Below are 56524 nucleotides of genomic sequence, written 5' to 3'. Positions count from 1 at the left end.
GGTGACCGGAAATCCGGATTTCTGGCGCGCGGCGATGCCGGGGGCGCGGGTGGTGGCGGATGCGCCGGAACTCGACCTTGCCCCGGCCGCGCACGATCTTGTGATCCATGCGCTGGCGCTGCACTGGGCTGATGACCCGGTGGGGCAGATCGTCCAGTCGGCGCGCGCGCTGCGCCCCGACGGGCTGTTTCTGGCGGTGCTGCCGGGCGGGCAGACGCTGGCGCCCCTGCGCGCCGCGCTGGCGCAGGCCGAGGTCGAGATCACCGGCGGCCTGTCCCCGCGCATTGCGCCCTTTGGCGAAATCCGCGATCTGGGTGCGCTGGTCCAGCGCGGCGGGCTGGCGCTGCCGGTCGCCGACCAGATCACCCAACAGGTCAGCTATCGCGACCTGTTCCACCTGGCCCGCGACCTGCGCGCCATGGGCGAGGGCAACGCGCTGGACCGCCGCCTGCGCCGCCCCACCGCCCGCGCGATGATGTTGCGCGCCGCCGAAATCCTTGCAACCACCGCGCCTGACCGGGACAACCCCGACCGAATCTGCGTCGGCGTCGATCTGGTGTTCCTGACCGGCTGGGCTCCGGCCGAAAACCAGCAAAAACCCCTGCGTCCCGGCTCGGCCCAGATCGGACTGGCCGAGGCGCTGAACAAGAGGACCACATGAGCCAGCCTTTGCGCCCGCATGACGCCCGCCGACCCGATCACGCCCCCGCCGACCACCCGGCGCTGCCGCAGCCGAAAATCGGCGTCCTCATTGCCAATCTGGGCACGCCCGACGGCCATGATTACTGGTCGATGCGCCGCTATCTGAACGAGTTCCTGTCCGACAAGCGGGTGATCGACTATCCGGCGTGGAAATGGCAGCCGATCCTGCAAGGGATCATCCTGACCAAGCGCCCCTTTACCTCGGGCGCCAACTATCGGCTGATCTGGAACAACGAGGCCGACGAAAGCCCGCTGCTGACCATCACCAAGCAAAAGCTCGCCAAGCTGCAAAAGGCCGCGGCGGATCGCTGGGGCGACCGGGTGATGGTCGATTTCTGCATGCGCTACGGCAACCCCTCGACGCAATCCGTGGTGGACCGGATGGTCAAGGCGGGCTGCGACCGCATCGTCTTTCTGCCGATGTATCCGCAATACGCGGGCGCCACCTGGGCCACGGCGAACGACCAGTTCTTCCGCGCGCTGATGACGCAGAAATGGCAGCCCTCGGCCCGGGTCTGCCCGCCCTATTTCGACCGCCCCGACTATATCGAGGCGCTGGCGCAGTCGGTGGAACGCACGCTGGGCGGCAAGCGCCCGCAAAAGCTGGTGGCCTCTTACCACGGGATGCCGGTGCGCTATCTGCACGAGGGCGACCCCTATTACTGTCAGTGCCACAAGACCTCGCGGCTGCTGCGCGAGCGGCTGGGCTGGGACGAGGATTCGATCGACACCACATTCCAGTCGGTGTTCGGGTCCGAGGAATGGCTGCGCCCCTATACGGTCGAGCATGTGGCGGACCTTGCAAGCCGCGGCATCACCGACATCGCGGTGATTTCTCCCGCGTTCAGCGCCGACTGCATCGAGACGCTCGAAGAAATCAACGGCGAGATCCGCGAGGCGTTCGAGGGCGCGGGCGGGCAGGGCTTTACCTATATCCCCTGCCTGAACGACGATGATGCGCATATCGAGGTGCTGACCGGGGTGATCGCCGAAAACCTGGCCGGCTGGGTGGGGTGAACGCGGCCGGGGCGGCGTTCTGCGCCTTGGGATCGGCGGCGATGCCCCTATATTGGGCAGCGACGCCGCGCCCGTCGGGGCGCGCATGATTTCCGAAAGGCCAGAATGACCAGCATCAACCAGATCGCGTGGGACGATACGGTCCTGCCGTTCCAGCTTGACCGTTCCGGGGTGCGGGGCCGCGTGGCCCGGCTTGACGGCGTGCTGGACCATATCCTGACGCGCCACGATTATCCGCCGCAGGTGGCGGCGCTGGTGGCCGAGGTCGCGCTGCTGGCCGCTCTGATCGGGCCCACCATCAAGCTGCGCTGGAAACTGTCGATCCAGGTGCGCGGCAATGGCGCGATCCGCACGCTGGCCGCGGATTATTTCGCGCCCCCGGGCGAAGGCGAGCCTGCCCGCATCCGCGGCTGGGCCAGTTTCGACGCCGGGCGGCTGGACGACGACCAGTCCGGGCGCCCGCCCTTTGAGCAGATCGGCGAGGGGTATTTCGCCATCCTGATCGACCAGGGCGCGGGGAACCTGCCCTATCAGGGGATCACGCCGCTGGCCGGCGGCTCGCTATCCGCCTGCGCCGCGACCTATTTCGCGCAGTCCGAACAGCTGCCTTCGACCTTCACCCTGTCCTACGGGCAAAGCCGGATGGCGGGGGATGCCGCGTCGCACTGGCGCGCGGGCGGCGTGATGTTGCAGACCCTGCCTGCACAACCCGCCGCCGCGGGCGAGGGCGGCTCGGGCGAGGGCGGGCTGATCGAGGCTGCCGACATCCTGCAAGGCGCCGAATCCGAGGACTGGAACCGCGCCAACCACCTGCTGTCCACGGTCGAGCCGATCGAGCTGATCGGCCCCTCGGTTGCGCCCACCGACCTGCTGGTGCGGCTGTTTCACGAAGAAACCCCGCGCGTGTTCGATCCGCAGCGGGTCGAATTCGGCTGTTCCTGTTCCGCCGACCGGGTGCGCGGCACGCTGTCGATCTATTCGGCCAAGGACATCGCCCATATGACCACCGAGGCCGGCGCCGTCACTGCCGACTGCCAGTTCTGCGGCGCGCATTACGAATTCGACCCGGAATCGCTGGGATTCGAGGCGACGCTGGACCCCGAGGGCAACCCCTTGCCCGAGATGCAGGAGGAGGGGCGGGGTTGATGCGCCCGCCCCCCGACCCCACCCACGCCCCGGCGCCCGCGATTCGCGACAGGCTGAGGGCGGCGCTGTCCGCGGCGGCCTCGTCCGCGGTGGGGCCGACCTCGGATTTCGACCAGAACTGGCCGATGCCCCAAGGGCTGGGCGAACGGCCGGCGGGGGTGCTGGCGGCGTTCCATGCTGACGGGCGGCTGGTGCTGACCAAGCGCGCCAGCGGGTTGCGCCACCACCCCGGCCAGATCGCGCTGCCCGGCGGCAAGGTCGACCCCGGCGACGCCGATGTGGTCGCCGCGGCCTTGCGCGAGGCGCATGAAGAGGTCGGGCTGGACCCCGCGCAGGTCGAGGTTCTGGGCGTGCTGTCCCCCCACCGCACCGTCACCGGCTTCGCCATGTTCCCGGTGCTGGCGATGATCCGCGGCCCCTTTACCCCCGTCCCCGAGGCGGGCGAGGTGGACGAGGTGTTCACCGTCCCCTTTGCCCATGTCGCCGACCCCGGACGCTATCGGCTGGAACGGCGGCAGTGGCGCGGCGACTGGCGGTCCTATCACGTCGCGGCCTATGGCCCGCATTACATCTGGGGCGCGACGGCGCGGGTGCTGCTGGCGCTGGCCCGCCGGATGGCGACATGAGGCTGCCCGCGTCAATCACCGGCGACGCGACGTTGCAGCTTGTGCTGGCGGCGCTGGCGCCCTCGCGCGCGCTGATCGTGGGGGGCGCGGTGCGCAACGCGCTGCTGGGCCAGCCGGTCAGCGACATCGACATCGCGACCGACGCCCGCCCCCAGGTGGTGATGGAACGCGCGGCGGCGGCGGGGCTGAGGCCGGTGCCGACCGGCATCGACCACGGCACGGTCACGGTGGTGGCAGGCGGTCGCGGCTTCGAGGTCACCAGTTTTCGCCGCGACGTGGCGACCGACGGCCGCCGGGCCGAGGTGGCGTTTTCGGACCGGCTTGAGGACGACGCCTCGCGCCGTGATTTCACCATCAACGCGCTTTATGCCGACGCCGAGGGCGAGGTGATCGACCCGGTGGGCGGGCTGGTCGATCTGGCCGCGCGCCGGCTGCGTTTCGTCGGCGACCCCGACCAGCGCATCGCCGAGGATTACCTGCGTATCCTGCGGTTTTTCCGCTTTCACGCCTGGTATGGCCGCAAGGGCGCCGCCGACCCCGCGGCGCTGGCCGCCTGCGCCCGCCACGCGGGCGGGCTTTCGCGGATTTCGCGCGAGCGGATCGGGGCCGAGATGCACAAGCTGCTGTCGGCGCCGGATCCGGTCGAGGCGGTGGAACTGATGCAGGCGGCGGAGGTGCTGGCGCAGGTGTTGCCCGGGGCGGATGCCGCGCGGCTGGCTGCGCTGGAGGCGGTGCAGGGCGGCACTGCCGCACCGGGGGCTGTCTGCCCCCGGACCCCCGAGGATATTTTCGTGATGAAGAAGGACTGGCAGCTGCGGCTGGCGGCGCTGGGGGCCGACGATGCTGCCGGCGCCTTGCGGCTGTCGCGGGCCGAGGCGCGGGTGCAGGATGAATTGCGTTCGGGCTTGCCGCTGGACGAGGCGGCCTATCGGCTGGGCGAGGCGCGGGCGGTGCAGCTGGCGCTGCTGCGGGCCTCGCGCGGTGAGGGCTTGTCCGAGGGTTGGTTTGGGCGGATCCGTTTCGCCGCGGGGCAGGTTCTTCCGCTGCGGGCCGGCGATCTGGCGGGCCGGGCGGCCGGGCCTGCGCTGGGGCGCGGGCTGAAGGCCGCCGAGGCGGCGTGGATCGCATCGGGTTTCCGGCTGCCGGGGCCGGCGCTGGTCAAGCTGGCCTTGCACGCGGCCGATGCGGAAACCGGAGGGGCGGAATGAAATTTCATGCCACGTTCGAGCGGCTGATCGACGCGTTTCGCCCCGCAGACGGCCCTCCGCCCCGCACGCTGCTGGCGTTTTTCCGCTGGGCGTTGTCGGGGGCATGGCCCGGGCTGGGGGTTGCGGCGCTGGCCTCGGCGCTGTCGGGGGCGGCCGAGGTCGCCTCGGCCACGCTGCTGGGGCTGGTGGTCGATGCGGTGGCGCAGTCGGGCGGCGTGCTGACCACCGCGCATCTGTGGCTGGCGGCGGCATTCGCTGGGTTCTTTCTGATCCTGCGCCCGGCGATCATGGGTTTTTCCGCCGCCACCTCGAACGTGATCATCGGGCCGAATGTGCTGCCGCTGGTGCTGTCGCGGCTGCATCGCTGGACGATGGGACATTCGGTGTCCTTCTTTGACGAGGATTTCGCCGGGCGCATCGCGCAAAAGCAGATGCAGACCGCCCGCGCCGTCACCGACGTGGCCAGCGAGATGGTCAATACCGCCACATTCGCGCTGTCCGCGGTGCTGGGCTCGGCCATCTATCTGCTGTCGGTGGGCGCATGGGGGGCGGTGCTGCTGCTGGTGTGGCTGGCGGCCTATCTGGCGCTGATCCGGTTTTTCCTGCCGCGTGTGCGGGCGCAGTCCAAGGGGCGGGCCAGTGCGCGGGCGATGATTACCGGGCAGGTCGTCGACACCATCACCAACATCAAGACCGTCAAGCTGTTCGCCAGCGCCGATTACGAGGATCAGGTGGCGCTGGGCGCGATGGAGACGTTTCGCGACCGCGCCATCGACTTTGGCCGGCTGAACACCTGGTTCCGCCTGTCGCTGACCATGGTCGCGGGGTTCCTGCCGGTGCTGCTGGTCGGCGGCACGGTGATGATGTGGCGCCACGGCTCGGCCACGCCGGGCGATGTGGCCGCCGCCGGCGCGATCTCGATGCGGCTGGCGCAGATGACCGGCTGGGTCAGCATGGCGCTGATGGGGATCTGGGGGTCCATCGGCGAGGTCGAGGACGGGATGCAGACGCTTTCCCCTCCGCATACGCTGGTCGATGCGCCCGACGCGGTGGACGTGGGCCGGCTGCGCGGGGATGTGGTCTATGATCGCGTCGGTTTTGCCTATGGCCGCGGCTCTGGCGGGATCGAGGATCTGTCGCTGCATGTCGTCCCGGGCGAGCGGATCGGCATCGTCGGTGCCTCGGGGGCGGGGAAATCGACGCTGGTGTCGTTGCTGTTGCGGCTGCATGACGTGGAACGTGGCGCGGTGCTGGTGGACGGCGCCGATGTGCGCGCGGTCACGCAGGAATCCCTGCGCCGCAATATCGGCATGGTCACGCAGGAAACCGCGATGTTCAACCGCTCGGCCCGCGACAACATCCTGTATGGCCGCCCCGGGGCCACCGAGGACGAGATGATCGCCGCCGCCCGCGCGGCCGAGGCGCATGATTTCATCCTGCGGTTGCGAGATTCGGCCGGGCGCACGGGTTACGACGCGCATCTGGGCGAACGCGGGGTCAAGCTGTCGGGCGGGCAGCGCCAGCGCATCGCGCTGGCCCGCGCCTTTATCAAGGACGCCCCGATCCTGGTGCTGGACGAGGCGACCAGCGCGCTGGACAGCGAGGTCGAGGCGCAGGTGCAGGATTCGCTGGCCCGCGTGATGCGCGGCAAGACCGTGCTGGCCATTGCCCACCGCCTGTCCACCATCGCCGAGATGGACCGGATCGTGGTGATGGACGAGGGCCGCATCGCCGAGCAGGGCTCGCACGAGGAATTGCTGGCGCTTGGCGGGCTTTACGCGCGCTATTGGAACCGGCAGTCGGGCGGTTTTCTGGGCACCGAGCCGGACGAGGATGCCCTGGTCGAGGCGCAGGCGCATGCCGCTGCGCAAGGTCGCGCCGCCGAATGACCCGCTGGCGTATCGAGCGGCTGGGCAGGCGCGGCGACGGGGTGGCGGTTGCGGGGGATGCGCGGGCGCTGGCGCCGCTGACCCTGCCCGGCGAAGAAATCGAGGGCGAGCCCGAGGGCGGCCGCATCGCCGCGCCGCGGATCGTGATGCCCTCGGTGGACCGGGTGGCGGCGCCTTGTCCGCATTACCGTGCCTGCGGCGGCTGTTCGTTGATGCACGGCCGCGATGAATTCGTGGCCGGATGGAAGGTTGGTGTCGTCGAATCGGCGCTGGCGGCGCAGGGGATCGCGGCGCCGGTCGTGCTGGCCCATGTCTCGCCCCCGCGCTCGCGCCGGCGGGCCGTGCTGTCGGGGCGACGCACGAAAAAGGGCGCGTTGCTGGGGTTTCACCGGCGTTTCTCGGATGTGGTGGTTGATCTGGCCGACTGCATGGTGCTGCGCCCGGCGATTGTGGCGGCGTTGCCGGATCTGCGGCGGCTGGTGGTGATGGGCGGCTCGCGCTCGGCCGAGCTGGCGCTGACGGTGACCGAGACGCTCGCCGGGCTGGACGTGGCGGTTCGCGGCGGCAAACCGATGGATGCGGGGCTGCTTGCGCAGCTGGCGGGGCTGGCGCGCGACGCCGGTTGGGCGCGGCTGGTCTGGGGCGATGAGCCGCTGCTGCTGCGCCCGCCCGAGCTGCAATTCGGCGCCGCGCGGGTTGTGCTGCCGCCCGGCGGGTTCCTGCAAGCGACCGCCGAGGGCGAGACCGCGCTGCTGACCGCGGTCCGCGCCATCGTCGGCAATGCGGCGCGAATCGCCGATCTGTTTGCCGGGGCGGGCACGTTCACCCTGCCGCTGGCCGAGCGGGCCGAGGTCCATGCGGTCGAGGGGCTGCCCGCGCCGCTGGCCGCGCTGGATGCGGGCTGGCGTGGGGCGCAGGGGCTGCGCCGGGTGACGACCGAGACCCGGGATCTTGCCCGCCGCCCATTGCTGCCCGACGAGCTGGCCCGGTTCGACGCGGTGGTGATCGACCCGCCGCGGACAGGGGCGGCGGCGCAGGCGGCGGCGCTGGCCGAATCCTCGGTGCCGCTGGTCGCCTGGGTCAGCTGCGATCCGGTCACCTTTGCCCGCGACGCGCGGCGGCTGATCGGGGGCGGCTATGCGATGGGCCCGGTGGGGGTGGTGGACCAGTTCCGCTGGTCGCCGCATGTGGAACTGACTGCGTCATTCTCGCGACAGCAGCCGTCAGGATAGTGAAAATTGCGACGAGTTGTCGTTGGCGGAAAATCGCCGGCCGTGGTATTCACTGAACCAATAACTCGCACAAAGCGAATCTGGGGCAGTGATGAAAACCACACGACGCAGTTTCATTGCGCTGGCGGCGCTTGGCGGCCTTGCCGCCTGCTCGTCCAAGCCGCAACAACAAGGCAAATTCCGCAGCTATGACGGACCGCCCGTGACGCAGATCATGGTCAAGAAGGGCGAGCGGAAGATGTATCTGCTGAGCGGCAGCAAGGCGATCAAGGAATACGACGTCGGGCTGGGGTTCCAGCCGGTCGGCCACAAGCAGTTCGAGGGCGACGGCCGCACCCCCGAGGGCGTGTATTACATCGACCGCCAGAACCCCAACAGCCTGTATCACCTGTCGCTGGGCGTGTCCTATCCGCAACAGGACGACCGCGACCGCGCCATGCTGCTGGGCCAGCCGCCGGGCGGGGACATCATGATCCACGGCCGCGGCCCATGGGGGCGCCAGCAAAAGGCGCGCGACTGGACCGCCGGCTGCATCGCCGTGAACGACAACGAGATGGAAGAGATCTTTTCCATGGTGCGGGTCGGGGTTCCGATCGTGATCTATCCGTAAGCGCCCGGCCGGGGGCTGCGGCGCGGCAGTCCCCTTTGGCGCCCCGAATCGGGTATTTGGGCCAGAAAGAAGCCCCTTGGCGGTGGCGCGCCGCGGGGCCGGCGTGCGGCGGGGCGCCTAAAAAAACCTTGCCACAGCGGCAGTTCGACTGATACCAAAGTCGTGGAAATCGGGAGACGCTGGCGCAGGCCAGGGCCGAAGGAGCAACCGCCCCGGTAAACTCTCAGGCAAAAAGACCGTTTCCGCATAAAACTCTGAAGAGCGGCCGTCCGGCCCGCCGAAGGGATAACGATCTCAGGCGCCCCGCGGTCCTTGACCGGGGCAGGGACAGAGGGGGCATCGACACGCGGCCGCTGGCCGCCAAGGGGGATGCCATGACCGAGCTGCGCCGGACGCCGCTTTACGACCTGCATATCGAACTGGGCGCCCGCATGGTGCCCTATGCCGGCTGGGAAATGCCGGTGCAGTATCCGCTGGGCGTGCTGGGCGAGCACCAGCACACCCGCGCCGCCGCCGGGCTGTTCGACGTCAGCCACATGGGCCAGCTGATCCTGCGCGGCCCCGGTGTTGTCGATGCGCTGGAGCGGCTGGTGCCCGCCGATATTGCGGGTCTCGCCCCCGGCCGGCAGCGTTACGGGCTGTTCACCAACGAGCGCGGCGGGATCATCGACGACCTGATGATCGCCAACAAGGGCGACCACCTGTTGCTGGTGGTGAACGCAGCCTGCGCCGACAAGGACATCGCGCATCTGGCCGCCCACGGGCTGCACCCCGAGGTGGTTGGCGACCGCGCGCTGCTGGCCTTGCAGGGGCCGGCGGCGGAATCGGCGCTGGCCTCGCTGGTGGGTGGGGTGGCCGAGATGCGTTTCATGGATGTGGCGGATCTGGAATGGGACGGGGCGCGGCTGTGGGTCAGCCGCTCGGGCTATACCGGCGAGGACGGGTTCGAGATCAGCCTGCGCGAGGATCGCGCCGCCGATTTCGCCCGTGCCCTGCTGGCGCTGGACGAGGTGGCGCCCGTGGGGCTGGGCGCGCGCGATTCGCTGCGGCTCGAGGCAGGGCTGCCGCTTTACGGCAACGACATGGGTGAGGATGTGACCCCGGCGCAGGCGGGGATCGGCTTTGCCATCCCCAAGGCTCGCCGCGCGGGCGGGGCGCGGGCGGGCGGGTTCCCCGGCGCCGATGTGATCCTGCCGGAACTGGGTGCGGCCGGGCGTTCCCGCCGCGGGGTGATGCCCGAGGGTCGCGCCCCGATCCGCGAGGGCGTGGCGATTTTTGCCCAGGCCGAGGGCGGCGAGCCGCTGGGCCATGTCACCTCGGGGGGCTTTGGTCCCTCGGTCGGGGGGCCGGTCGCGATGGCGACGCTGCCCTGTGAAATTGCCGATGGCGCCACGCTTTATGCCGAGCTGCGCGGCAAGCGGCAACAGCTGCGCGTCGTGCCCATGCCCTTTGTCAAGACCACCTACAAACGCTGATCCAACCCGAGGCGAGACATGCTGAAATACACTGAAGACCACGAATGGCTGCGCGCGGATGGCGACGAGATCGTCGTCGGCATCACCCCCCATGCCAGCGAGCAGCTGGGCGACGTGGTATTCATCGAGCTGCCCGAGGTCGGGCGCGAGGTCGAGGCCGGCGAAGAGATCGTGGTGATCGAATCGGTCAAGGCCGCATCGGACATTGTGGCCCCGATTGCCGGGGTGATCACCGCGGTGAACGAGGCGCTGGCCGATGCTCCGGGCGACGTGAACGAGGATGCGCTGGCGGCCTGGTTTTTCCGCATCAAGCCGGCCGAGGGCGTGACGCTGGACGGTTTTCTGGACGATGCCGCCTATCAGGCGCTGGTCGGCTGAACCGTTGGACCGGGGCGCGGCCCCCTTGGGCTTTGCCACTTTCTTGCTGAATCAGTCCGGCGGGCTGATTTCCAGGCGCTTGAAAGCCCAGGATATTTTAACAAGGAAGAAAGGGCGGGCGCCAAGGTGCCCGCCGTGATCGAACCGGCCGCTGGCCCGTCTGCACGAGTGATACATGAGCCGCTGGAACCCCACCTCTTACGACCCCGATGATTTCGCCAACCGCCGCCACATCGGCCCCTCGCCGGCCGAGATGGCCGAGATGTTGCGGGCGGTGGGGGCGGACAGTCTTGACCATCTGATCGAGCAGACGGTTCCGCAGTCGATCCGGCAGCAGACGCCGCTGGACTGGCCGGCGCTGTCCGAACGCGAGCTGCTGGCGCTGATGCGCGAGGTGGCGGGGCAGAACCGCGTGATGACCAGCCTGATCGGACAGGGGTATTACGGCACCGTCACGCCGCCGGCGATCCAGCGCAACATCCTGGAAAACCCGGCGTGGTATACGGCCTACACCCCCTATCAGCCGGAAATCGCGCAAGGCCGGCTTGAGGCGCTGCTGAACTACCAGACCATGGTCGCCGATCTGACCGGGCTGCCCGTGGCCAACGCCAGCCTGCTGGACGAGGCCACCGCAGCGGCCGAGGCGATGGCGATGGCGCAGAGGGTGGCGAAATCCAAGGCGCGCGCGTTTTTTGTCAGCGAACACCTGCACCCGCAGACCATCAGCGTGATCGAGACCCGCGCCGCGCCCCTTGGGATTCAGATCATCCTCGGCCAGCCGGGCGACTGCGATCCGTCCAAGGTGTTCGGGGCGATTTTCCAGTATCCCGGCACTTTCGGCCATGTCCGCGACCTGACCGCCGATTGCGCGGCGCTGCATGATGCCGGCGCGGTGGCGGTGGTGGCGACCGACCTGCTGGCGCTGTGCCTGCTGAAGGAACCGGCCGCGATGGGCGCCGATATCTGCGTGGGCTCGGCCCAGCGGTTCGGGGTGCCGATGGGTTATGGCGGACCGCACGCCGGCTTCATGTCCTGCCGCGACGAGATGAAGCGGGCGATGCCGGGGCGGATCGTGGGCGTGTCGATCGATTCGGCCGGGCGGCAGGCATATCGGCTGGCCCTGCAAACGCGTGAACAGCATATCCGCCGGGAAAAGGCGACCTCGAACGTCTGCACGGCGCAGGCGCTGCTGGCGGTGATGGCGTCGTTCTATGCGGTGTTCCACGGCCCCGTGGGCCTGCGCGCCATTGCGCAGCGGGTGCATCTGAACGCGGTGACGCTGGCCCGTGCGCTGCGCGAGGCGGGGGCCGAGGTCGCACCCGAGGCGTTTTTCGACACCATCACCGTGCGCGTGGGGGTGGGGCAGGCCGGGATTCTTGCCGCCGCCGAACAACGCGGCATCAACCTGCGCCGCGTCGGCCGCGACCGGGTGGGGATCAGCGTGGACGAGACCACCGACGCGGGCGTGATCGCGCTTGTGCTGGATGCGTTCGGGATCTCGGATCCCGCCACGCCCGCCACTGCGCCCGCCATTCCCGACGAGCTGCTGCGGGACAGCGATTTTCTGACCCATCCGGTGTTCCAGATGAACCGGGCGGAATCCGAGATGATGCGCTATATGCGTCGCCTGTCCGACCGCGACCTGGCGCTGGACCGGGCGATGATCCCGCTGGGATCCTGCACGATGAAGCTGAATGCCGCGGCCGAGATGATGCCGCTGACCTGGCCGGAATTCGGCGCGCTGCACCCCTTTGCGCCCGAGCCGCAGGCGGCGGGCTATCATCGCATGTTCGCCGACCTGACCGCGAAACTGTGCGAAATCACCGGCTATGACGCGTTTTCCCTGCAACCCAACAGCGGCGCGCAGGGGGAATATGCTGGCCTGCTGACCATCGCCGCCTGGCACAAGTCGCGCGGCGAGGACCGCGACATCTGCCTGATTCCAACCAGCGCCCACGGCACCAACCCGGCCAGTGCGCAGATGGCGGGGATGAAGGTGGTGGTGGTGAAATCCGCCCCCAACGGCGACATCGACCTTGAGGATTTCACCGACAAGGCGGCCAAGGCCGGCGACCGGCTGGCGGCGGTGATGATCACCTATCCCTCGACCCACGGGGTGTTCGAGGACACGGTGCGCGAGGTCTGCCGCATCACCCACGACCACGGCGGGCAGGTCTATATCGACGGCGCCAATATGAACGCGCTGGTCGGGCTGGTGAAACCCGGCGAGATCGGCGGCGACGTCAGCCATCTGAATCTGCATAAAACTTTTGCGATTCCGCATGGCGGCGGCGGGCCCGGCATGGGGCCGATCGGGGTCAAGGCGCATCTGGCGCCCCATCTGCCCGCGGATCCGCGTCTGGGCGAAGGCGCGGTGTCGGCGGCGCCCTGGGGCTCTGCCTCGATCCTGCTGATTTCATGGGCCTATATCCTGATGATGGGCGGGGCCGGGCTGACCCAGGCGACGCGGGTGGCGATTCTCAACGCCAACTATATCGCCAGCCGGTTAAGCAATGCTTACCCGGTGCTGTTCATGGGCAACCGCGGCCGGGTCGCGCATGAATGTATCCTGGACACGCGGGTGTTCGCGGACCACGGCGTCACCGTTGACGACATCGCCAAGCGCCTGATCGACAACGGTTTTCATGCCCCCACGATGAGCTGGCCGGTCCCCGGCACGCTGATGGTCGAGCCGACGGAATCCGAAACCAAGGCCGAGCTGGACCGCTTCATCACCGCGATGCTGGCGATTCGCGACGAGATTACCGAGGTCGCCGATGGCCGCATCGCCGCCGAGGACAGCCCGCTGCGCCACGCCCCTCACACGGTCGAGGATCTGGTCGCCGACTGGGACCGCCCCTATTCGCGCGAACAGGGCTGTTTCCCGCCCGGTGCGTTCCGGGTGGACAAATACTGGCCTCCGGTTGGGCGGGTGGACAACGTGCATGGCGACCGCAATCTGATCTGCACCTGTCCGCCGGTGGAATCTTACGTGGAATCCGACGGATAGCTGTTCCGGCCCGGAACCTGTGGGGCCGGGGCGACGTTCCCTCCTGACTTTTGCCCGGGAAAGGGGATACCATGAAAGGAATCATTGCGTGGCTGCTGGGCGTGCCGGTCGTCGTCATTATTCTTTTGTATTTGCTGAATATATTCTGAGGGTGCGTTGAAAATTACCTGTCTGAGTTGCGGCCAGATCAACCGCGTCCCGCAAGACCGGCTCGATTCGGGTCCGAAATGCGGGATCTGCGGGGCGGCGTTGCTGCCGGCAAAGCCGGTTGCAGTGGATTTCAGCACCCTGGAAAAAGCGGCGAAATCCGACGACCTGCCGCTGCTTGTCGATTACTGGGCGCCGTGGTGCGGTCCCTGCCGGATGATGGCACCCGAATTCGAAAAGGCCGCCGCCCTGCTGAAGGGTCAGGCCCGGCTGGCCAAGATCGACACCGAGCGCAACCCGGATGCCACGGTGCGCTGGAATATTCGCGGCATCCCCGCCTTTATCCTGTTCCGCGACGGGCGTGAGCGCGCCCGTCTTTCCGGCGCCCGTCCGGCAGGGCAATTGGCGGACTGGGTGCGCCAGCAGGGCTGACCGCTGCGGCGGCGCGTTGTTATCGCCGTTCCGGCGATGCCTCCGGCGGGGATATTTGGGCACCAAAGACGGGCCGCGCCGCACACTGTCCGCGCCGGCACAAGGCCCCGCGGACAGTGGCGTCTTCGGTGGCGGTCATCGGCGTCCCCGCCTGTACCGCCCTTGCCTTATAGCAGCGATTCCTTGACGTCTGGTTAACGGCCGGGCGTCTTTGGTGTGAAAATATCCTCGGGGGTGCGGGGGCGGAAAGCCCCCGGGTCGCAGTGAAAGGCAGACGCTTGACAAGGCCCCTGCCGTGCGCCAGATAGCGCGCCTGTGGGGCCGTAGCTCAGTTGGTAGAGCGCATCGTTCGCAATGATGAGGCCAGGGGTTCGATTCCCCTCGGCTCCACCAAACTTCCTTTAGATTTTTCTGTGAAAACAAGGCTCTAGGGTTAGGCCATATGGGCGCTATCCCACAATTTATCCCACAGGGCGCGCCGGATGGGGGCGGATTTTACGGAACGTTGCCGGATGAATGACAATGCCAGGCTCCTGCACCGCCCTTGCGCTCGGGCCGGGTTATTTGTCGCGGTTTTTGACAAAGCCTTGGGGGCGTCGGTCCCCGTGACGGCAGCCGCCAGCTTTCCCATACCCCCCCGCTCGCCTAATAAGATACCCGGAACAAACAGTGAACAATGATAGATGCAAGGCAGTCTGTCCTGGGGGTGTATGAAGCCCGGCACCGCCCCGCCGGGGACCGATGCCCCTCTGGCTTCACGGGTCTGCAATTCAGGAAAAGCGCGGCGTTCGGCGTCGCGGAACTGGCGGCCAGCCCCGGGCACCCCTTGGCGCACAGACTGTTCCCCGCCTGATTTTCTGGCGTTGGATAATCGGGCATCCGGGCATCACCCCATGCGCCCGTTATTCTCTTGTTTGTTTATCAAGTCCCCGGCTCGCCTCGCGCCAGTAAATCGCCCTACTTTAGAGGGTGCGGCTTGCACCCCATGAAGGGGAAGGGCCTCTAACAGCCCGTATCGCGCGCGTAGTGTGTCGCAATGCAGCCGGGCAGGGCTGAATCAGCTTTCCGGCCCTGTGGCTTGCGGGGCTGCCTTGTGCCGCGCCCAGCGGCGGCGCTGGGCTTCGCGGATACGTTCAATGCCCTCGGGGGTGCGCGCGCCCGTGGACATGCCACCGTGAAACTTGCAGCGGCGCTTGCCCGGCTCGCTCTTGTTGCGGCAGGGCGTGCCCTTGCGGGTCTTTGCGCCACAGACAACCCGGCGGCGGGCGGCTCGGGCGGCTTCACGTTCACGATATGCGGCAAGCTGGGCGGCGGCCCATGCGTCTATTGCCGCGAAGGGGGATAACACTTCATCCCCGCGCGGGCGCGATACCGTGCAGCAAACCGGGCCATTGACATGCCAGCCCAGCGCCTCGGCCATGCGCCCCACGGCCCAGCCGCGCGGGTCCAGATGGGGCGCAGCCTCCCAATACTGCACCGCTGTTCGGCCTACCCCTGCCGCCTTGGCAAGCTGGCGCTGGGTCAGCCCGGCGGCCTTGCGGCGGGCGGCCAGCTCCGCCCCTGCGGGTCCGTTATGCTTCATCCCGCCATCCTTTCCAGCCATTCCACCAGGTCGCCCCGTGCTTGCGCTTCCCGGTCCAGCACCGCGCGCAGCGTGTCCCCATCCTGCCGGGCCTCGATTGCGTCCCGCACCAGGGCGGACAGCATGTCAGGCGGGATAGCCTCGGCCTGCACCGTCTCGCCCGTGAAGGCGCGGCGGTCGGTCGCCTTGGGCGGTGCGCTGGGCAGGTCCATTGCTTCGGCCTGCGCCGGGGTCACGGCAAGGCGGGTAAAGCGTGGGGCGCTTTCGCAATCCAGCGCGTTGCACATTGCCCCCACATCCTCGGCCAGCGCCGTGAACAGGTGAACGCCGCTCGGGTCCAGGTCGCCAATGTGCAGCACCTCGGCCCTCTGCCCGCCCTGTGTGACGCGGGCCAACTCGCGGGCCAGGTCGTGCTTCGCGGTCAGGCTGTCGAACCCGCCCGATGACAGCACCGGCACCCCATAGGCATCGGCGGTGCGGGACAGCATCGGGGCCATGCCTGCGGCCTCGCACAGCAGCCACAGGCGCAGCGGCTGCCCCTGTTGCCGGTCCAGGGTGAACCCCTCGGCCTGCCAGCGCAGCCCCCGCAGGAACGCGGCAGGGCTGTCGTAGCCATCGCCCCCGTGGCGGCTACCGCCATCGTCGCGGAAGGCCGCGAAGGGCAACATCCCCGCCCGGCGGGCGCGGCCTACGGTTTCGCACAATCGCGCATAGGCGCGTTCTGTCTTGTCGTAGCCCCTCGAACCGACCAGGCGATAGAACACCTGCCGCACGGTCAGGGGCAGATGGGCGGCATATTCATCCAGCACCGCGCGCACCTGCGCCACAAGGGCCAGCGTGTCGGGGCGGGGGTTCCAGCCCGCGAAGCCGCGCGGGCGGGTCCGGCGGGCGGTCATTGGCAAGGCTCCCCTTCCAGGCAGGCAAGCGCCGTGTCGCGGTCGCGGTAGCGCCAGCACTTGCCGCAGAACAGCCGCCCTTGCGGGCCGTGCCGTTCAAGGTCGGACATGCTGTCCCAGCGGTCCCGGCTCACCCATTCCCCGGACCAGTCCAGCCGCATCATGGAACGCGCGGCGCTGGGCGTGTCGGGGCCGTGAAGGGGCAGCACAACAGCACCGGCGACAGGGGCTGCGATTTTCAGCTTGGAAGGCTGGGGGCGTGCTACACGTGCTACTTGTGCTACATGGGCGGGGGCTGGGGGGTGCTGTGTAGCATATGTAGCACGTGTAGCACGGGGTGGCGGGTCCGGCTGTGTTTTTTGAACAGGGCCAGCGGCGCGGATACGGGCCAGCGCGGCGCGTGGGTCAAACAGCATCGCAGCCCCCTTTCACGATCCGCCAGGCGGTCGAACGGGCCGCCCCTCGAACCACGGTCCCGGCAGGCAGGGCCACAACCCAGCCATGCCGTTCCAGCGTGCCCAGCGCAGCGGCTGCGGCCTTGGTTTCGCGCAGTGCCCGGATGGGGGCTTTCTGCACCACGTCGCGGGTCATTACCTCGGGGTGCGGCCATTCCTCGACCAGCCATTGCCGCAGCCGCTCGGCCCGGTCGGTTTCCTCGCTGACCTTCGCGGCATCGGCCAGCCGCAGCGCCTCGGACAGGTAGAAGCTGGCAAGCTCGATTGCGCAGGCCATATCCTCGGCATCCACCGCCGGGGCGTTCAGGTCGCGCCACAGCGTCAGCACCCCCGCGATGCGGCAAGCCTGTTCCGCCGCCTTGGACGCATAGCCGGTCACACCCGACATGGCTGCACTGGGGCGCTGGGCGACCTCCACGGCATCGGCGTATTCTGTCAGCAGCGCGCGCGCATCCGGGGCCAGCGGCAGGAATCGCGGCTCCAGCGCACGGCTGTCAGGATCCATCGGCAGCGACGTTCGCAGGATTGCCCCCAGCCGCGCCGCGAAGGCATCCACCGGCCCCCTCCCGTCACGGGCCAGGCTGTGAAGCCTTGTGCCGATGGTGCTGGGCGGTTCAGTGACCAGAAAGCGCGGCAGAAAGCCGGTATCATCGGCCTTGGGGTCGGCCATGAAGTCCCGCGCTACACCCGGTTGAACCATGAGATGCACGGCCAGCCTGCGGCCATAGAGCGTGAAACTGCCCTCGCCCTGCCGTGTCCGGCGAATGGGGTTGCCCTGCCAAAGGTCATTCAGTGCGGCGAGGGTCTTTTGCCGGTTATCGCTCGACATGGCGAAGCCGCCCAGGAACTGCCCGCCTTCATCCGAATAAATGCCAAGGCTCGGCATCCCCTCGGCAAACTTGCGGGTCAGCCCCTCATAGGTCGGCTCTGTCACCGTGCGGTCGGGCGACGGGGGCGCGGCGGGTTCATCGCCCAGCGCATGAAGGTCGGCCTCGGCTTCGGTCTGGGTCTTGCCGGTCTTGCCTGTCCTTTTCACGGAATTGATTGCCGCGTCGTGCTGCACCTTCCAAAGCGCGTGCCGGGTCTGCCAGGCCTTCATATCCTCGCGGTGCTGGGCGGCTTCCTCGCGCTCGTGGTCGCGCAAGCCCTGTATCAGCAGCGCGTCACAGGTCGATTTCCGTTCGCCGCTGCGGGCGATGGTCAGGGCGTAGAGCGACAACGGGCGGACCCCGCCCAGCGTCTCCACATCCGCGAAGCCCTGCACCGCGAGGGACGCCACCGCAAGGGCACTTTGCGCAGGAATAGCGATGGGGGCCTGCGTCATGCCCTGCACGGCCTGCACCGCCGCTTGCAGCGGCCCCAGCGCGTGAACGGGATAGGGTTGCCCCGGCGGGATTTCCCGCAAGAGGGGCTGCGGGCCTTCGGTGATGAAGGGGATTGTTTCGGGCATCGCGTTCACGACATGGCCCCTTTCAGCATGAGAATATCGTTCCAGTCCCGGCCATCCGGGGCAGGTAGCAGGCTGACAGACCAGCCCAGCGCGGACGCGCGTTCGGCCAGCTTGTGCGCGGCTTCACGTCCTGCCGTGTCACCGTCCGGGGCAATGGTCAGCTTGTGCGGGATACCGTCCGGCAGGCGCAGCCCGGCCATGCCTGCGGCAGACAGTGCCGCCCAGACGGTCGCAGGGCCGCGCAGCAAGCCGCTGGGCAGGCTCAAGGCGGTTTCGATACCCTCGGCCACCACCAGCGGCCCTTGCCTCTCAGCGAGTCGCACAGCGCCGCCCAGCGCCGCCCCCAGCATCGCCTTTGGCGGGTCCACATCGGCCTTGCCGGTCCCGTCCTGGCGCAGATAGGTCCGATGCACGGCAAGGCGTGGCAGCCCGTCCACGCGCGCCACCAGGGCAGGCAGGCGCTTGGCGGATGCGTGCCAGCACTGGGGATGAAAGCGCAGGCTGCCCGGCAGGGGACAGGTGATGCCCCGCCCCCGCAGATAGGTTTCTGCAATCGTGCCTTGAACGGGCAGCGCCTCGGACCAGACAGCCAGCGCCTGCCGCTCACGCTTCACGGCCTCGGCTTCATCCTCGGCCCGGCGGCGGGCTATCTCGGACGGGTTCGGCGGGGTGAAACTGCCCCGGCCCTCGACCAACCCCAGACCGCGCAGAGCCTCTTTCACGTCGCGCCAATCGCAGCCGCTGTGACACTTGACGAGCAATCCCTTTTCGCCATCGCGAAGGGTCAGGGAAGGCTTGCGGTCGCCATGGGCCGGGCAGCGGGCCACGCCATAGCCTCGATACCATTTGCCGCGAAGGGCAAGGGTCAGGGTGCGGGCATCAGTCATGACCGCACCCCCAGACAAGCGCCGCCAGCATCGTGGCGCGGTCGGCATCCAGCCCGTAACGCTGCATCAGCAGGGCAATGCGCAGCGCCATCACAGCGCACCGCCTTTCATGCCACCTGTCCCGGCGGAATGGTCGAAGGCTTCACGGCCTGCCGTGACATTGCAGGCCAGCACATAGCGGGCATGATGCCCGGCGAACGGGCCGCCATGCGCTTCGGTGATGGTGTCGATTGCCACGCCCAGGCCGCGCAGGTTGTGGACATAGGCTGCCCAGCGCGGGGCGGCGGGGTTGCGGTAAGGGGTGCAGCCTTTTGGGCCTGCCGCAATCAGCGCCTCAAGCGCCCAGCGGTCGCGGCCCTTGGTGACAATCTCGCAAGGGGCATCGCCCACGTTGCGGATGGTGAAAGCCCGTGCGGGCCAGTGGTGTTTCGATTTCATGGTCGTGTCCCTCGCCTTGCGGGCAAGGGGGGCTGACGCTATAGGTCAGGGCATCAGAACCGCCGTAACGAATAGCGCCGTCGCCCCCTGTCCGGGCGGCGGTGTTTCGTTTCAGGCAGCGCGCGCGCTCGGGCGGTTCGCCAGCCATTCCGCAATTGCCGATTCCGGCCAGGCGACAGCCCGCGCCCCCAGCTTCACGGGGGCCGGAAACTCACCGGCAGCAATCTTTGCGTAGATGGTCGAACGGCCAAGGCCGGTTGCCTGCACCACGTCGGGAAGGCGCAACATTCTGTAACCCATGGGAAAACCCCTTTAGTTCCTGTTCGGGGTCGCCCGGCTGTTCATCCATCGTGGATAAATCAGGTTGCCAGGCGGCCATGTTTTTTGTCAGGAAGGGGCTGGAAGGGACCGTCTCAAAGTCTTTCCAACCCCGGCCCTGTGGCACCCGGCAAGGTGTTCACAGGGCCTTCCTGTTTCGGGCATTGCCACTACCAGGGGTAGTGGGTGCACCTGCCGGGATGCCACAAGATATTGTTTGTTCCCGATGTATTCTGATTGAAGCGTGCTCCCTGCGGTTTCAAGCATTTTATTTTTTGGCCGGGCGCACGCTTCGGTTGACAAATTCCGCCCGGTTGACCCGCTAACAGCCCGGAACGTCTTGGTTTCGCGGGGAAATCTGAATGGGGATGGGGAAATACTGCAAGAGATACAAGCTGATACCAGTGGACGTTCGCCGGTTTCCCGCAGTTCGTCCCAAGAGTCGCGCGCAGGGCGTCCCCAGCTTTTCCCAAGGGTGCCTGTCACACCAGTGTCGCAGTCTGGGCTACACTTTTGGTTGGTTATGACTTGCACGTCCAGTCGGTTCAGTATCGCTCCTAGGCACATTACCTCGCTTGAGAACCGGCAAATCTCTCCCTCACGCAATGCGCACCACCTTTCCGGTTGATTCGTTCGTGACATAGGCGGCCCAGGCGTTCATCAGGCGGCGGCGCTTGTCGAACAGGTCGGAACGGGAATAGGCGCGCTCGACCTCGGACCCGACAAGATGGGCAAGCGATGCCTCGGCCACCTCGCGCGGAAAGCCCGTTTTCTCCTGCGCCCAGGTGCGGAACGATGTGCGGAACCCGTGAATGTCCACGGGGAAGCCCAGCCCCTTCACGGTCTTTGATAGCGTCACATCGGACAGCGGGCGGCCTTTCTTCATGCCGGGGAACAGCCTGCCGGTGCCGCCGAACAGGGCGCGCGCCTCTTTCAGAATAGCGACGGCGCGGGGCGAAAGTGGCACCCGATGCGGTCGTTTCATCTTCATGCGGTCGGCAGGGATGGTCCACGTTGCCGCGTCCAGGTCGATTTCGTCCCACGTCGCGTCCCTCACTTCCAGGGACCGCATGGCGGTCAGTATCAGAAACTCGATTGCCCAGCGGGTTTGCGGCATTGCCCCACAGCCGCGAAGGGCGGTCAGGAAGTCGGCAACCTTGTCATAGGGCAGCGCCACCCGATGCGCCTGCACCTTTGGCACCTTGGGCAGCGCGGTCGTGATTGCATCCGCCGGGTTGTCCTGCCGCCATCCCTTTGCCACCGCCCATTTCAACACCGTGCCGATGCGCTGGCGCACCCGGCGGGCGGTTTCGTGCTTCACGGTCCAGATGGGCGTGAGCACCCCCAGCACATCGGCGGCGGTCACGTCCGAAACGCGAATATGACCGATGCGCGGGAAGGCATACATTTCCAGCGATGTGATGAAGTCCTTCCCGTGCTTCACGTTCCGCCATGTCGGCAGGTGCAGCCGGTGAACCTCGCGCGCAGCTTCCTCGAAGGTCATCACGGCGGCGGCCTCGCGCTTGTCCCGCAGGGGGTCGCCACCGGCCAGGGCTTCCTTGCGGTTGCGGGCGGCCAGTTCCCGCGCCTCGGCCAGTGATACCGACGAAAGCGGACCCAACCCCAGGTCGCACCGCTTACCGCGAATCGTGATTCGCTGCACCCAACGCTTTGCCCCGGACGCGGCCACCACAAGGAACAGCCCGTTGCCGTCGCCATACTTGCCCGGCGTCGACAGGTTCCTGATACCCGTTGCCGTCAGCTTCGCCATTCACCCCGCCCCACGATTTGTCCCACGCAGAATGTGGGATGGGGCTGGACTATGCAAGACACTACCGGACTACAGGCCGAAGATTTATGTAGCGATTGCAGGGGTATTTGGACGGCGCTGGACGGCTCTAAATCTAGGTTCGGTGGACCTCGGCTCCACCAGAATCAGATCGTCGTGGCGCTGATGTCCGGCCGGTTTGCCGCGGTCGATGTTTGCATAGAAGCAGTATTGCAACAGTTTTACCTGCAAATTGCGCAACATTTTTAGTATCCCGTTCAAGCAGCAGTTGTAAAGCGATCCTCAGGTTGTCTAGACTTGACCCGAGGCCGCTTGAATGAACGGAATTGCGCATGGCTGCTTTGTTGACCGGCATTCCCGCCGGGATATTATCTGCCCTCGTCGCCTGGTCTTTGGGCGTGGCGTGGTTCTGGGTGCTCGTGGCCTATGGGCTGGGCGGCGCGATCGGGTGTCTCGGTATTGCGGCGATCAGCTGGTGTCTTCACTCTGGCCGGTTGACGCGGCGGCACGCGGCGGTCGCAGGCGGCGGACCGCGGCTGGCGCCTGCCTCGGTTTCCAGCCGGGATCAGCTAGGAGAGCCGTGATTTCAGCCGAGCGTAGGCTTGCGCCGCTCGCGCAGCGTCAGCCACAGGTCCGAACTCAGCCACAGGATCGCGATCGTCCATAAATCGACCGCCAGCCGGAACGGGATGGTCCGGGGCAGGGCGCCGGCGACCGCATCACCCAGCACCGACAGCATCACACAGGCGACAAAGGCCAGCAGGCCGCCGCGGCCGATCCGCGCCAGCATCCGCCCGGGCGGGCTTGCCGCCATCCAGCCGAACGCCCCCGCCAGCGGCACCGCCACCAGCCAGCTGGCCGCGATGATCGCGACATAGCGGGCCCCGGCCAGCGACCATTTGTCCACCTTTCCCAGCGCCTGCCACATCGAATCAGCCAGGCGCTTGCCCTCGGGGCCCAGCCGCCACAGTGCCACCATCGCCAGCGAACCCAGCGTGATTGACGTTGCCGTGAGCGTCAGCCAGCCGGAATGGCGCCGCAGCACCGGCATGAAGCGGTGGCGGAATGCCCCCATTGCCACGCCGCTGTAAAACAGCAGCTGCCAGCCAAAGGGGTTGAACAGCAGCCCACCCTGCACCCGGTGGTTGGGCAGCATGGCGTTCACCGGCACCGCCACCCACCACAGCGCCAGCGAGCCCGCGGCAAACACCCATGGCCAGCGCAGCAGCAGCGGCACCAACACCGGGGCCGAGGCCAGCAGCACCACATACAGCGCCAGCACATCCAGCAGGTTGGGTTGCAGCCACATCACCGCCAGCACCGCGGCGTAACCCAGCGGCGCCTCGATCACCCATTCGGCATAGCGGTTCCAGATCGCCTTGTGCGGCAGCCCGGCGTCCAGCAGCAAGCGCGACAGCAGCGCCAGCAGGATGCCGCCCAGCACCAGCGCCAGCCACACCTGCCCCGCCCGGCGGGCAAAGCGCCACTGCGCAGCGCGCCGGCCCGATTCGGATTCGACCTTGATCCACACCAGCCCGACCAGGAACCCCGACAGCAGCACGAACAGCTCGGCCGCGTCGTAAAGCGCGAAATTCGTCAGCGTCACCTGCCGCAGATAGCCCAGCGGCATGTGGTCCAGCATGATGCAGACCAGCGCGTAGCCGCGCAGCATGTCCAGCGCCAGAACCCGCTTCATGCCGGCAACGCCGCCCAGCGTTCCAGCAGCGCGGGGTCGGACAGCAGCGCCGCCTGTTCGGCGCGGTCAAGAAACGCCAGCGCCTGCGCCTGCGATTGCGCCGCGGCGATCTTGGCCGCGGCCGAGATCGCGGGCAGCCGCTCGGCCGGCGGCGCCACGGGGACCGGAGGCAGCAGCGCGACATGGCGCGCCATCGCCTGCGGGTCGCGGCCCAGCAGCGCGGTCGAGCCTTCGGCCTGGCGCAGCCGCCGCGCATGGGCGACGGCGGCGGCCATCACCTCGGGCGGGTTGCGTTCCTCGGGGGTGACCAGCAGCCCCGCCATCCGCGCCCAGCGGCCGAACACCGGCGAGGCCGTCCAGCGCGAGATCGCCGGCGACAGGATCAGCCCGGCCAGGATCGGCGACAGCCAGATCCCCAGCCCCGGCGACAGCATCGCCACCACCACCAGCGTGGCCAGCCCCGACACCACATGGACCCCGTGGCGGCGCAGCACCAGCCCCCAGGGCGGCATCACCCCCTTGCGCACCTGGCTTTCCCAGCCCGAGCTGCGGCCTTGCAGGATCTCGGCGATCTGGCGGGTCTGGATCAGCATCTGCACGGGCGCAATCAGCGCCGACATCACGGTTTCAAACAGCGCACTGGCCAGCACGCGCGAGCGGCCGCCGGCGTTCGAGGCAAGCGGCCTGCTCCATGCCCGGATCACCGCCACCAGCTTGGGCAGCAGCAACAGCGTCATCGAGGCGGCAAAGATCCAGATCATCCGCCGGGAATCAAAGGTCGGCCAGTCGGGGAACAGCTGGTAGCTGTGCGGGAAATATTCCGGCCGCGACAGGATCACATTGGCGCTCAGTGCCAGCCCAACCAGGATCATGGCCAGCCAGATCGGGCTCATCAGGAACCCGAGGATGCCGATGATGAAATGCACCCGGCTGATCGCGGTAAAGCCGCGCGCGCCCAGCAGCCGCAGATGTTGCAGGTTGCCCTGCGCCCAGCGGCGTTCGCGCAGCGCCATGTCCAGCAGGGTGGGGGGGCTGCCTTCAAAGCTGGCGCGCAGATCCCAGTCCAGCCGCACCTTCCAGCCGGCGCGGCGCAGCAGCGCGGCCTCGACGAAATCATGCGACAGGATCGAGCCGCCGAACGGGGGCGCGCCGGGCAGGTCGGGCAGGCCGCAGCAGGCGGCAAAGGCATCCACGCGGATCATCGCGTTATGGCCCCAGAAATTGCCGTTGTCGCCCGACCATGCGGCGACGCCGCGGGCGATGGGCGGGCCATAGACGCGGCCGGCGAACTGGATCACCCGGGCAAACAGCGTCTGCCCGCCGACCAGCATCGGAATGGTCTGGATCAGCGCCAGCGCGGGGTCGGCGCACATCCGCGCGCTCATTTCCGCGACCATGCGGCCGCTGACCACGCTGTCGGCGTCCAGCACCACCATCTGGTCGTAACGCCCGCCCCAACGGCGGATGAAATCGGCGATATTGCCGGGCTTGCGGCCGCTGTTGTCGGTGCGGCGGCGATACCAGACCGGCAGCGGGCAGGTCTCGCGCAGCGCGGCCACCGCCAGCGTCTCGGCGGCGAACACATCGGGGTCGTGGCTGTCTGACAGCACGAAAATCTCGGCCCGCTTGCCCATCCCCTCGGCCGCCAGCTCGTCGGCCAGGGCCCCCAGCAGCGCAAGGCTGTCGGCCGGGTCTTCGTGATAGACCGGCATCACGATGGCGATGCGGGCGGCGCCTTGGTTGTCGGGGGTAATCGGGGTCCGCGCCACCAGCCCCGACAGCAGCGAACAGAAGCTGAAGCCGATCCAGCCGAAAGTCAGGGTGAACAGCACCAGCAGCAGCCATTGCAGCGGCTGGATCTCGCTGCCAAAGACCACCAGCATCTGCCAGCAGCCGATGGCCGCAATCAGTGCGGTGCCACCAAAAACGATCAGCCGCGCGGCCAGCACATGCGGGCACGGAGGCAGGCGGGGGGCGGTGTCACCGCCCGGACCGGCGCCGGCGGGGGGCGGGGCACGGAAATCCTGCACCGGCATCGCCAGCGGCGATTCCGGCGGCACCGGCGGCATCGGGTCGGAACAGGGGCCGCACGGTTCCGGCACGCCGACCGATGCGCCCGACTGCGGCGTCGCTGCATCGGGTGCGGGCCGACCCGCCGGCGCGGTCGGTGTGTGGGACGGCGCGCGCGTCACCGCGTCAGTCCCTTGTCCAGCGGAACAGCCAGTTTTCGCTGACCGCATGGTCGTCGAAGTCCAGCCGCGCGGTCAGCTCGGCCAGATTGGCGCGCTCGGGGCGGAACTGGAACGCCAGCCGCATCAGCCCCTGTTCCGGCAGGCGGATCACATAGGGGTATTCCACCTTGCCGGCCGAGGCGCTGACCACCGCCACCGGGTCGGGCTGCCCCTCGAACGCCGCAAGGTCAAAGTCGATGACAAAGCTGCGCGCGCCCTCGGCGTTGACCGCCCGGCCGGAACGGGTCTGCACCACCTGCGCGACCGGAGGGCCTTCGCCGGGCCGGGCGCCGAAATGCTGCACATAGGCGAAATCATGGCGGACGCCTGCCGCCAGCGGCTGCGCCGGGCGCCAGAAGGACACGATATTGTCGTGAAATTCGGAATGCAGCGGGATCTCGACCAGCACCACCGAGCCTTCGTCCCAGCTGCCCGCCGGCTCGATCCAGGCCGAGGGGCGCAGCTCATAGCGCGCCTCGGCGTCCTGATACGACGCGAAATCGCGGCCGCGCTGCATCAGCCCGAACCCATGGGGGTTGCGGTCGGCAAAGGCCGATACCTGCAACGTCGCGGGGTTGGCCAGCACCCGCCACAGCTGCTGCCCGCTGCCGGTCAACATCTGCAACCCGTCGCTGTCGTGGACCGCCGGGCGATAGTCGTCGAAACTGCCGCGGTCGCCCGGCCCGAACCAGAACATCGAGGTCAGGGGCGCGATCCCGACCTCGGCCAGGTCGCGGCGCGGGATCAGCGCGGCGCGGGTGGCGACCAGCGTGTCGGTGCCGCCGCGGATCACGAACTCGAACGCGCCGGCGACGGAACGGCTGTTGAGCAGCGCGTGGACGGTGACGGTGCCTGCGTCGATGTCGGGGGTGTGGATCCAGAATTCGTCAAAGGCGGGAAATTCCTCGCCCTCGGGGCTGGCGGTGCTTAGCGCCAGCCCGCGCCCCGACAGCCCATAGCGGTTGCCCCGGCCAAGGACGCGGAAATAGCTGGCGCCCTGAAACACCGCCAGCTCGTCCAGATAGCCCGGCCGGTTCAGCGCCGAGCGCAGTCGGAACCCCGACCAGCCCATGTCGCCGGGCGGCATCTGCGCGGCATCGGGCGGAAAGCTGCCGGCGTCGAAGTCAAAGACCGAAGGGTCGAAGGGCATCGGCCGCGCCACGCCGCTTTCCACCAGATTGATCCGCACCGGGCGGGTGAACAGCATCCCCGGCGGCAGCAGGTCCAGACCAAAGCCGGGAACCTCGCCCCACGGATCGGCATCGCGGCGAAAGCGGACAGCGCGATAGGCGTCATAGCCCAGGTCGGCAAAGGGCGCGGCCAGCGTGGACGGAGGCTCGACATAGGGCGCGCGCGCCAGGTCAGAGGCGATCCGCGCCACCTCCTCAAAGCCAAAAGGATCGGGCGCGGGTTCGGGGGCGGTTTCCAGCCCCGGCTCTTGTGCCGCGGCCATATGCGGGATCGCCGCGGCGCCCGCGAATGCCGCTGTCATGCTGCCCAGGAAATAACGCCGCTTCACTCGAATCCTGCCTGCAATTCCACAACCGCCCGAGACCATTAGTGAATGCCCCCTGCCGCCGCAAGATTGCCGGGGCACCGCCTTGCCGGCGGCAGCGATGTGCCGTCGCAACACTGTCCGACCGGCGGGTTTCCGCCGGCCGTCGCGGGTCGCTGTATCCTGCCCTAATAGTCGCGTTCGTAGAAGATGCCGATGGTGCTTTCGCCCTCGCTCGTGACCGAGCCGCGCGCGGTCACCGCGTCGTTCACGTCAAGGTTGAGGTTGATCCGCGACTTGCCCTCGGCATCGACCGAAACATCGCTGTAGAGGTTGCGCGACAGATAGCGCCCGGCCCGGACCGAGATTTCGCCGTTCTCGTCGGTGGTCAGGTCAAGGTCGTCCAGCCCGGTGGCGTTGCGCAGGTTCCCGACCAGCCCGGCCCCGCCCTTGCCGGCCAGCACCGCCACGGCATTGGCCAGCTGCGCCGCTTGCAGCGCCGAGATGCTGTCCAGCCCGCGCCCGAACAGCAGCTGCGACAGCACCTCTTCCTCGGGCAGGCCGGGGTTGGATTCAAAGCGGATTTCCGGGTCGCGCAGGTCGCCGTCGATGATGATGCGGGTGGTGATCGCGTCGCGGGTGGTTTCCGCCACCAGCCGCAGCACCGGCACCATCGAGCCTTGCAGCTCGATCAGCCCCTCGGTCAGGGTAAAGCGGCGCCCCAGCAGGTCGACGCGGCCGCGGATCAGTTCCAGCTGGCCGATGGGGATCATGTTGCGGGCCGTGCCGGTCAGACGGATCTGCCCGCCCAGCTCGGCATCGACGCCGCGGCCGCGGACAAAGACCTGATTGGGCGCGTTGATAGTCAGGTCCAGCCGCGCCGGGTTGGCCGGCGGGGTGGCGGCGGGTGCCACCATGCCCGCCATGCGCGCGTCGGCGCTGGCAAAGGGCAGCAGCCCGGCCTTGGCCCGCGTGGCCCGCACCTCGGCCGTGTCGTTGCGATGCACCATGTCGGGGATGGGGCTGCCGCCAAGGCTGCTGGTCGGAATGCGGAACTCGGTCGGGCCAAGGTTCACCACGCCCGTGACCAGCGGGCCGTCGGCGGGGTTGCCGGTGATCGAGACCGCGCCGTCCACGACAGTTTCGTAAAGATTGGGGTCGCGCAGCACCACGCGCTGCAACACCGCGCGCAGGTCAAGGATCGGCGCCCCCCCGCGCAGGTCCACCGGGCCGCTGACCCGCAGCGTGCCCCCCGCCGCCACCGCCGCGGTGGCGTCGATGGACACCACGCCCCCCGCGATGTCGGCGGTGCCGGTCAGGTTTTCCACCCGCAGCCCAAGGTTGGGGTCGGCCATCCGTGCCCCCGGCAGCCGCACCTGCCCCGAGATGTTTTCCAGCGCCGGACGCCCGTTCAGCCGCAGGTCGAAATTCACCGGACCCTCGACCGAGCGAGTGCGCAGCATCGGGTTGACCAGCGCCGCGTCGCTGACCCCGGCCACGCGGATGTCGGCGGTGGATAGATCGGCCGCCGCGATGCCTGCGATGGTCGCGCGGGTGCCGCCCGGCGCAGTCGCGGTCAGGTCCAGCCCATAGCCGTTGCCGTTGCCTTGCCGCACGCTGCCCGTCACCGTCGCGGGACCGGGCAGCCCCGGCACCAGCAGCGCCAGATTGGACAGCGAGGCATCCAGGTTCATCGCCTGCACCGTTCCGTCCGCGCGGATGTTCAACTGCCCGTTGCGAAGATTCAGCCGCTGAATGGCCAGCGGGCGGTCCTCGGGCATCAGCGCCGCAAGGTCGAACAGGGTCGAGCCGGCCAGCAGCAGGTCGGCCTGCGCGTTGCCGGTCCGCAGCCCGTTGGCCGACCCGTCCGCGGTGATCCGCCGCCCCTCGGGCGTGTCCACCAGCCGTCCCGTCGCCGTGACCGAGCCGCCGAATCCGTTGCCCAGAAACGCCAGGCTGTCGGCGCGCAGCTCGGCTGCGATGTCGCTGCTGCCGCCCCCCAGCGTGCCTTGCGCGCTGGCGTGCAGCCGGGCGTTGTCCAGCACCGCCTGTTCCAGCGTCACCACGCCGTTTCGTTCCGCGCCCCGCAGGGCCAGCCGCGTTTCCCCGGCCAGCGCCGCATCGGCCTGCGCCTGCCCCAGCGACAGGTCGCGGCCGGTGCCGTCCAGCTGGAACAGCCGCTGCCCGGTGCCGTCGTCGCGCAGGCTGCCGTCCAGTTCCAGCGCCCCGCGCCAGCCGCGCCCGAATGCGGCGAGCGAGCGGATCTCGGCATGACCGGCAAGATCCGCGACGTTTTCGCCCCAGACCCCGGCGATATTGGCGGCCATCTGCGCGTTGGTCAGGCGCAGCTCGTCGATTGTGATCACATCGTCGCCTTGCAGCGCCGACAGGCGGAAATCGGTGGTGCCGGTCAGCGCGCCGTCCAGGTCCTGCTGGCCCAGCCGCAGGTCTTCGCCGGTGCCCGTGACCTCGATGCGGCGCGCACCGGCCTGCCCGGAGGCGCGGGCGGTGGCGTGCAGCGCGCCGGAAAACTCGGGGCGCAGCGCGGTCAGGCGGGGGATGTCCAGCGTGAACTCGGCGTCGAGTTCTTCGCCGAAGCTGCCCTGGCCCTGGGCGGTGATCTGCGGGTTGCCCAGCCGGAAACGTTCGACCTCAAAGCCGCCCCGGCGTTCCTGCGCGACCAGGTTCAGGTCGGTGCGGCCCTGCAATGCGCGGTCCAGTTCGGCAATGCCCAGCACCAGATCCGCCGCCTCGCCGGTCAGCGTCACCCGGCGGGCGCCGGGGGCGCCGGTCACCGCGGCCTCGGCCGCGAGCGAGCCGGCCATGCCGGGATCCGCGTCGGTCAGGCTGGCCAGCCGCAGCGAGGCCCGCAGGTCGGTCGCGACCGACCTGAGCGTCCCCTGCGCCTGCGCCACCAGCCGCTGCGCATCGACCGACAGCTCGCGCAGCTCGATCCCCGCCTCGTCGCGCCGGGCGCTGGCGGTGATCGTCGTCTCGCCGGCCAGAAGGCGGTCGAGCTGTTCCTGATCGACCGTCACGTCCAGCCCGTTCACGGTCAGCTCGGCGTCAAAGCCGCGCGACAGAACCGTGTAAAGCCCGGAAATTTCAGCCGAAATCTGTCCGGTCAGCGGCCGCCCCGCCAGTGTGGACAGATGCGAGGCATCCTCATACGCCGCATCCAGCGCCCCGGAAATGGTGATGCCCGACCGCAGCCCGTCGGCGCGGATGTCGCCGAACAGCCCGAAATCGCGGCCCGACAGGCTGAAATCGACCAGTTCCAGCGCATTGCCCGGCGCAAATTCAAAACCGGCATCGCCGCGGATGTCTGGCCCCAGCGCGGCCTGCAACCCGGGGTCGGCCAGCGCCAGTTCGCGCGCGCCAAAGGTGATGTGGCCCAGCACGTCGCGCAGTTCGTTGCCGGCCAGTTCCACGGTGCCGTTGCCGTTCAGCAGCAGCCGGCCGATGTGGTTGCCGCCGGTTTCAAGATCACCGATCCGCCCGCGCAGCGTCCATTCGTCGCCCTGTTCCGCGTCATAGCTGATCTGCAACCGCCCCGAGCGGACCTGCGGATCGCCCGGCAGCGGCAGGCGCACGGGCAAGGTGGTGGCGCCCGCGTCCTCGCCCAGCGTCATCAGCACGACCAGCGATTGCGGCGCGCCCTCGTCGCTGATCCGGGCCGAGCCGGTCAGCTTCAGCGCCTGCGTGTCGATCATCAGCGCCGGCAGCGACAGCCGCCCGTCCTCGCCCCGCCAGCCCTGCGCCAGCAGCAGCGATTGCGGCCCGAAAAAGGCGCGGTTTTCCGGCGGCAGCAGGCTGGCCACGTCGCCGCTGAGCTCCAGCCGGAACCCGGTGCCGGGGGCGCCGTCTTCGCCCGGCTCTGCATGGGCTGCGGCGGTGCCGGTCACCCGGTCCTGCCCGTCGGTCGCCAACCGGAACCGCGCCGCAAAATCGCGCAAGGGGCCGCTGCCGTGGATTTCCGCGCGCACCGAGGGCCGGTCGTAAAGCCCGACCAGATTGGCGAACAGCCCGTCGCGGTCCTCGTCCAGCGTAAGGTCCAGATCCAGGTTGGTGGTGGCGTTGGAATAGCCGGCATCGACCGAAAACCTGCCGCGCTTGCCGTCCAGCCGTTCGATCGACAGCCGCGCCCCGCCCTCGCCCCCGGCCAGTTCCATCGCGCCGTCCAGCCGCACCACCGCGGCCTCGCCGATCACCGGCTGGCCGATCTCGACGCGGTCGGCGGCGATGCGGGCGATCTCGACCGAGACGGGCAGGGTGGGCAGCGCGAATTCGCGAGCCTCGGGGGTGGGGCCGTCGCTACCGCCGGGCAGGCGCGGCAGCAGGATTTCGGCGGCGGAAAGCTCGCGGATCTGGATGCGGCGGGCGAACAGCGCAGAGCGGTCCCACTGGATCGCGCCGTTGCGCAGGGTAATCCAGACGCCGTCGTCATCGGCGATGGTCAGTTCCTCGAATGTGGCGCGCGAGGACAGCGCGCCCTGAAAGCCGCGCAGGACCACCTGCCGCCCGGCGCCCGACAGGTTGCGTTCAAGGAAACGGGTGATGAAGCCGCGGTCGTCATCCACCTCGGCCGAGATTTCGGCGGCGGCGGTGGCCAGATCCGGCTGTTCGGCGGCGGGCGGGGCCGCCGTATCCTGCGCGGCCAGCGGCAGGGGGGCGGCGGGGATGAACAGCGCCAGCGCGGCGGCGGCAAGCAGTTTGCGCATCAGAATGCCTGCCCCAGACCAAGGTAAAGCTGCACACCCTCGCCGGTGTCGCCGCCGACCGGGCCGGCCACGTCCAGCCGCAGCGGCCCGACGGGCGTGTCATAGCGCACCCCCACCCCCGCGCCGGCGTGCCAGTCGGTGTCGCCGCCGAAACCGCTGTCGGCCCAGACCCGGCCCGCGTCGGCAAAGGCCACCACGCCGATCTTGGGGCGCAGCTGGAAACGGACCTCTCCGGTGACGTTGGCCACGCTCATCCCGCCGGTGCGAATCGTGCCCTCGGGGCCGCCGGTGATGGCGCGCACCCCCAACGATTCAAAGGGCTGCCCGCGGACCGAGCCGCCGCCCCCCGACCAGAACAGATAGTCGCGCGGGGTTTCCTCGATCCCCGGGCCCCAGATCGAGCCGGCGCGGGCGCGCGCGGCCAGCGTCACGCGGTCGCTTTCGCCAAAGCTGCGATAGCCGCGGCCCTCGGCCACCAGCCGCAGGCCGGAACCGGTGTCGTCCAGCCCGGTGAACGGGGTCGCGGTTCCCGACAGCCAGAAACCGCGCTTGGCGTCGGTGGGCACGTCGCGGCGGTCCCAGGTCAGGGTCGAAGGCAGGGCAAGGATTTCAAAATGACTGGTGCCGCTGTCGTCGCGCACGCGCGAGCGGCGGTATTCCAGCCTGGTTTCCCCGGTCAGCCTTTCGCTCGGCAGCCAGGTCAGGCCAAGGCCGAACACGCCCAGATCCAGGTCGTAATCTTCCTCGCGCAGCCGCTCGCCCCGCGCCTCGACCGAGGCGGTGATGTCGGGGTTCAGCGTGGCCGGCCGGTCGATGCGCACCCCAGCCTTGAAATCGCGCCCCGAGTTGCCCGAGCCGATGTCCTTCAACTCGGCATCCACGCGCAGGCGCTCGCCCCCGCGCAACAGGTTGCGGTGCATCCAATAGCCGGAAACCATGGCCCCGTCGTTGCTGCTGATCTCGAACCCGGCGCCAAGGCGGCGCAGCTTTTGTTCGACCACGGTCAGGTTCACGTCCAGCGTGTTGTCGGGGCCAAGGGTTTCCGCCTCTTCCAGCGTGATCGCCGAGAACACGCCCGAGCGGCGCAGGCGGCGGCGGACGGTCTCGATCTTTTCGGGGTCGAAACGCTGGCCCTCGGGAAAGCCGGCGATCTTGTAAAGCCGCCGCGTGCTCAGCCGCTGGTTGCCGGTGGCGTGCAGCTGGCCAAAGCGGACCATCGGCCCGGGGGCCAGCGCGATGCGGCTGTCGATGCGCCGCGTGGCGTGGTCGGCGATGATCTCGGTCGCGGCGACATCGGCCTTGGCGTGGCCGTGCTCGCGCCAGCCGTCCACCCCGCGCCGCGCCGCGTTGCGCATGTCCGAGGTGCGGGCGATCTTTCCCACGCGGTAATTCTCGGGCAGCTCGGTTTCGGGGGCGAGCGGGGCGATATCCGCGCGCGCATAGCGAAAGGCGTTGCCCGGATTCACGGCGACGACCACCTGCCGCACCACCTGCGGCGCGTCCAGCGGGGCGATCCCCGCGGCCTCGACCCCGTCCAGCCGGATCTCGATGACCGAATCGTAATAGCCTTCGTCATAGAGCAGCCCCAGCAGCCGCGAATAATCCGCCCGCGCCGCCGCCAGCACATCCTGCGCGGTATAGCGCCCCTCGACCAGCGCGTCGGTGATGCGCGAGGTATCCCGCAGCCGCTTTTTCAGCGCGGCATCGCCGTTGCTGACGCGGAATTGCAGATCGACCGGAGAGTTCTTGACCGGGTCCGCACCGGAAAACAGCCCCGAAAAGGGCGAGGACGACGACCCGCTGCCGGCGCTTTGCGCCACGGCGGGGCCAGCCAGCAGACAGCCCGCTGTCGCGACCACGACCGCCCTGCCCAAGAAACCTGCCATCTGCTGCCCCCATTGGTTTGTTGCCGCCGCCGCGCGCCGGGGTTTTGCCCGAGTGTCGCAGGCCGGCGCCGGGATTTCTACCCTCGGTCGGGTTAACTTTTGCCGATGTTGTCAGCCTGTGACCGGCGGGCTGTGACCTGCGGGCGCCCAGCGGCGATTCTCGCGCATCCGTTCACGCGCCTGTCAAGCGCCTGCGGCCGGGCGCGGCGGAACCCTGCCGCCGGCGCGGCGTTTTCTGGGCAACTCATCAGCACCGACGCCGGCCGTGCGGCCACCCGCCGCGCGCATCGGCGCCGAAATGAAAGGTCTGCCCCATGCGCATCCTGCGCCCGTTTCGCACCCTGACCCTGATCGCCGCCGCTGCGGCCCTGCCCGCGGCTGCGATTCTGCCGGTTCCCGCCGCGCAGGCTGCGGCCCTGGCCCGGTCGGCGCCCGCGGGGCCGGTGCGCGGCTGGACCTCGGTCGCGGGCATGACCGGCCCCGAGGTGGTGCAGCTGGCCCGCCACCTGCCGGTTGAGACGGACCCCGGCAGCGACAGGCCGTGGTGCGACGCGGCCCCCGTCGTGCAATCGGCGCTGGCTGCCGAGTTCGAGGAAACCATGGTCGCCCGCCGCGCCGACGGCACGTCGCTGTGGGGCTCGGATGCGATGGGCACCTGGACGGTCCTGCTGGAACGCGCCGACTCGACGCATTGTGTGATCGGCTCGGGCATCGGCTATCGCGACGGCGTGGACCCCGGCTCGCTTTACGCAAGGGTGGGGCTGGGCTGAGGCGGCCGCGCGCGTTGCTTTCGCGCCCCGACTGTGACAATCCCGCCGCATTCCCATTGTGCGAGGTTCAGATGAGTCAGGCTGCCCCCCAAGATCATGTTGTTCGTGACCTTTCTCTTGCCGCTTTCGGGCGCAAGGAACTGGATATCGCCCAGACGGAAATGCCCGGCCTCATGGCCCTGCGCGAGGAATTCGGCGCGACGAAACCGCTGGCCGGCGCGCGTATCGCCGGCAGCCTGCACATGACCATCCAGACCGGCGTGCTGATCGAGACGCTGGTGGCGCTGGGCGCGGATGTGCGCTGGGCGTCGTGCAACATCTATTCGACCCAGGATCACGCGGCGGCGGCGATCGCGGAATCGGGCGTGCCGGTGTTTGCGATCAAGGGCGAAACGCTTGAGGAATACTGGTCCTATACCGACCGCATCTTTCAGTTCGCGGACGGCACGGCGAACATGATCCTCGACGACGGCGGCGACGCTACCATGTATGTGCTGCTGGGCGCACGGGTCGAGGCGGGGGAAACCTCTCTGATCGCCACCCCCACGTCGGAAGAGGAAGAGGCCCTGTTTGCCCAGATCCGCAAGCGCATGGCTGAAACCCCCGGCTGGTTCGCCCGCCAGCGCGACGCGATCCGCGGCGTGTCCGAGGAAACCACCACCGGCGTGCATCGGCTTTACGAACTGCACAAGCAGGGGCAGCTGCCGTTCCCGGCGATCAACGTGAACGACAGCGTCACCAAGTCGAAATTCGACAACAAATACGGCTGCAAGGAATCGCTGGTCGACGGCATCCGCCGCGCCACCGACGTGATGCTGGCCGGCAAGGTCGCGGTGGTCTGCGGCTACGGCGACGTGGGCAAGGGCTCGGCCGCCTCGCTCGCCGGGGCCGGCGCCCGGGTCAAGGTGACCGAAATCGACCCGATCTGCGCACTTCAGGCCGCGATGGACGGGTTCGAGGTGGTCCGGCTCGAAGACGTGGCCTCGACCGCGGACATCTTTGTCACCACCACCGGCAACAAGGACGTGATCCGCATCGAGCACATGCGCGCGATGAAGGACATGGCCATCGTCGGCAACATCGGCCATTTCGACAATGAAATTCAGGTCGCCGCGCTGAAAAACCACAAATGGACCAACGTCAAGGACCAGGTGGACCTGATCGAGATGCCCTCGGGCAACCGCATCATCCTGCTGTCGCAGGGCCGGCTGCTGAATCTGGGCAACGCCACGGGTCATCCCAGCTTCGTGATGTCGGCCAGCTTCACGAATCAGGTATTGGCGCAGATCGAACTGTGGACCAAGGGTGACGAATACCGCCCGGGTGTCTATATCCTGCCCAAGGCGCTGGATGAAAAGGTCGCGCGGCTGCATCTCGACAAGATCGGGGTGCAACTGACCGAACTGCGCCCCGAACAGGCGGATTACATCGGGGTTCCCGTCAAGGGCCCCTACAAGTCGGAGCATTACCGCTACTGATGCGGATCTTCTGGGGCACGGTCGGAGTTCTGGGCATCATCCTGGCATTTGCCGGGATGGTGCTGCCGGTGCTGCCGACGGTGCCCTTTGTGCTGCTGGCGGCCTTCAGCTTCAACCGCTCGTCGCCACGGTTTCACAACATGCTGATGAAGCACCGCGTCTTCGGCCCGCAGATCCGCGAGTGGCAGGAACATCGCGCCATCGACCCGCGGATCAAGCTGATCGCGGTGGGCAGCATGGCGGTCGGGCTCAGCATCAGCTGGTTCATCCTGCCGCTGTTCTACTGGACGATCCAGCTGATGATCCTGCTGGTGGCGGCGCTGTTCATCCTGACCCGCGCCAACCCTCCGCCCGCGATGTGACCCAAGGTCCAGGCGGCAGGGACTTCTTTCTGGCCCAAATACCCATGCAGCCCGGCCGCCCGTGCCCTCGCCGGATCGGGGGCGGGGCAGTGCCGCCCGCGTCCCCCCCGCAAACCCCGCGCACCTGCCTAGCCGCGCCCGGCAATCATCCGCTTGATCCCCGCCACATGCTGGGCCGATGCCCCCAGCGCATCCGCCGCCAGTTCGCGGGCGGCGGCCTCCAGCCCGTCCTCGGGGGTGATGCGGTCCAGCAGTCCCCATGACAGCGCGGCTTCCGCCTCGACCCGCTGCCCGGCCATCAGGATCGCCGCGGCCCGCGACGGCCCGACCAGCGCCCGCAGCCGCCCGGGGTCCGAGGGCTGGGGCAGGAACCCCAGCTTCATCACCGGGTAAAAGATCTTTGCCCCCGGCACCGCGATGCGCAGGTCGCAGGCCAGCACCATCCCCAGCGATCCGCCTGCCGCGGTGCCGTTCAGCGCGGCGATGGTCAGCGCCGGCGCCTCGGCGATGGCGGTCGACAGCTCCTCCCACAGGGGCGAGGTCGCAAGCCCGGCCCGCGCCGCCTCAAGATCCGCGCCGGCGGAAAACACCTTGCCCCGTCCGGTCAGCATGATCGCCCGCGCGCCCGCCTGAACCGCGGCCTGAAAGGCGCCGGTCAGGTCCGAAATCATCGTTGCAGTCAGCGCATTCGCCTTGTCCGGGCGGTTCAGCGTGATGGTCGCGAACCCGTCCTGCGGGCCATGTGTTTGAATCAAGACTGCCTCCCTTGGTCACGGCGCCGGATTATGCAATGTTCGGCGCGCGTCGCAACGCCACACATTCTAAAGGAACCGATTCATGCCTTTGCGGACCGCCACCTCAACCCTTGCCGTCCTTGCGTTGACGGTCCCTGCATTCGCCGACGTGTCGCCGGCCGAAGTGTGGCAGAACTGGGTCGAATATTACCAGGCGAACGGCTACAGCGTAACCGAAGGTGCACGCGAAGAGGCCGGCGATACCCTGACCCTGCGCGATGTCGCCCTTGCCTATCAGGCGGCCGAGCCGGCGATGGACCTGCGTGTGGTCGTGCCGGAAATCTCGATGCAGGCCACCGGCGACGGGCGGGTGCGCACCACCATGTCCGAAACCATCCCGATCACGGCGGCATTCGATGCCGACGGCGACGACGTGACGCTGATCGGCGCGCTGACCACCCGCGACGCGGACATCGTCAGCAGCGGCTCGGCCGAGGACATGGCCCATGAAAGCCGCATGGGCGAAGTCGTGGTCGCGCTGCAAACCGTGACCGTCGATGGCGACACCAAGGATGTGCCGGTGGCGCTGGCCCTTGCCAACCTGACCAGCAAGCAGCAGATCACCCGCACCGACGCGCTGCGCTTTGCGGCCGAGATCGCGGCGGACCGGATGACGGTGGACGCCGATCTCAGCAACCTGAACGACGACGACGGCGACCCGGTCAGCATCAAGGTCACCGGCGGGCTGGACGATCTGCGCGGGGCCTCGGCCGGGGTGTTGCCGCTTGACCTCAACCCCAGCGAAGACATGGCCGCGGCGCTGCGCGGCGGGATGGACGTCGACGCCACCTTTGCCGTCGGCACCGGGCGTTTCGATTTCGACTTTTCCGGCACCGACGACGATGGCGAAACCAGGCAGGTCGTCGGCGGGTATACGATCGACGGGACCGAGCTTTCCGTTGGCCTTGGCGCGCAGGGGCTGAAATACCAGGGCGCAATCGACGCGACCGCGGTCGAGTTGACGATCCCCGACATCCCCGGCCCGATCGCCTATTCGCTGGCCGAGACCACCTTTGACATCCAGGTGCCGGTGTTGAAATCGGACGAGCCGGCGCCCTTCAAGCTGGCCTATTCCATCGGCAAGCTGACCCTTGGCGACGCCATCTGGGATCTGTTCGACGCCGAGCGGGTGCTGCCGCGCGACCCCGCCAGTATTGACGTGGACGTCACCGGGCTGGTGCGTCTGGCCATGGACCTGTTCGACCCCGCGCTGGCCGAGGCGGCGGGCAACGACGAATCCGACCAGCCCTTCGAGCCGGTCGAGGTCGCGCTGAACAAGATCGCGCTGTCGGCGGTCGGGGCCAGCTTTGACAGCTCGGGCGAGCTGCGCATCCCCGAAGGCGGCGACGTGACCCAGCCCGTCGGCCATCTGAACGCCCGGATCGAGGGGCTGAACGGGCTGATCGACCGCCTGGTGCAGCTCGGCGTTGTCGGTAACGAAGAGGTGATGAGCTATCGCATGATGCTGGCGATGTTCGCGCGCCCCGCACCCGAGGGCGGCGACGCGCTGGTCAGCGAATTCGAGTTCCGCGAGGACGGCGGAATCTTTGCCAACGGGCAGCAGGTGCAATAACACCGCGCCATATGGGCGAAATTGCGGGGGCCGGGCCTGTGTCCGGCCCTTTCGCTTCGACGAAAAGGCGGCTGCATGACTCGAACCGATTCCCCCTCTGATCTGGCCCGGCTGACCGATGCGCTGATCGCGGCCGCGCGCGCCGCCGGCGCGGACGAGGCCGATGCCATCGCCACCTCGGGGACCGCGCTGTCGGTCGAGGTGCGGCAAGGCGCGCTGGAACACGCCGAGCGGGCCGAGGGAATCGAGATCGGCCTGCGCGTGATCCTGGGCGGGCGGCAGGCTTGCGTTTCGGCCAGCGAGACCTCGGACCGGACGCTGGCGGAAATGGCGGAACGCGCCGTCGCCATGGCGCGCGAGGCGCCGGTGGATGATCATGTCGGGCTGGCGCATCCCGACCAGCTGGCCACGGATACCGACGCGGGGCCTTTGCAGCTGGACGACGAACAGCCGCTGCCCGACCCCCCCGCGCTGCTGGAACTTGCCCTGCGGGCCGAGGCCGCGGCGCTGGCGGTCGATGGCGTCAGCATGGCCGAATCGGCCAGCGCCTCGGCGGTGCAGCGCCGCATCTGGCTGGCGGCCAGCAACGGGTTTTCGGCCGGCTACGGGCGCAGCAGCCACGGGATTTCCGCCGTCGCCATCACCGGCGAGGGGCTGGGGATGGAACGCGACTGGGCCGGCGAATCGCGGGTCTGGGCCGCGGATCTGCCCACCCCCGAAGACATCGGGCGGCTGGCGGGCGAACGCACCGTGGCGCGGCAGGGCGCGCGCAAGCCGCCAACCGGGGCCTTTCCGATCCTTTACGACGAACGCGTTGCGGGCACGCTGATCTCGCATCTGCTGGGGGCGGTGAACGGCAGCGCGGTGGCGCGCGGGTCCAGCTGGCTGCGCAACGACCTGGGCCAGCCGGTGCTGCCCGCGGGCATGGACCTGGCCGAGGATCCGCGCCGCCCGCGCCATGGGGCCTCGCGCCCCTTTGACGGCGAGGGGCTGCGCACCGCGCCCCGGCTGATCGTCGAGGCGGGCGAATTGCAGGGCTGGACGCTGGATCTGGCGACCGCGCGCAAGCTGGGCATGGCCTCGACCGCCAGCGCGGTGCGCGGCACCTCGTCGCCGCCCTCGCCGGGGACCAGCAATGTGACGCTGACCGCAGGCACCGCCTCGCCCGATGAGCTGATCCGCGAGATGGGGCGCGGGCTGGTGGTGACCTCGATGCTGGGGGCCTCGATCAACGCGACCACCGGGGATTATTCGCGCGGCGCCGCCGGGTTCTGGGTGGAAAACGGCGAAATCGCCTATCCGGTCAACGAATGCACCATCGCCGGCAACCTGCGCGAGATGCTGATGCTGATGGTCGCCGCCGACGACCTGCCCGACTGGCGCAGCCTGCGCGTGCCCAGCCTGCTTGTCGAGGGCATGACCGTTGCCGGAGAGTGACCTTGCCCTGATCCGGCAGGCCGCGGTTGCGGCCGGCGAAATCGCGCTGGCCCATTGGCGCGGCCGCTTTCGGCATTGGGAAAAGCCGCAGGGCGCAGGCCCGGTGTCCGAGGCCGATCTGGCCGTCAACACCGAGCTTGAGCGGCTGCTGCGCGCCGCCCGCCCCGATTACGGCTGGCTGTCCGAGGAAAGCCCCGACAGCGCCGCGCGCGCCAGTGCTGCCCGCGTGTTCATCATCGACCCGATCGACGGCACCCGCGCCTTTATCGAGGGGCAGGACGGCTTCGCCGTCGCCGTGGCGGTGGTGGAAAACGGCCGCCCCATCGCCGGGGTGGTCCACCAGCCGGCGCGCGGCGTCACCTATGCCGCCTGCGCGGGCGGCCCGGCCACCCGCAACGACGAACCCATCCGGGCCGAGGCCGTGCCGCTGGCGGGCGCCCGGGTGCTGACCGCGAAATCCTCGCTGGACCCCGGGTTCTGGCGCGGCGGCGTGGCGCCTGCGGTCAGGCGCGCGTTCCGGCCCTCGCTTGCCTCGCGGTTCTGCATGGTGGCGGACGGGCAGTTCGATGCGGTGCTGTCGATGCGGCCGGTGTGGGAATGGGATGTGGCGGCGGCCTCGCTGATTGCGGGATGCGCGGGCTGCGTGGTGACGGACCGGGGCGGGCAGGGCTTTCGCTTCAACCAGATGCCGCCCTTGGGCGACGGGCTGGTCGTGGCTGCGCCGGCCCTGCACGCCGAAATCATGGGCGCGCTGGTGGTGCTGCCGCCCGGCCGGAACAAAGGGACCGCTGAATGAAAAGACTGACCCCCGAGACGCTGGACCGGCTGGCCGACGCCATCAGCTTTCGCCCCGACACCGAGGCCGCCCGCCTGTTCCGCGAGGCGCTGGGCCGCTTTGCCACCGGCGTCACCATCGTCACCGCCGAGGGCGCGGACGGGCCGCAGGGGATGACGGTGAACAGCTTTACCAGCGTGTCGCTGGACCCGCCGCTGGTGCTTTGGTGCCCGGCGCGGGCGTCCAGCCGGCACGACATCTTTGCACAGGCGCCGGCGTGGTCCATCCATGTGCTGGGGGGTGAGCAGCTGGATACCTGCCTGCGCTTTACCCGCGGCGGGGCAGGGTTCAAGGGCATCGCGCTGGGCCGCACCCTGCTGGGCACGCCCGAGATCCCGGGGGTGGCGGCGCGGTTCGACTGCCACGCCCATGCGGCGCATGACGGGGGCGACCACTCGATCCTGGTCGGGCGGGTGGCGCAGGTGACCATCGCCGGGCCGGACGATCACCCGCTGGTGTTCGCCGCCGGCCGCTTCGGCGCGTTCGAGCCGGTGGCGGGCTAGGACGCGGCCCCTACACCGCAGCCTCGACCCGCGCGCCGGGAAATTGCGCGACCATCGCCGCGATTGCGTCGCGGTCGGGGGTCACGCAGGCGGCGGTGCTCAGCGCATCGGCCAGCGCGGCCGAGGGGGCCGAGATCGTGATCTCGCGCCAGTCCGCGGCGACGGGGCTGCCGGTGGCGGGGTCGATGATATGCCCGTCCTGCCCCGCCTGATCAAAGGTCGTGCCCAAGGGCGATGAGGTCGCCAGCGCCCGCCCCGACAGCCCGACCTGCCCGCCGGCTGCCAGCGTGATCTGCCACGCGCCGCCCCCCGGATGGCCGCCAAGGGCGCGGAATTCGCCGGTGTCGATCAGGATCTCGCTCAACCCCTCGGCGGTCAGCAGCGCGGCCACGCGGTCGGCGACATAGCCTTGGCCGATGCCGTTCAGCGTCAGCGCGGCCCCGGGGCGCAGGGTGATGCGGCGGCTGTCCAGCGTCACGCCGCCCCAGCCGACGACCGCACGGCGGGCCGCGATCTCGGCGGGCGCGGGCTGGTGGCCGGCGGCGGCCGATTCCGCCCACAGCGCCCACAGCGGCTGCACGCTGGGGTCGAACCGCCCGCCGCTGGCGCCATGCACCGCGCCGGCCAGCGACAGGCATTCCAGCAGCTCAAAGGGCGGGGCGTCCAGCGCGCCGTCGCGGTTCAGCCGCGCCAGCGCGCTGTCCGGGCGGTAAAGGCTAAGGATATTTTCCAGCCGGTCGATCTCGGCCAGCACCCGCCCCGAGATCGCCTGCGCGTCGGGATGCGCAAGCCGGATCGAGGCGCGCGCCCCCAGCGCCTGCCCCGACCACAGCCGCTCGGCGGGCGGAGGGGTGCCGGCGCGCAGGGCGGCGGGGGTCAGGGCCAGTGCGGCGGAAATCGTCAGCAGGCGGCGGCGGGTCAGCATGTCAACCTCCGGCGGGTTGGGAAAGGGCGCGCAGGCGCCGCAGGTAATCGTCATCATCCTCGTCGCCCATGTCGACGGGGGCCAGCACCATGTCGTCGCGGATCGCGCCCAGTTCCAGCACGGTCCCGCCCTCGGCATCGGCAAACGCCTGCGCGGCCTCGCGCGAGGAAAACGGCACGGTTTCGGGGGCGCCCATCCCGCCTTCGCGCGCCGAGCCGACGACGAAGAACGCAGCTTTCGCGTCGATCCAGTTGCCCACGCCGGGCACGTCCCAGCTGGCGCCGGGCGCACCCATGTCGTTGACATAGACGGCAAGGATCGGGGCCATCTGTTCGGGCGCGCGGGTATAGGCGACGGCGTCGCGGACCTGGCTGAAGAACAGCGTGGGCATCCCCTCAAGCACCACCTGCGCCTTGGGGCCGGGGTGTTCCAGCAGGTTCATCTGGCAGTAATGCCCCAGCGATTCGGCGGTGAATTCCTGCGGGCCGATGTCCTGCGCCACCTCCTCCTTGCAGGCGGACAGCGTCAGGGCGGCCAGCAGCAGGGCAAGCGGCAGCAGCTTCATGGCGTCACCTTGCGGAATGCGGCCCAGGCCAGAAACAGCGCCGCCACCGGCCACAGCACCAGCGAGGCCGCGGATTTCCACAGCGCAATGGCATGGGCGGCGCCGCCGATGCCGCCGGCCTCGGCCACGGCGTGGGCGGCGGACAGGTTGAACAGGCGGAACGCATCGGCCGGGTTGGCCAGCAGCGCCACCGGCAGCACATGGGTGGTCAGCGCGCCGCCGCCGTCGGTGACCACCATCGCTAGCAGCCCCAGATCGTAAAGCACCACGAACAGCAGCCACAGCCCCATCGCCAGCCCCGCCGCCCCCGAAGGGCGCCTCGACAGCGACGACAGCGTATAGCCCAGCCCCAGAAACGCCGCGCCCAGCAGGACCGAGGTCCAGATCAGCCGCCACAGCGACGGCAGCGCGGTGATCGAGGCCGGGTCGGTGATGAACGCCATCACCCCCGCCGCGCCATAGCCCAAGACCAGCGCCAGCGTCAGGATCGCCAGATGCGCCAGCAGCTTGCCCAGCAGGATCTGCAACCGCGACACCGGATAGGTCAGCAGCAGGGGCAGGGTGCCGCGCTCGACCTCGCCGGCGATGGCGTCAAAGCTCATCAGCAGGGCCAGCAGCGGCACCAGATAAACGGCCAGCGAGGTCAGCGACACGACCGTGACCGACAGCGGGTCCACGCCCACGTCGCCGGTCGGCGCGGCGCCCGTGGCGGCCAGCACCAGCGAAAACAGCACCATCAGCGCCGTGGCGATGGCCACCCAGCGGTTGCGCAACGCGATGCGGAATTCGGATGCCGCGGTGGCGAGGATGCGGCTCATGACCCGTCCCTATGGCTGAAATTCGTGTAGATGTCTTCGAGGCTGGGCGGGATCACGTCCAGATCGGCCATCTGCGGCCCCAGCGCGGTGACGATCCGCGCCAGCACCGCCAGCTTGTCGGCCTGCGGACAGTCCAGCCGCAGCCGCCCGTCGGCGGTGGCCGTGGCGCCGGGCAGGGCAGCGGCCAGCGCCTTTGCGCGCCCCTCGGCCGGGGTGACCAGCAGCGTGACCGGCAGCGCGGCCTCTTGCCGCAGGCTGGGCAGAGTGCCGCTTGCGACCAGCCGGCCGCGCGACAGGATCAGGATGCGGTCGGTGCGGGCCTCGACCTCGGTCAGCGCGTGGCTGGACAGCAGGATCGAGGCGCCCTCGGCCGCCAGCCCGTCCAGCAGCGCGTAGAAATCGCGCCGCGACACCGGGTCCAGCCCCGAGGTGGGTTCGTCCAGCACCAGCAGGCGCGGCCGCCCGATCAGCGTCTGCGCCAGCCCGACGCGCTGGCGCATCCCCTTGGAATAGGTGCCGATGCGGCGCCGCGCCGCGTGGCCCAGCCCCACACGTTCCAGCAGCTCGCCCGCCTGCGCGGTGCTTTCGCCGCGCAGCGCAAGGTAGTGGCGGATCTGTTCCTCGCCGGTCAGCGCCGGGTGAAAAGCCGCATTTTCGGGCAGATAGGCGACCTGCGCGCGGCTGGCGGCCGATCCGGGGGCGCCGCCGCAGACCGAGACCTCGCCCCCGTCAAAGGGGATCAGTCCCAGGATGATCTTCATCATCGTGGACTTGCCGGCGCCGTTGTGGCCCAGCAGCGCCATGCGCATCCCCGGTTCCAGGGTCAGCGACACCTCGCGCAGCGCCTCGACCGAATCGTAGCGCTTAGTGAGTCGTGAGATTTTCAGCGTCGAAGTCATCGAAATTACCTTTGTCCCAGCGCCCGGCGACGGCGGCTTCCATGGCGCGAATGTCGTCGGGGACGGGAATGGCCAGCGGCTGCATCAGCGGCGCGCTGTCGCGCACGCCGCCGGGCAGGGTGGCGGGAAAGTTGCTCTGGCTCCAGCGGATCAGCTGGACGGCGGGCGACCCGGTCAGCAGGGCCGCGGCGGGCTGCGACCACAGGATATGGTCCATCAGGTCGTTGGGGCGGTAGGTGCCGTCGGCGATGCCGTCGCCGTTCAGGTCAAAGGCGGGGTGGTCGGACCAGTAGTTGCCGCGTCCCTCAAGGCTCCATTCCATGTGGCGGGTGCCGACGTATTTCACCTGCTCGCGGTTGCTCAGAAAGGCATTGCCGGTCAGCACGTTGCGTTCCGACCCGGCGGTAAAATGGATGCCGATGCCGCAGTCCTGAAAGCGGTTGTCGTAGATCAGGTTCTTGTGGGCGTTGTAGATGAACAGGCATTTGCCGGTGCCGCCGCGCACCAGATTGCCGGCCACATCGCCGCTGTTGGCATAGTTCAGCATCACCCCGTGTTCGCGGTCGCCAAGGCTGAGGTTGCCGCGAATCACCGGCCGGTCCGAGAACATGATCGCAAAGCCCAGATGGTTGCCGATGCTGATGTTGCCCGACACCTCGGTGTTGCGAGTATACATGAAATGCACCGCAAAGCGCAGGTCGCGAAACAGGTTGTTGCGATAGAAACTGTCGGCGCTGGTGTTGGAAAAAATGCCGTCGCGGCCGTGCCGGATGATGTTGCGTTCGACCACGGTGCCGGGGCTGTTCCAGACATAGACGCCGTTGCCGCGTTCGTTCATGTGCTGATGCTGGGTGCCGGTGATCTGGTTGCCGATCACCTGCGCGTCGCGCCCGCCGTGGACGTCGATGCCGTGCATGTTGTCGCTGAGCGCCAGTTCCAGCACCTGCGCCCGGTCGGCGCCCTTGCGGATCTTGACCCCGGCGTCAAGATCCTGGTTCTGCATCCCCGAGCCGGTGACGGAAAACCCGCGCAGCGTCACGTCGGGGGCCTCGATGGTGATGACCGTGCCCTGTCCCTGCCCGTCCACGATGGCATCGCGCGAGCCGGTGATGGTCAGCGGGCGGTCGATGGTGACGGGGCCGGCGTGGACCCCGTCGCCCAGGGTCAGCACATCGCCGAGGGATGCCCCGGCGATGGCGCGCGCAAGGCTGCCCTGCCCGGGCGCGACCTCGATCCCGGCGGCAAGCGCAGCCGGGGCAAGGATCAGGCCAAGGATCAGCGACAGCCAGAGCATCGGATCAGGCCGCCTTCGGCTCGACCAGCATCCGGCCGCGCATTTCCATGTGCAGCGCGTGGCAGAACCACTGGCAATAATACCAGTAGACGCCCGGGCTGGCCGCGACAAAGGTCACCGACGAGGTCATCTGCGGCCCGATCTCCATCGCGACACCGTGGTTGCCCATGGTAAAGCCGTGGGTCAGGTCGTCGATCTCGTCCAGGTTGGTGATGATCACCGTCACCTCGTCGCCTTCGGTCACCGTGAAGCTCTCGATCGAGAAGCTGGGGGCGACGCTGGACATGTAGACGCGGACCTTGTTGCCATCGCGGATGATCGTGTCGGTCCATTCGTCGATGTCGACGCCGTCCGCATCGGCCTGCTTGCGGGTTTCGGCCCACATCTCGTCGTCGCGGTCCCACACCGACTTGATGACCCCCGACATGATCGCGGGATCGACGGCGATGGCGTCATGCGGCTCGGCAAAGGTGGGGCCGTCGTGGACCAGCACCATCTGGTCGCCGGAAATGTCGATCAGCTGGTCGTTTTCCGGCTTGAGCGGGCCGACGTTCAGGAAACGGTCCTTGGAAAACTTGCACAGCACGACCAGCCAGTCGTTCTGCGCGTCCAGCGTTTCGCCCATCGTGGTCTTGAGGTGGCCGGGCTGGTAGTGGACGTCCAGCTTTTGCTTGATCGGGTCCACGTCCTCGCCGGCATAGGCGCGGATCGCGTCCTGAATGTTCCACTTGACCACCTGGCTGTCGATGAAGGTCGAGGTATAGGCGTTGCCGCGCCCGTCAAAGGCGGTGTGCAGCGGGCCAAGCCCCAGTTCCGGTTCCGCCACCACGGCGCTGCGCAATTCGGCGCCTTCATAGAAGATCGCGTCCAGCCGGGTCACGTCAAGCACGGTGACGGTGGGCGACAGCTTGCCGTTCAGGACCAGATGGCGCTTGTCCGGCGCCATGTTGCAGCCATGGGGGTTGTTGGCGATGGGGATATAGCGGGTGAACTGGCTTTTGGCCTCTTTGCGGCCGTCCAGCACCTTGCAGCCGTTGATTTCCTCATACTGGCCGGCCTCGATCGCCTTTTCGATCTCGGCGATGTTGAAGATGACGACGTGGTCCATCTCGGCCTCGCTCATCTCGGCGAGGTTCATCCCCATTTCCGAGTTGTAGCTGGTTGAGAACGCCCATTTCCCTTCGTAGTCGCAGTCGGTGTTGTCGAGGTTGCCCGACACCAGCACCTGCCACGCGACCTCCATTTCGTCGGCGTTCACGGCGGTGAACACGTTCACATAGGTCGAGATATCATCCATCGTGGTGCCGTCGTTGATCAGCGGCGCCTCGTCCTCGCCGTTGCAGAACAGATAGTTGCTGCGCGGCCATTTCTGCGGACGCATCCCGTGGATCGCCTTGGCGTTCGGGATTTCCAGGATGGAATCGCATTTCATCACGTCGCAGCGCACGCGGGCGACGCGGGTGTTGGCCTTGTCCTGCATGAACAGGTAGCGGCCGTCGTATTTGCCCTCGGTATAGGACATGTGCAGGTGGTGCAGGTCGCCGTTGTCGTGGATGCGCTTGCCGTTCGCCGCCAGATGCTTGCGGGTCTTTTCGGTCATCGAGCGCTCAAGGATCCGCAGCGATTCGTTGGTTTGGCCCCAGCCGGTGGCCGAGCAGCGGTTGAACACCGGGATCCGCATCAGCTCGCGCATCGAGGGGATGCCGAGAATGCGCACCTCGCCGGTCTGCCCCGAGGACCAGAAACCGTAATACTGGTCGAGCTGCCCGGGGGCGATGTTGATGTCCGCCGCGCCCGCCGCACCGGCGGTGCCGGCGGTCACGGCCGCGGCCGTGCCCAGCCCCAGCGCGGCCGGCCCCAGCGCCAGCCGGCCGCCGAAGGCGCCCGCGACGGCGGCGCCGCCGGCGGTGGCGCCCAGCAGGGCGCGGCGGCTGAAGCCTTTCTTGTCGTTGGTTTCCATGTTCGACCTCCTCTGTTTCAGGTCTTGAGTCTCGGGGTTGCGTTGGGATGGCCCGCCGGGGCCGGTCCCAGCCGTGGCGCGGGGCTGGCGGCCACCGACTGGCGGCGCTTGAGCTGCCGGATCACCACCGGGCATTTCGTTTCGGACTGATAAAGCACCTGACAATGCAGGCAGTTGATGCACTCGTTGGGGTTGATCTCTCCGGTCGGGTGGATCGACTGCACCGGGCATTCATTGGCGCAGGTCTGGCAGGGGTTGCCACACTCGCGATAGCGCTTGAGCCAGTCGAACATCCGCAGCCGCGCCGGGATCGCCAGCCCCGCGCCCAGCGGGCACAGGTAGCGGCAGTAAAAGCGTTCCACGAACAGCCCCGCCACCAGCAGCGCCACCGCATAGGCGACAAAGGGCCAGGCGCGGACAAAGTTCAGGATGATCGCGGTCTTGAACGGCTCGACCTCGGCCAGGCGCTCGGCCTGCTCGATACTGGCCAGCGACACCCCGAAAAGCCCAAGGAAGATCATGTATTTGACCGGCCACAGCCGTTCATGCAGCCCCCAGGGCAGGGTCCATTGCGGGATGCGCAGCTTGCGCGCGATCTGGTTGGTCAGCTCTTGCAGCGCGCCAAAGGGGCACAGCCAGCCGCAATAAGCGCCCCGGCCCCAGAACAGCAGCGCCGCCGCCACCGCGAACCACAGGATGAAGGTCAGCGGGTCCAGCAGGAACGCCTGCCAGCTGAAACCCGACATCAGCGACCCGGTCAGCGCCATGATGTTCACCACCGACAGCTGCGCGTTGAACATCCAGCCCAGCACCACCAGCGTCACCGCCAGATAGGCCATGCGGAAGATGTAGAAGCGCTTTTCGTTGCGGGTGGCGAAACCCTGGAAAAAGAACACCAGCGTCAGCACCGCCAGCATCGCGCCCAGAATGGCGATCTTGACCTTGGAATCGCGCCAGATCCGTTTCCACAGCTCGGCCTGCGCCTGGCTTTCCGATGGCTCGGCAAAGATGGCGGGGGCGGGGGCGGTGGCGGTTTCCGCCGCGCCGGCCGTCTCGGGGTCGGCCGGGGGCGGGGTGGCGGCGCGCAGATATTGCTGCGGCAGCTGATAGCCAAGCTCAAAGGTGGTGAACAGCTTTTCGGTCGGCCCGACGTCGCGATGCACCAGCAGCTGGATACGGAACGGCCGGGCCGGGTCGAACCCCGCCTCTGCCGGGATCTTGAACAGGTCCATTTCCGGGAATTCGGGCGCGTCCGCAGGGCGGATGCCGTTGATGCGGCGGTGTTCCCGGTCGTGGAAGCGCACCGAAATATCGTCCTGAATCAGCACGATCCGGTCAAAGATGCCGCCGCGAACATAGCCCGACCCCTTGAAGCTGTAGAGCCCGCGCCCCACCACCGCGATGGCCTGTTCGCCGGGCTTCAACCAGCTTTGCAGGTTGGCGTTCTGCGCCTCGCCCAGCAGCGATTCGCCGATCGAGGGGACCGACGCCAGCGCCACCTGCATCTCGATAAAGGTGGTCTCGGGGTCGTCGGTCAGCGCGCGGCGGGCGGCGCGGGGGTCGGGGTTGGCGGCGAATGCCTCGTTGACCTGCGCGACCTCAAGCACCAGCCGGCGCAGGGTGCCGTCGCCCTCCATCTCGGCCCAGTCGGCGGGGGCGGGGGCGTCGGGATCTATCTCGAAGCTGGGGCCGGTGGGCGCAGCGGGCGCGGCCAGCCCGCCCAGACCCAGCGTCCGCGCCACCCGCAGGCCGGAACGGACGATGGAATCGTCGATCACCATGACGGTGACCGTCGCGCCCGAGATGATGTCGACATCATGGGCGGTGCCGCCGGCCGCGGCCTCGGGCACGAGGTCCAGCCCGCGATAGCCCTCGACCATGGTCTGCACCCGCGATTCGGGGATGCCGATCAGCACGATGGGTTCCGAGTGGTGCACCAGCTGCACGCCGGCGATCCTGGCGTCGGCGTCCACCGCGACCATGGTATGGATGGGCTTGCCGGAATAGCCGGTGGTGCCGACGAAATCCGTGGTGACAAAGGCCCAGGCCACGGTTTCGCCGCCGCGCAGCACCGGGGCCACCGGGATGTCGTCGCGGATGGGGCCGAAGCCGTCGGCACCCTCGACCAGCTCGGCGGCCGATTGCGCGGGCAGAAACTTTGCCAGCACCGATTCCGCCTGTGCCGGCCCCGTGACTGCCAGCCAGCTGCAAAGAAGGACGACGAGGCGAAGGATGTTCATGGCTGGCGTTCCGGCTGTTTTCGCCGCTGCTTAGCAAACCGGGGTCCGGGACGACTTGAGTAGGGTCAATTCCGTCCCCGCCGCCGTCGCCGCGGGACGGGCTGAAATACGTTGCATTCAACAAATATCGCCGCAACGCCCCGGATTAATTGCCGGAATCCCGACGGCTGGGACAAATGGCCGCAGGAATGTATCTTCATACCAACGAAAATATGTGATATGCGGAAAGATGGCCGGGACGGTTGCAGGGAGGGAATGGACGATGAGCCGAAGGGTGGAACTGACGACCTCGCGCCGGGGGGTGCTGGGCATGGCGCTGGCCGGTGCGGCCGCTGCGGGGCTGGGAACCGCGCCCGCGCAGGCGGCCTTGGTGCGCAGCAGCGCGCGCATCGTCATCATCGGCGCCGGCGCGGCCGGGACCGCTTTTGCCAACCGGCTGGTGCAGCGGCTGGACGGTGCGCAGATCACCCTGGTCGATGCGCGCGCCGAACATCTTTACCAGCCCGGCCTGTCGCTGGTCGCAGCGGGGCTGAAGCCGCCGGGCTATGTGGTGTCGCGCACCACCGACTGGCTGCCGCGCGGCGTCACGCTGGTGGCCGAACAGGCCGCCGCCATCGACCCCGAGGCAAAGACCGTCACCACCTCGGGCGGGCAGCGGCTGGAATATGACTTTCTGATCGTCGCGCCGGGTCTGGTGCTGGATCACGACGCGATCGAGGGGTTCTCGCTGGATCTGGTCGGCAAGGACGGGCTGGGCGCGCTATACGCCGGGCCGGAATATGCGGCGCGGACCTGGCAGGCGGCCTCGCAGTTCACCGAAACCGGCGGGGTCGGCATCTTCAGCCGCCCCGAAACCGAGATGAAATGCGCCGGCGCGCCGCTGAAACACACCTTTCTGATCGACGACATCGCCAGCCGCAACGGCGCCGCCGGCAAGTATGAGGCGCATTACGTCTGCCCGCAGTCCGTGCTGTTTTCCGTGCCGATCGTGTCGGAAAAGGTGCGGATGCTGTTTGGCGAGCGCGGCATCGCCACCCATTACGGCCACACGCTGAAAGGGATCGAGCCGGGCCGCAAGCTGGCGCGGTTCGAGACCTCGGCCCCCGGCGCGGACGGCGAGGCCGTGAAATCCACGGTCGAGATGCCCTATGACTATCTGCATGTGATCCCGCCCCAGCGCGCGCCCCAGGTGATCCGGGAATCGGGGCTGAGCTGGGCCGACAAATGGACCGATCAGGGCTGGCTGCAATGCGACATGCAGACCCTGCGCCACCTGCGCTACCCGGAAATCTTTGCGCTGGGCGACATCGCGGGTATCCCCAAGGGCAAGACCGCCGCCAGCGTGAAATGGCAGGTGCCGGTGGTCGAGGACCATCTGGTTGCCGCGATCCAGGGGCGCGAGGGGACGGCGATTTATGGCGGCTATACCTCGTGCCCGATGATCACCCGCGTTGGCCGGGCGATGCTGGTCGAGTTCGACTATGACAACAACCTGGTCCCCTCGTTCCCCGGCCTGATCGCGCCGCTGGAAGAACTGTGGATCAGCTGGCTGATGAAAGAGGTGGCGCTGAAGGCCACCTATAACGCCATGCTGCGCGGCAAGGCCTGAGGAGGAACGCGCCATGCAAGATATGACGCTGGGCACGCTGATCGCGGTGTTCGAGGAAATGTTCGGCCGCTGGCTGTTCTGGGGGCTGGTCGCGGTGGCGCTGGTCGTGACCGCAGCCTATCTGTATGTGCTGATCCGCGACCGTGCGATGTCGATGCACAAGTTCCTGTGGGCCCAGATCGCGATGCCCTTTGGCGCGGTGGCGGCGGTGGCCTTTGTGCTGCGGATCACCCGGTCAGGGCTGCGCGACATCGGCGGCCCGATCGACGTGATCACGCTGCTGGGGGTGGCCGCGATGGGTGCCGTCGGCATCGCGGTCCTGGTCTATACCGCGCAATCGCTGGCCCGCCCGCTGGTGCGCCGGCCCAAGACATAGGCGACGGAGCCGGTTGCGCGGCCGAAGCCGGGGGGCTTTCCGCCCCCTGCGCCCCCCGAGGATATTTCCGGCAAGATGAAGCCTGCCGCCGCCCCGAGGCTGGCGCGGCCGAGAGCGTGAGGGCGCGGCAGCGGTCAGTTGCCGCGCTCGGCCTCATCCAGCAGCCCGCCGATCCAGCGCGTGGCCAGCCATGTCGCGGGCAGGGTCAGCGGCACGGCCATGATCATCGTCGCCACCGGCGACAGGCTGGGCCAGCCAAGCGCGCGCCCGATCAGCGCCAGCATGAACAGGTTGATCGCCACCGCCCCCCAGACAAAGGGCACCAGGATCAGCGCCAGCCGCACCATGTTGCGCCCCGGTGCCTGCCCGTCAGTGACTGGTTCCGTCCGAGAAGGTGATCTTGTTCCAGACATTGTATTTCCCCGAAGGCTTGCGCATCGGCAGGCGCCTGACCTCCTCAAGCGTGGCGGCATCATAGACGACGACCGCGCCGTCGTCTTCCCAGATCGACACCAACGCGTATTTGCCGTCGCGGGTGAATTCGGTATGGGCCACGGTCTTGCCCGGCGCCGGGTTCAGCGTCTTGACGATTTCCAGCGTCTGCTTGTCGATGATATGCAGCTCGTCCTTGTGCGGGCCGAAGAACACGTCGGCCCAGACATGGGGGCTGGTCTCGTGGCTGCGCAGGAAGAAACCGGGGCCGTTGGTCTGGATCTGCCTGACCAGCGTCCAGTCGGTCATGTCGATCACCGACAGCACGCCCTCGTTCAGATGCGGGGTGGCCATGACCTTGTGCCCGTCGCGATCCCAAGTGATGCCGGACCCCAGATGCGGCATCCCCGGCAGCGGCAGTTCGGCGATCTCGGTCCCGGTGACCAGGTTGACCACGACGCCCTTGGTGCCCTCGCGGTTGGTGCCGATCAGGTTGCGATAGCCGGGGTCGAAAAAGAAATCGTCCAGCGGTTCGTCCACCATCATGCGGCGGCGGGCGAACAGGCCCTTTTGCGCGCCAAAGGATTCCTCCATCCCCTTTTCGTGGCTGTGGACCAGCCCGTCGTGGAACGGCCCGGCATCGGGGTCGGTGGCGATTTCCCAGATCTCGGGCGCGTCCTTGAGCGCGAGGATGAAGCTCTTGCGGTCGGGCGCCTGATAGACCGCGCCCACCCGGCTGGGGGTGCCGTCGCGGCCGGCCACGTCGATCACGCGGACGGGTTCCAGCGTTTCGGTCGACAGGATGGTCAGCGTCTGCGGCAGATAGTTGGCCACGGCCAGCCACCGCCCGTCATGGCTCATCGCGATGTTGCGGCTGTTGAGCCCGGCGCGGACACGGCCGACCTCGCGCAGCGACCAGATGTCGTATTTCTCGACCCAGCCGTCGCGCGACATGATGAACACATAGCGCCCGTCGGGCGAGAATTTCGGCCCGCCATGCACCGCATAGGGGGTCGCGAAACGGTCCAGAACGTCCAGGGTGTCGCCGTCCAGCACGCTGACATGATGGTCGCCGGTCTCGACCACCAGGGTGATGTTCATCGGATCGGCGTCAAAGACGGGCGCCTCGGCGGGGGTATAATCCGCCTCCATCTCGCGGCTGTCCTCAATGTCGGCCACGGTCCAGGACGGAGTTTCCGCCAGCGGCGCCTTGATGAAGTCGACCAGCGCCGCGATCTGCTCGGGCGACAGCTCGTCGGCGAAACCCTCCATCTGGGTGGCGGGGCGGCCTTGGGCGATCACCCCGTCCAGCCCCTTCACCCTGCCCAGCGTTTCCGGGATCAGCGCCGGGCCGGTGCCGCCCAGCCGGTTCTCGGCGTGGCAGGATGCGCAATGCTCGGCGTAATCCGCCGCCGGATCGGCCGCCACGGACAAGGGCGCCAGCGCAAGGGCTGCTGCCCACAGGACTTCTTTCTGGCGAAAATACCCCCGCCGGAGGCGTCCTTCAGAAGAAACGATGCGCGGGGTCATGGCTCTTTCCACGAAACGGAGTCACGGTCAGCCGCTCAAGATCGCCCTCGACCCCGATTTCGGCGTTGGACAGGTAGCAGGCGGGATCCTCGGCCCAGGGGTCGCCGGTCAGTTGCAGGGCACGGATGCGGGTGTTGCCGCCGCAGACATCCTGAAACGCGCAGGCGCCGCAGCGGCCCTTGAGCGGGCGCGGCCTTGTGCGCAGCGTGGCCAGCATGGGATCGTCGCCGGTCCACCACTGGCTGAACGGCTTTTCCTTGACGCTGCCGATCGTGTAGTCGGACCAGTAGGTGTCGGGATGCACCTTGCCCTGGGGGTCGATATTCCCCACCCCCAGCCCCGAGGAATTGCCGCCCCAGGCCACCAGATGCTCGCGCATATGCGCCACGGCAGCGGCGTCAAAATTACGTTCCGCCCAGCGCATGAACCACACCGCGTCGGCGTCGTTGTTGCCGGTCACGATTTCCAGCGGGCGGCCCTTGGACACCGCGTCCCAGCCGCGTTCGATCAGCAGGTCCATGGCGCGGCGGGTATGGGCGTGTTCCTGATCCTCGCCCCGGTGCTTGTCGCCACGCCCGGCATAGACCAGATGCGACAGATAGAACTTGTCCACCCCTTCGGATTCGCACAGGTCCAGCATCAGCGGCAGCTGGTCGCCGTTGTCCTTGGTGATGGTAAAGCGCAGGCCCACCTTGACCCCGCGGGCCTTGCAGGCGCGCACGCCGGCCAGCGCATTGTCGAACGCTCCCTCGACGCCGCGGAACCAGTCGTTGGTGGCCCCGATCCCGTCAAGGCTGATGCCGACATAGTCGAAACCCAGCGCCGCCACCCGGTCGGCCACGCCCGGCTCGCCCAGCTTGGTGCCGTTGGTGGACAGTGACAGATGCCGGAAATCCAGCGCCCGTGCGCGTTCGGCCAGTTCCCAGAAATCAAAGCGGCTCAGCGGCTCGCCCCCCGACAGGATCAGCGCCGGGATGCGGAACTGCGACAGGTCGTCCAGCACCCCCAGCGCCTGTTCATGGGTCAGCTCGCCCGGGAACACGTGGTCGGAACTGACCGTGTAGCAGTGGCGGCACTTGAGGTTGCAGGTGCGGGTCAGGTTCCAGATCACCACCGGCTTGACCGAGCCGGGCGTGCCGCGGCGGCGGACCGGGGTCGGCTCGACCAGCTGGTGCATGTATTGGGTCAGGCGGAACATCCTTGCCCCCTTTCATTCGTCGCGCAGGCGCAACCCGGTCTTTTTCAGGATACGCGTGGAATACAGGATATCGTGGCTGCGGCAGGCGGTGCCAAGCAGGGCGGCCACTTCGTCGCGCTTGGCCTCGACCTCGGTGCGGCTTTCGCCGTGCAGCATCGCGAACAGGTTATAGGGCCAGCCGGGCAGGGCGCGCGGCCGTTGGTAGCAATGGGTGACAAAGGGCAGCGCGCCGACCTGCGCGCCCAATTCGCTGATGCGGTCGTCGGTGACGTCCCACACGCTCATCCCGTTGGCGATCATGCCCAGCGCATAATGGTTGGGTGCGACGGCGATGCGGCGCACGATGCCGCGGTCCTGCATCGAGGCAAGGCGGGCGATCACCTCGGCCTCGGTCAGGGCCAGCGCCTCGGCCACGGCGGCATAGGGGGCGGGGGTCAGGGGCAGCCCGGCCTGCGTCGCCTTGACGATGCGGCGGTCGATGGGGTCCAGCGGCGCGGTCATGCCTGCACCCGGAAACCGATGAAATATTCCTCGAGCTTGGGAAACAGCATCACTTTCAGCCCCGTCTCTTTCTCGATGGTTTTCGCGGTCCGCTCGATCCCCTCGGGGCGGTCGGTGGCCAGCACGAACCACATGTTCAGCGCATGGGTGCGTTCATAGTTATGCGCGACCTCGGGGTGGGCATTGACCTGGGCCAGCACCTCGTCAAAGCGGTCCTCGGGGACCGCCATCGCGCACAGGCAAAACGCGCCGCCCATCGCGGCCGCGTCAAAGAACGGGCCAAAGCGGGTGATGGCGCCGATCTGGCGCATCCGGGTCAGCCGCGAGATCAGCTCGCTGCCCGCGATCCCCAGCGGTTCGGCTGCGTCGTCATAGGGGCAGGGGGTCAGCGGGAACCCGTCCTGCAACGCGTTCAGGATGGCGCGGTCGGTGTCGTCCAGCGCATCCTGCGGCAGGATTTGACGGGATGGTCGTGTCATGCGGCCTCGATCAGCGCGCCGCGCTGCTTGAAACATCGGGTTGAAAACAGAACCTTGTGCGGCACCCCGGCCAGTTCCGGCAGGGCGCGGGCGTAGTCCAGCACCGCCAGCGCCTCGGGGCGCGAGCGGGCGTGGATCATGCAAAACAGCGGCCAGTCCCAGACCCCGGGCTGGGTGCGGCGCTGATAGCACAGGGTGACGCCGGGCACCTGCGCCAGCGCGATGCCGGC

General features: G+C 68.4%; 49 protein-coding genes, 1 tRNA gene and 1 riboswitch (2 of these 51 cut by a window edge). Of the genes, 23 read left to right on the top strand and 27 right to left on the bottom strand.

Features of this window, described 5'->3' with window-relative positions:
• From BLW83_RS09175 to BLW83_RS09115, 13 genes are all read left to right on the top strand, one after another.
• Positions 1-661 carry the 3' portion of a class I SAM-dependent methyltransferase gene (locus BLW83_RS09175; RefSeq protein ID WP_090847903.1) on the top strand. 182 nt of this gene lie to the left of the window's left edge, so 661 of the gene's 843 nt are visible here — the last part of the coding sequence; its start codon lies beyond the left edge, outside the window; its stop codon occupies positions 659-661.
• Positions 658-1719 (top strand): ferrochelatase, encoded by a 1062-nt coding sequence (hemH, locus tag BLW83_RS09170; RefSeq protein ID WP_090847901.1) that lies wholly within the window; start codon positions 658-660, stop codon positions 1717-1719. Before BLW83_RS09175 ends, hemH begins: the two co-directional genes overlap by 4 nt.
• Positions 1720-1824: 105 nt before the next feature.
• Positions 1825-2865 carry an Hsp33 family molecular chaperone HslO gene (gene hslO / locus BLW83_RS09165; protein WP_090847899.1) on the top strand — a complete coding sequence of 347 codons (1041 nt, stop codon included), beginning with the start codon at positions 1825-1827 and terminating at the stop codon, positions 2863-2865.
• The gene (locus tag BLW83_RS09160) at positions 2865-3491 is read left to right on the top strand and encodes an NUDIX hydrolase (RefSeq protein ID WP_090847897.1); all 627 of its coding nucleotides are present in this window, start codon (positions 2865-2867) and stop codon (positions 3489-3491) included. The genes hslO and BLW83_RS09160 overlap by 1 nt, the downstream gene beginning before the upstream one ends.
• Positions 3488-4699, top strand: a complete 1212-nt coding sequence (locus BLW83_RS09155) for a CCA tRNA nucleotidyltransferase (RefSeq protein WP_090847895.1) — start codon at positions 3488-3490, stop codon at positions 4697-4699. Before BLW83_RS09160 ends, BLW83_RS09155 begins: the two co-directional genes overlap by 4 nt.
• A complete protein-coding gene (locus BLW83_RS09150; protein WP_090847893.1) occupies positions 4696-6588 on the top strand; it encodes an ABC transporter ATP-binding protein in 1893 nt (630 codons plus the stop codon). Before BLW83_RS09155 ends, BLW83_RS09150 begins: the two co-directional genes overlap by 4 nt.
• A complete protein-coding gene (locus BLW83_RS09145) occupies positions 6585-7820 on the top strand; it encodes a class I SAM-dependent RNA methyltransferase (RefSeq protein WP_090847891.1) in 1236 nt (411 codons plus the stop codon). Before BLW83_RS09150 ends, BLW83_RS09145 begins: the two co-directional genes overlap by 4 nt.
• Positions 7821-7911: 91 nt before the next feature.
• Positions 7912-8430 carry a L,D-transpeptidase family protein gene (locus tag BLW83_RS09140; protein WP_090847889.1) on the top strand — a complete coding sequence of 173 codons (519 nt, stop codon included), beginning with the start codon at positions 7912-7914 and terminating at the stop codon, positions 8428-8430.
• A gap of 160 nt (positions 8431-8590) precedes the next feature.
• A riboswitch (glycine riboswitch) is annotated at positions 8591-8679 on the top strand.
• A gap of 125 nt (positions 8680-8804) precedes the next feature.
• The gene (gcvT, locus tag BLW83_RS09135; protein ID WP_090847887.1) at positions 8805-9905 is read left to right on the top strand and encodes a glycine cleavage system aminomethyltransferase GcvT; all 1101 of its coding nucleotides are present in this window, start codon (positions 8805-8807) and stop codon (positions 9903-9905) included.
• Positions 9906-9923: 18 nt separating this feature from the next.
• Positions 9924-10283 carry a glycine cleavage system protein GcvH gene (gcvH, locus tag BLW83_RS09130; RefSeq protein ID WP_090847885.1) on the top strand — a complete coding sequence of 120 codons (360 nt, stop codon included), beginning with the start codon at positions 9924-9926 and terminating at the stop codon, positions 10281-10283.
• 175 nt (positions 10284-10458) lie between these two features.
• The gene (gene gcvP, locus BLW83_RS09125) at positions 10459-13293 is read left to right on the top strand and encodes an aminomethyl-transferring glycine dehydrogenase (protein ID WP_090847884.1); all 2835 of its coding nucleotides are present in this window, start codon (positions 10459-10461) and stop codon (positions 13291-13293) included.
• Between the two features lie 156 nt (positions 13294-13449).
• Positions 13450-13872 carry a thioredoxin TrxC gene (trxC, locus tag BLW83_RS09120; protein ID WP_342707515.1) on the top strand — a complete coding sequence of 141 codons (423 nt, stop codon included), beginning with the start codon at positions 13450-13452 and terminating at the stop codon, positions 13870-13872.
• A 317-nt stretch (positions 13873-14189) separates the two neighbouring features.
• Positions 14190-14265: transfer RNA gene (locus BLW83_RS09115), tRNA-Ala, on the top strand.
• Between the two features lie 664 nt (positions 14266-14929).
• On the opposite strand, the gene BLW83_RS09110 is transcribed toward BLW83_RS09115, so the two are convergent.
• The 8 genes from BLW83_RS09110 to BLW83_RS09075 form a co-directional block, all read right to left on the bottom strand.
• On the bottom strand, positions 14930-15454 hold the full coding sequence (locus BLW83_RS09110; RefSeq protein WP_177172532.1) for a helix-turn-helix domain-containing protein: 525 nt from the start codon (positions 15452-15454) through the stop codon (positions 14930-14932).
• Entirely contained in the window at positions 15451-16350 is a 900-nt protein-coding gene (locus BLW83_RS09105) for a hypothetical protein (protein ID WP_090847878.1), read from the bottom strand. The genes BLW83_RS09110 and BLW83_RS09105 overlap by 4 nt, the downstream gene beginning before the upstream one ends.
• Positions 16347-16559 carry a hypothetical protein gene (locus BLW83_RS15820; protein WP_090847876.1) on the bottom strand — a complete coding sequence of 71 codons (213 nt, stop codon included), beginning with the start codon at positions 16557-16559 and terminating at the stop codon, positions 16347-16349. Before BLW83_RS15820 ends, BLW83_RS09105 begins: the two co-directional genes overlap by 4 nt.
• Positions 16560-16755: 196 nt before the next feature.
• Positions 16756-18255: a YfjI family protein gene (locus BLW83_RS09095; protein WP_143042799.1), complete on the bottom strand. Its 1500-nt coding sequence runs from the start codon at positions 18253-18255 to the stop codon at positions 16756-16758.
• 5 nt (positions 18256-18260) lie between these two features.
• Positions 18261-19082: a DUF7146 domain-containing protein gene (locus BLW83_RS09090; protein WP_245728747.1), complete on the bottom strand. Its 822-nt coding sequence runs from the start codon at positions 19080-19082 to the stop codon at positions 18261-18263.
• Positions 19083-19232: 150 nt separating this feature from the next.
• Positions 19233-19580 (bottom strand): winged helix domain-containing protein, encoded by a 348-nt coding sequence (locus tag BLW83_RS09085; RefSeq protein WP_218139107.1) that lies wholly within the window; start codon positions 19578-19580, stop codon positions 19233-19235.
• Between the two features lie 111 nt (positions 19581-19691).
• Positions 19692-19868 (bottom strand): helix-turn-helix transcriptional regulator, encoded by a 177-nt coding sequence (locus BLW83_RS09080; protein ID WP_245728745.1) that lies wholly within the window; start codon positions 19866-19868, stop codon positions 19692-19694.
• A 628-nt stretch (positions 19869-20496) separates the two neighbouring features.
• Positions 20497-21669, bottom strand: a complete 1173-nt coding sequence (locus BLW83_RS09075) for a tyrosine-type recombinase/integrase (RefSeq protein ID WP_090847868.1) — start codon at positions 21667-21669, stop codon at positions 20497-20499.
• Between the two features lie 350 nt (positions 21670-22019).
• On the opposite strand from BLW83_RS09075, the gene BLW83_RS09070 reads away from it, so the two are divergent.
• Positions 22020-22271, top strand: a complete 252-nt coding sequence (locus tag BLW83_RS09070; RefSeq protein WP_090847866.1) for a hypothetical protein — start codon at positions 22020-22022, stop codon at positions 22269-22271.
• 2 nt (positions 22272-22273) lie between these two features.
• Here BLW83_RS09070 and opgC read toward each other — a convergent pair whose 3' ends face one another.
• The 5 genes from opgC to BLW83_RS09045 form a co-directional block, all read right to left on the bottom strand.
• On the bottom strand, positions 22274-23383 hold the full coding sequence (gene opgC, locus BLW83_RS09065; protein ID WP_090847864.1) for an OpgC domain-containing protein: 1110 nt from the start codon (positions 23381-23383) through the stop codon (positions 22274-22276).
• A complete protein-coding gene (gene mdoH / locus BLW83_RS09060) occupies positions 23380-25452 on the bottom strand; it encodes a glucans biosynthesis glucosyltransferase MdoH (RefSeq protein ID WP_090847862.1) in 2073 nt (690 codons plus the stop codon). The genes opgC and mdoH overlap by 4 nt, the downstream gene beginning before the upstream one ends.
• Before the next feature lie 127 nt (positions 25453-25579).
• On the bottom strand, positions 25580-27106 hold the full coding sequence (locus tag BLW83_RS09055) for an OpgD/OpgG family glucan biosynthesis protein (RefSeq protein WP_090848158.1): 1527 nt from the start codon (positions 27104-27106) through the stop codon (positions 25580-25582).
• A gap of 191 nt (positions 27107-27297) precedes the next feature.
• Positions 27298-28464 carry a translocation/assembly module TamB domain-containing protein gene (locus tag BLW83_RS16085; protein WP_425433946.1) on the bottom strand — a complete coding sequence of 389 codons (1167 nt, stop codon included), beginning with the start codon at positions 28462-28464 and terminating at the stop codon, positions 27298-27300.
• Between the two features lie 3365 nt (positions 28465-31829).
• The gene (locus BLW83_RS09045; protein WP_090847857.1) at positions 31830-33716 is read right to left on the bottom strand and encodes an autotransporter assembly complex protein TamA; all 1887 of its coding nucleotides are present in this window, start codon (positions 33714-33716) and stop codon (positions 31830-31832) included.
• A gap of 314 nt (positions 33717-34030) precedes the next feature.
• Here BLW83_RS09045 and BLW83_RS09040 point away from each other — a divergent pair, with 314 nt between their 5' ends.
• From BLW83_RS09040 to BLW83_RS09030, 3 genes are all read left to right on the top strand, one after another.
• Positions 34031-34486, top strand: coding sequence for a hypothetical protein (locus tag BLW83_RS09040; protein WP_090847855.1), 456 nt, complete (start codon positions 34031-34033; stop codon positions 34484-34486).
• Positions 34487-34557: 71 nt separating this feature from the next.
• Positions 34558-35964: an adenosylhomocysteinase gene (ahcY, locus tag BLW83_RS09035; protein WP_090847852.1), complete on the top strand. Its 1407-nt coding sequence runs from the start codon at positions 34558-34560 to the stop codon at positions 35962-35964.
• Positions 35964-36326 (top strand): YbaN family protein, encoded by a 363-nt coding sequence (locus tag BLW83_RS09030; RefSeq protein ID WP_090847849.1) that lies wholly within the window; start codon positions 35964-35966, stop codon positions 36324-36326. The genes ahcY and BLW83_RS09030 overlap by 1 nt, the downstream gene beginning before the upstream one ends.
• A gap of 128 nt (positions 36327-36454) precedes the next feature.
• On the opposite strand, the gene BLW83_RS09025 is transcribed toward BLW83_RS09030, so the two are convergent.
• Positions 36455-37078 carry an enoyl-CoA hydratase/isomerase family protein gene (locus BLW83_RS09025; protein ID WP_090848157.1) on the bottom strand — a complete coding sequence of 208 codons (624 nt, stop codon included), beginning with the start codon at positions 37076-37078 and terminating at the stop codon, positions 36455-36457.
• Positions 37079-37163: 85 nt separating this feature from the next.
• On the opposite strand from BLW83_RS09025, the gene BLW83_RS09020 reads away from it, so the two are divergent.
• The 4 genes from BLW83_RS09020 to ferA all read left to right on the top strand — a co-directional run bounded on the left by BLW83_RS09020 (position 37164) and on the right by ferA (position 41468).
• A complete protein-coding gene (locus BLW83_RS09020; protein ID WP_090847847.1) occupies positions 37164-38693 on the top strand; it encodes a DUF2125 domain-containing protein in 1530 nt (509 codons plus the stop codon).
• A 75-nt stretch (positions 38694-38768) separates the two neighbouring features.
• Positions 38769-40130 (top strand): TldD/PmbA family protein, encoded by a 1362-nt coding sequence (locus BLW83_RS09015; protein ID WP_090847845.1) that lies wholly within the window; start codon positions 38769-38771, stop codon positions 40128-40130.
• Complete coding sequence (locus tag BLW83_RS09010; protein WP_090847843.1) at positions 40117-40926, top strand: 3'(2'),5'-bisphosphate nucleotidase CysQ; 810 nt, start codon at positions 40117-40119, stop codon at positions 40924-40926. The genes BLW83_RS09015 and BLW83_RS09010 overlap by 14 nt, the downstream gene beginning before the upstream one ends.
• Complete coding sequence (ferA, locus tag BLW83_RS09005) at positions 40923-41468, top strand: flavin reductase FerA (protein ID WP_090847841.1); 546 nt, start codon at positions 40923-40925, stop codon at positions 41466-41468. Before BLW83_RS09010 ends, ferA begins: the two co-directional genes overlap by 4 nt.
• Before the next feature lie 10 nt (positions 41469-41478).
• Here ferA and BLW83_RS09000 read toward each other — a convergent pair whose 3' ends face one another.
• Genes BLW83_RS09000 through BLW83_RS08970 form a run of 7 tightly spaced genes read right to left on the bottom strand, consistent with a single transcriptional unit; the run spans position 41479 to position 50169 of the window.
• The gene (locus BLW83_RS09000) at positions 41479-42393 is read right to left on the bottom strand and encodes an FAD:protein FMN transferase (RefSeq protein WP_090848156.1); all 915 of its coding nucleotides are present in this window, start codon (positions 42391-42393) and stop codon (positions 41479-41481) included.
• 1 nt (position 42394) lies between these two features.
• A complete protein-coding gene (locus BLW83_RS08995) occupies positions 42395-42958 on the bottom strand; it encodes a nitrous oxide reductase accessory protein NosL (protein WP_090847839.1) in 564 nt (187 codons plus the stop codon).
• On the bottom strand, positions 42955-43776 hold the full coding sequence (locus tag BLW83_RS08990; RefSeq protein ID WP_090847836.1) for an ABC transporter permease: 822 nt from the start codon (positions 43774-43776) through the stop codon (positions 42955-42957). Before BLW83_RS08990 ends, BLW83_RS08995 begins: the two co-directional genes overlap by 4 nt.
• The gene (locus BLW83_RS08985; protein WP_090847834.1) at positions 43773-44675 is read right to left on the bottom strand and encodes an ABC transporter ATP-binding protein; all 903 of its coding nucleotides are present in this window, start codon (positions 44673-44675) and stop codon (positions 43773-43775) included. The genes BLW83_RS08990 and BLW83_RS08985 overlap by 4 nt, the downstream gene beginning before the upstream one ends.
• Complete coding sequence (locus tag BLW83_RS08980; protein ID WP_090847832.1) at positions 44641-45969, bottom strand: nitrous oxide reductase family maturation protein NosD; 1329 nt, start codon at positions 45967-45969, stop codon at positions 44641-44643. Before BLW83_RS08980 ends, BLW83_RS08985 begins: the two co-directional genes overlap by 35 nt.
• Positions 45970-45973: 4 nt before the next feature.
• Entirely contained in the window at positions 45974-47929 is a 1956-nt protein-coding gene (nosZ, locus tag BLW83_RS08975; RefSeq protein ID WP_090847830.1) for a TAT-dependent nitrous-oxide reductase, read from the bottom strand.
• Between the two features lie 17 nt (positions 47930-47946).
• Positions 47947-50169: a NosR/NirI family protein gene (locus BLW83_RS08970; protein ID WP_090847828.1), complete on the bottom strand. Its 2223-nt coding sequence runs from the start codon at positions 50167-50169 to the stop codon at positions 47947-47949.
• Positions 50170-50431: 262 nt separating this feature from the next.
• Here BLW83_RS08970 and BLW83_RS08965 point away from each other — a divergent pair, with 262 nt between their 5' ends.
• Positions 50432-51778: an NAD(P)/FAD-dependent oxidoreductase gene (locus BLW83_RS08965; RefSeq protein ID WP_090847826.1), complete on the top strand. Its 1347-nt coding sequence runs from the start codon at positions 50432-50434 to the stop codon at positions 51776-51778.
• A gap of 13 nt (positions 51779-51791) precedes the next feature.
• Entirely contained in the window at positions 51792-52154 is a 363-nt protein-coding gene (locus BLW83_RS08960) for a DUF5368 domain-containing protein (protein WP_090847824.1), read from the top strand.
• 134 nt (positions 52155-52288) lie between these two features.
• Here the strand turns inward: BLW83_RS08960 and BLW83_RS08955 are convergent, their stop codons facing one another.
• The 6 genes in view from BLW83_RS08955 to ahbB (BLW83_RS08930) are tightly spaced (at most 22 nt apart) and all read right to left on the bottom strand, a layout consistent with a single transcriptional unit that may run on beyond the window.
• Positions 52289-52501 carry a hypothetical protein gene (locus BLW83_RS08955; RefSeq protein ID WP_090847822.1) on the bottom strand — a complete coding sequence of 71 codons (213 nt, stop codon included), beginning with the start codon at positions 52499-52501 and terminating at the stop codon, positions 52289-52291.
• Between the two features lie 22 nt (positions 52502-52523).
• On the bottom strand, positions 52524-54116 hold the full coding sequence (locus BLW83_RS08950) for a nitrite reductase (protein WP_090847820.1): 1593 nt from the start codon (positions 54114-54116) through the stop codon (positions 52524-52526).
• Positions 54091-55314 carry a heme d1 biosynthesis radical SAM protein NirJ gene (nirJ, locus tag BLW83_RS08945; RefSeq protein WP_090847818.1) on the bottom strand — a complete coding sequence of 408 codons (1224 nt, stop codon included), beginning with the start codon at positions 55312-55314 and terminating at the stop codon, positions 54091-54093. The genes BLW83_RS08950 and nirJ overlap by 26 nt, the downstream gene beginning before the upstream one ends.
• A 12-nt stretch (positions 55315-55326) precedes the next feature.
• Positions 55327-55815 carry a siroheme decarboxylase subunit beta gene (gene ahbB, locus BLW83_RS08940; protein WP_090847816.1) on the bottom strand — a complete coding sequence of 163 codons (489 nt, stop codon included), beginning with the start codon at positions 55813-55815 and terminating at the stop codon, positions 55327-55329.
• Positions 55812-56294, bottom strand: coding sequence for an Lrp/AsnC family transcriptional regulator (locus tag BLW83_RS08935; protein WP_090847814.1), 483 nt, complete (start codon positions 56292-56294; stop codon positions 55812-55814). Before BLW83_RS08935 ends, ahbB (BLW83_RS08940) begins: the two co-directional genes overlap by 4 nt.
• On the bottom strand, positions 56291-56524 hold the final stretch of the coding sequence (ahbB, locus tag BLW83_RS08930; RefSeq protein WP_090847812.1) for a siroheme decarboxylase subunit beta. 747 nt of this gene lie beyond the right edge of the window; only the last 234 of its 981 coding nucleotides appear in the window; the start codon falls outside the window, past its right edge — the gene reads right to left on this strand; its stop codon occupies positions 56291-56293. The genes BLW83_RS08935 and ahbB (BLW83_RS08930) overlap by 4 nt, the downstream gene beginning before the upstream one ends.

The organism is Paracoccus alkenifer (genome assembly GCF_900108405.1).
GTDB classification, from domain to species: Bacteria; Pseudomonadota; Alphaproteobacteria; order Rhodobacterales; family Rhodobacteraceae; genus Paracoccus; species Paracoccus alkenifer.
The sequence above is the reverse complement of the archived record's forward strand: the minus strand, read 5'-3'. Positions and strand labels throughout refer to the sequence as shown.

What these genes read in the sequence shown, in the direction of transcription:
- hemH (WP_090847901.1), top strand. Translation starts at nt 658, where the DNA reads ATGAGCCAGCCTTTGCGCCCGCATGACGCCCGCCGACCCGATCACGCC.
- hslO (WP_090847899.1), top strand. Translation starts at nt 1,825, where the DNA reads ATGACCAGCATCAACCAGATCGCGTGGGACGATACGGTCCTGCCGTTC.
- BLW83_RS09160 (WP_090847897.1), top strand. Translation starts at nt 2,865, where the DNA reads ATGCGCCCGCCCCCCGACCCCACCCACGCCCCGGCGCCCGCGATTCGC.
- BLW83_RS09155 (WP_090847895.1), top strand. Translation starts at nt 3,488, where the DNA reads ATGAGGCTGCCCGCGTCAATCACCGGCGACGCGACGTTGCAGCTTGTG.
- BLW83_RS09150 (WP_090847893.1), top strand. Translation starts at nt 4,696, where the DNA reads ATGAAATTTCATGCCACGTTCGAGCGGCTGATCGACGCGTTTCGCCCC.
- BLW83_RS09145 (WP_090847891.1), top strand. Translation starts at nt 6,585, where the DNA reads ATGACCCGCTGGCGTATCGAGCGGCTGGGCAGGCGCGGCGACGGGGTG.
- BLW83_RS09140 (WP_090847889.1), top strand. Translation starts at nt 7,912, where the DNA reads ATGAAAACCACACGACGCAGTTTCATTGCGCTGGCGGCGCTTGGCGGC.
- gcvT (WP_090847887.1), top strand. Translation starts at nt 8,805, where the DNA reads ATGACCGAGCTGCGCCGGACGCCGCTTTACGACCTGCATATCGAACTG.
- gcvH (WP_090847885.1), top strand. Translation starts at nt 9,924, where the DNA reads ATGCTGAAATACACTGAAGACCACGAATGGCTGCGCGCGGATGGCGAC.
- gcvP (WP_090847884.1), top strand. Translation starts at nt 10,459, where the DNA reads ATGAGCCGCTGGAACCCCACCTCTTACGACCCCGATGATTTCGCCAAC.
- BLW83_RS09110 (WP_177172532.1), bottom strand. Translation starts at nt 15,454, where the DNA reads ATGAAGCATAACGGACCCGCAGGGGCGGAGCTGGCCGCCCGCCGCAAG.
- BLW83_RS09105 (WP_090847878.1), bottom strand. Translation starts at nt 16,350, where the DNA reads ATGACCGCCCGCCGGACCCGCCCGCGCGGCTTCGCGGGCTGGAACCCC.
- BLW83_RS09095 (WP_143042799.1), bottom strand. Translation starts at nt 18,255, where the DNA reads ATGCCCGAAACAATCCCCTTCATCACCGAAGGCCCGCAGCCCCTCTTG.
- BLW83_RS09085 (WP_218139107.1), bottom strand. Translation starts at nt 19,580, where the DNA reads ATGAAATCGAAACACCACTGGCCCGCACGGGCTTTCACCATCCGCAAC.
- BLW83_RS09080 (WP_245728745.1), bottom strand. Translation starts at nt 19,868, where the DNA reads ATGTTGCGCCTTCCCGACGTGGTGCAGGCAACCGGCCTTGGCCGTTCG.
- BLW83_RS09075 (WP_090847868.1), bottom strand. Translation starts at nt 21,669, where the DNA reads ATGGCGAAGCTGACGGCAACGGGTATCAGGAACCTGTCGACGCCGGGC.
- BLW83_RS09070 (WP_090847866.1), top strand. Translation starts at nt 22,020, where the DNA reads ATGGCTGCTTTGTTGACCGGCATTCCCGCCGGGATATTATCTGCCCTC.
- opgC (WP_090847864.1), bottom strand. Translation starts at nt 23,383, where the DNA reads ATGAAGCGGGTTCTGGCGCTGGACATGCTGCGCGGCTACGCGCTGGTC.
- mdoH (WP_090847862.1), bottom strand. Translation starts at nt 25,452, where the DNA reads ATGCCGCCGGTGCCGCCGGAATCGCCGCTGGCGATGCCGGTGCAGGAT.
- BLW83_RS09055 (WP_090848158.1), bottom strand. Translation starts at nt 27,106, where the DNA reads ATGACAGCGGCATTCGCGGGCGCCGCGGCGATCCCGCATATGGCCGCG.
- BLW83_RS16085 (WP_425433946.1), bottom strand. Translation starts at nt 28,464, where the DNA reads ATGGCCGACCCCAACCTTGGGCTGCGGGTGGAAAACCTGACCGGCACC.
- BLW83_RS09045 (WP_090847857.1), bottom strand. Translation starts at nt 33,716, where the DNA reads ATGGCAGGTTTCTTGGGCAGGGCGGTCGTGGTCGCGACAGCGGGCTGT.
- BLW83_RS09040 (WP_090847855.1), top strand. Translation starts at nt 34,031, where the DNA reads ATGCGCATCCTGCGCCCGTTTCGCACCCTGACCCTGATCGCCGCCGCT.
- ahcY (WP_090847852.1), top strand. Translation starts at nt 34,558, where the DNA reads ATGAGTCAGGCTGCCCCCCAAGATCATGTTGTTCGTGACCTTTCTCTT.
- BLW83_RS09030 (WP_090847849.1), top strand. Translation starts at nt 35,964, where the DNA reads ATGCGGATCTTCTGGGGCACGGTCGGAGTTCTGGGCATCATCCTGGCA.
- BLW83_RS09020 (WP_090847847.1), top strand. Translation starts at nt 37,164, where the DNA reads ATGCCTTTGCGGACCGCCACCTCAACCCTTGCCGTCCTTGCGTTGACG.
- BLW83_RS09015 (WP_090847845.1), top strand. Translation starts at nt 38,769, where the DNA reads ATGACTCGAACCGATTCCCCCTCTGATCTGGCCCGGCTGACCGATGCG.
- ferA (WP_090847841.1), top strand. Translation starts at nt 40,923, where the DNA reads ATGAAAAGACTGACCCCCGAGACGCTGGACCGGCTGGCCGACGCCATC.
- BLW83_RS09000 (WP_090848156.1), bottom strand. Translation starts at nt 42,393, where the DNA reads ATGCTGACCCGCCGCCGCCTGCTGACGATTTCCGCCGCACTGGCCCTG.
- BLW83_RS08995 (WP_090847839.1), bottom strand. Translation starts at nt 42,958, where the DNA reads ATGAAGCTGCTGCCGCTTGCCCTGCTGCTGGCCGCCCTGACGCTGTCC.
- BLW83_RS08990 (WP_090847836.1), bottom strand. Translation starts at nt 43,776, where the DNA reads ATGAGCCGCATCCTCGCCACCGCGGCATCCGAATTCCGCATCGCGTTG.
- BLW83_RS08985 (WP_090847834.1), bottom strand. Translation starts at nt 44,675, where the DNA reads ATGACTTCGACGCTGAAAATCTCACGACTCACTAAGCGCTACGATTCG.
- BLW83_RS08980 (WP_090847832.1), bottom strand. Translation starts at nt 45,969, where the DNA reads ATGCTCTGGCTGTCGCTGATCCTTGGCCTGATCCTTGCCCCGGCTGCG.
- nosZ (WP_090847830.1), bottom strand. Translation starts at nt 47,929, where the DNA reads ATGGAAACCAACGACAAGAAAGGCTTCAGCCGCCGCGCCCTGCTGGGC.
- BLW83_RS08970 (WP_090847828.1), bottom strand. Translation starts at nt 50,169, where the DNA reads ATGAACATCCTTCGCCTCGTCGTCCTTCTTTGCAGCTGGCTGGCAGTC.
- BLW83_RS08965 (WP_090847826.1), top strand. Translation starts at nt 50,432, where the DNA reads ATGAGCCGAAGGGTGGAACTGACGACCTCGCGCCGGGGGGTGCTGGGC.
- BLW83_RS08960 (WP_090847824.1), top strand. Translation starts at nt 51,792, where the DNA reads ATGCAAGATATGACGCTGGGCACGCTGATCGCGGTGTTCGAGGAAATG.
- BLW83_RS08955 (WP_090847822.1), bottom strand. Translation starts at nt 52,501, where the DNA reads ATGGTGCGGCTGGCGCTGATCCTGGTGCCCTTTGTCTGGGGGGCGGTG.
- BLW83_RS08950 (WP_090847820.1), bottom strand. Translation starts at nt 54,116, where the DNA reads ATGACCCCGCGCATCGTTTCTTCTGAAGGACGCCTCCGGCGGGGGTAT.
- nirJ (WP_090847818.1), bottom strand. Translation starts at nt 55,314, where the DNA reads ATGTTCCGCCTGACCCAATACATGCACCAGCTGGTCGAGCCGACCCCG.
- ahbB (WP_090847816.1), bottom strand. Translation starts at nt 55,815, where the DNA reads ATGACCGCGCCGCTGGACCCCATCGACCGCCGCATCGTCAAGGCGACG.
- BLW83_RS08935 (WP_090847814.1), bottom strand. Translation starts at nt 56,294, where the DNA reads ATGACACGACCATCCCGTCAAATCCTGCCGCAGGATGCGCTGGACGAC.